This is a genomic window from Methylobacterium fujisawaense (assembly GCF_014138435.1).
Classification (GTDB): Bacteria; Pseudomonadota; Alphaproteobacteria; order Rhizobiales; family Beijerinckiaceae; genus Methylobacterium; species Methylobacterium fujisawaense.
The window spans coordinates 111,001-154,271 of sequence record NZ_JACJIM010000011.1 but is presented as its reverse complement, the minus strand read 5'-3'; the positions used below and the strand labels follow the sequence as shown (position 1 = coordinate 154,271).

At 70.6% G+C, this 43,271-nt stretch carries 49 protein-coding genes (1 of these 49 running past the window's edge); 26 read left to right on the top strand and 23 right to left on the bottom strand.

Going from position 1 to position 43,271, the window contains the following annotated elements:
* Positions 1-174 precede the first annotated feature (174 nt).
* The 13 genes from GGQ91_RS26870 to GGQ91_RS26810 form a co-directional block, all read right to left on the bottom strand.
* Positions 175-435: an exodeoxyribonuclease VII small subunit gene (locus GGQ91_RS26870; protein ID WP_043348369.1), complete on the bottom strand. Its 261-nt coding sequence runs from the start codon at positions 433-435 to the stop codon at positions 175-177.
* 127 nt (positions 436-562) lie between these two features.
* The gene (locus GGQ91_RS26865) at positions 563-1,075 is read right to left on the bottom strand and encodes a tyrosine phosphatase family protein (RefSeq protein WP_043348372.1); all 513 of its coding nucleotides are present in this window, start codon (positions 1,073-1,075) and stop codon (positions 563-565) included.
* A gap of 50 nt (positions 1,076-1,125) precedes the next feature.
* Entirely contained in the window at positions 1,126-1,716 is a 591-nt protein-coding gene (locus GGQ91_RS26860) for an HD domain-containing protein (RefSeq protein ID WP_246410943.1), read from the bottom strand.
* Positions 1,713-2,327 (bottom strand): DNA-3-methyladenine glycosylase I, encoded by a 615-nt coding sequence (locus GGQ91_RS26855; protein ID WP_075380896.1) that lies wholly within the window; start codon positions 2,325-2,327, stop codon positions 1,713-1,715. Before GGQ91_RS26855 ends, GGQ91_RS26860 begins: the two co-directional genes overlap by 4 nt.
* 87 nt (positions 2,328-2,414) lie before the next feature.
* On the bottom strand, positions 2,415-2,618 hold the full coding sequence (locus GGQ91_RS26850) for a hypothetical protein (RefSeq protein ID WP_182593219.1): 204 nt from the start codon (positions 2,616-2,618) through the stop codon (positions 2,415-2,417).
* A 155-nt stretch (positions 2,619-2,773) separates the two neighbouring features.
* Positions 2,774-3,187 (bottom strand): SRPBCC family protein, encoded by a 414-nt coding sequence (locus GGQ91_RS26845; protein ID WP_182593218.1) that lies wholly within the window; start codon positions 3,185-3,187, stop codon positions 2,774-2,776.
* A 290-nt stretch (positions 3,188-3,477) separates the two neighbouring features.
* A complete protein-coding gene (locus tag GGQ91_RS26840; protein WP_182593217.1) occupies positions 3,478-3,888 on the bottom strand; it encodes a DUF4440 domain-containing protein in 411 nt (136 codons plus the stop codon).
* A gap of 343 nt (positions 3,889-4,231) precedes the next feature.
* Positions 4,232-5,083, bottom strand: a complete 852-nt coding sequence (ygfZ, locus tag GGQ91_RS26835; protein ID WP_043386461.1) for a CAF17-like 4Fe-4S cluster assembly/insertion protein YgfZ — start codon at positions 5,081-5,083, stop codon at positions 4,232-4,234.
* 101 nt (positions 5,084-5,184) lie between these two features.
* Positions 5,185-5,439: a hypothetical protein gene (locus GGQ91_RS26830; RefSeq protein ID WP_012320917.1), complete on the bottom strand. Its 255-nt coding sequence runs from the start codon at positions 5,437-5,439 to the stop codon at positions 5,185-5,187.
* 159 nt (positions 5,440-5,598) lie between these two features.
* Positions 5,599-6,069, bottom strand: coding sequence for a TIGR02301 family protein (locus tag GGQ91_RS26825; protein WP_043348384.1), 471 nt, complete (start codon positions 6,067-6,069; stop codon positions 5,599-5,601).
* Positions 6,066-6,569 carry an NUDIX domain-containing protein gene (locus GGQ91_RS26820; protein ID WP_182593216.1) on the bottom strand — a complete coding sequence of 168 codons (504 nt, stop codon included), beginning with the start codon at positions 6,567-6,569 and terminating at the stop codon, positions 6,066-6,068. Before GGQ91_RS26820 ends, GGQ91_RS26825 begins: the two co-directional genes overlap by 4 nt.
* Positions 6,566-7,753 carry a hypothetical protein gene (locus GGQ91_RS26815; RefSeq protein WP_182593215.1) on the bottom strand — a complete coding sequence of 396 codons (1,188 nt, stop codon included), beginning with the start codon at positions 7,751-7,753 and terminating at the stop codon, positions 6,566-6,568. The genes GGQ91_RS26820 and GGQ91_RS26815 overlap by 4 nt, the downstream gene beginning before the upstream one ends.
* The gene (locus GGQ91_RS26810) at positions 7,750-8,472 is read right to left on the bottom strand and encodes an SDR family NAD(P)-dependent oxidoreductase (protein ID WP_043348395.1); all 723 of its coding nucleotides are present in this window, start codon (positions 8,470-8,472) and stop codon (positions 7,750-7,752) included. The genes GGQ91_RS26815 and GGQ91_RS26810 overlap by 4 nt, the downstream gene beginning before the upstream one ends.
* Positions 8,473-8,646: 174 nt before the next feature.
* Here GGQ91_RS26810 and GGQ91_RS26805 point away from each other — a divergent pair, with 174 nt between their 5' ends.
* From GGQ91_RS26805 to thiL, 4 genes are all read left to right on the top strand, one after another.
* Positions 8,647-9,309, top strand: coding sequence for a carboxymuconolactone decarboxylase family protein (locus GGQ91_RS26805; RefSeq protein ID WP_246410941.1), 663 nt, complete (start codon positions 8,647-8,649; stop codon positions 9,307-9,309).
* A gap of 68 nt (positions 9,310-9,377) precedes the next feature.
* Entirely contained in the window at positions 9,378-9,872 is a 495-nt protein-coding gene (ribH, locus tag GGQ91_RS26800) for a 6,7-dimethyl-8-ribityllumazine synthase (RefSeq protein WP_043348390.1), read from the top strand.
* An 11-nt stretch (positions 9,873-9,883) separates the two neighbouring features.
* Positions 9,884-10,507 (top strand): transcription antitermination factor NusB, encoded by a 624-nt coding sequence (gene nusB / locus GGQ91_RS26795; protein ID WP_051976213.1) that lies wholly within the window; start codon positions 9,884-9,886, stop codon positions 10,505-10,507.
* Positions 10,508-10,510: 3 nt separating this feature from the next.
* On the top strand, positions 10,511-11,506 hold the full coding sequence (gene thiL / locus GGQ91_RS26790) for a thiamine-phosphate kinase (protein WP_043759247.1): 996 nt from the start codon (positions 10,511-10,513) through the stop codon (positions 11,504-11,506).
* On the opposite strand, the gene GGQ91_RS26785 is transcribed toward thiL, so the two are convergent.
* A complete protein-coding gene (locus GGQ91_RS26785; RefSeq protein ID WP_246410939.1) occupies positions 11,426-11,902 on the bottom strand; it encodes a hypothetical protein in 477 nt (158 codons plus the stop codon). The genes thiL and GGQ91_RS26785 overlap by 81 nt on opposite strands.
* 259 nt (positions 11,903-12,161) lie before the next feature.
* Here GGQ91_RS26785 and GGQ91_RS26780 point away from each other — a divergent pair, with 259 nt between their 5' ends.
* The 8 genes from GGQ91_RS26780 to GGQ91_RS26745 all read left to right on the top strand — a co-directional run bounded on the left by GGQ91_RS26780 (position 12,162) and on the right by GGQ91_RS26745 (position 22,657).
* Entirely contained in the window at positions 12,162-14,306 is a 2,145-nt protein-coding gene (locus GGQ91_RS26780; RefSeq protein ID WP_075380891.1) for a sodium-translocating pyrophosphatase, read from the top strand.
* A 402-nt stretch (positions 14,307-14,708) separates the two neighbouring features.
* Positions 14,709-15,509: a Crp/Fnr family transcriptional regulator gene (locus tag GGQ91_RS26775; protein ID WP_053609100.1), complete on the top strand. Its 801-nt coding sequence runs from the start codon at positions 14,709-14,711 to the stop codon at positions 15,507-15,509.
* Positions 15,506-18,016: a GAF domain-containing protein gene (locus GGQ91_RS26770; protein ID WP_051976212.1), complete on the top strand. Its 2,511-nt coding sequence runs from the start codon at positions 15,506-15,508 to the stop codon at positions 18,014-18,016. The genes GGQ91_RS26775 and GGQ91_RS26770 overlap by 4 nt, the downstream gene beginning before the upstream one ends.
* Before the next feature lie 10 nt (positions 18,017-18,026).
* A complete protein-coding gene (locus GGQ91_RS26765) occupies positions 18,027-18,401 on the top strand; it encodes a response regulator (RefSeq protein ID WP_236952725.1) in 375 nt (124 codons plus the stop codon).
* 64 nt (positions 18,402-18,465) lie between these two features.
* The gene (locus GGQ91_RS26760; RefSeq protein ID WP_158713296.1) at positions 18,466-18,630 is read left to right on the top strand and encodes a hypothetical protein; all 165 of its coding nucleotides are present in this window, start codon (positions 18,466-18,468) and stop codon (positions 18,628-18,630) included.
* 197 nt (positions 18,631-18,827) lie between these two features.
* Positions 18,828-19,919, top strand: coding sequence for an alkene reductase (locus GGQ91_RS26755; protein ID WP_043348413.1), 1,092 nt, complete (start codon positions 18,828-18,830; stop codon positions 19,917-19,919).
* Between the two features lie 103 nt (positions 19,920-20,022).
* Positions 20,023-21,936, top strand: coding sequence for a PAS domain S-box protein (locus GGQ91_RS26750; RefSeq protein WP_043386448.1), 1,914 nt, complete (start codon positions 20,023-20,025; stop codon positions 21,934-21,936).
* A gap of 1 nt (position 21,937) precedes the next feature.
* Positions 21,938-22,657 carry an HAD hydrolase-like protein gene (locus GGQ91_RS26745; RefSeq protein ID WP_182593213.1) on the top strand — a complete coding sequence of 240 codons (720 nt, stop codon included), beginning with the start codon at positions 21,938-21,940 and terminating at the stop codon, positions 22,655-22,657.
* Here GGQ91_RS26745 and GGQ91_RS26740 read toward each other — a convergent pair.
* On the bottom strand, positions 22,594-23,091 hold the full coding sequence (locus GGQ91_RS26740) for an outer membrane protein assembly factor BamE (protein ID WP_043348419.1): 498 nt from the start codon (positions 23,089-23,091) through the stop codon (positions 22,594-22,596). The genes GGQ91_RS26745 and GGQ91_RS26740 overlap by 64 nt on opposite strands.
* 155 nt (positions 23,092-23,246) lie before the next feature.
* Between GGQ91_RS26740 and GGQ91_RS26735 the strand changes: the two genes are divergently transcribed.
* The 12 genes from GGQ91_RS26735 to GGQ91_RS26680 all read left to right on the top strand — a co-directional run bounded on the left by GGQ91_RS26735 (position 23,247) and on the right by GGQ91_RS26680 (position 34,790).
* The gene (locus tag GGQ91_RS26735; protein WP_043348434.1) at positions 23,247-23,816 is read left to right on the top strand and encodes a ubiquinol-cytochrome C chaperone family protein; all 570 of its coding nucleotides are present in this window, start codon (positions 23,247-23,249) and stop codon (positions 23,814-23,816) included.
* Positions 23,813-24,328 (top strand): YceD family protein, encoded by a 516-nt coding sequence (locus GGQ91_RS26730; RefSeq protein WP_043386443.1) that lies wholly within the window; start codon positions 23,813-23,815, stop codon positions 24,326-24,328. Before GGQ91_RS26735 ends, GGQ91_RS26730 begins: the two co-directional genes overlap by 4 nt.
* Positions 24,329-24,473: 145 nt before the next feature.
* Entirely contained in the window at positions 24,474-25,508 is a 1,035-nt protein-coding gene (plsX, locus tag GGQ91_RS26725) for a phosphate acyltransferase PlsX (protein ID WP_043348438.1), read from the top strand.
* 104 nt (positions 25,509-25,612) lie between these two features.
* Positions 25,613-26,620 carry a beta-ketoacyl-ACP synthase III gene (locus GGQ91_RS26720; RefSeq protein WP_182593223.1) on the top strand — a complete coding sequence of 336 codons (1,008 nt, stop codon included), beginning with the start codon at positions 25,613-25,615 and terminating at the stop codon, positions 26,618-26,620.
* A gap of 166 nt (positions 26,621-26,786) precedes the next feature.
* Positions 26,787-27,107, top strand: a complete 321-nt coding sequence (locus GGQ91_RS26715; protein ID WP_043348440.1) for an integration host factor subunit alpha — start codon at positions 26,787-26,789, stop codon at positions 27,105-27,107.
* Positions 27,108-27,352: 245 nt separating this feature from the next.
* A complete protein-coding gene (locus tag GGQ91_RS26710) occupies positions 27,353-27,844 on the top strand; it encodes a MerR family transcriptional regulator (RefSeq protein WP_182593212.1) in 492 nt (163 codons plus the stop codon).
* A gap of 87 nt (positions 27,845-27,931) precedes the next feature.
* A complete protein-coding gene (locus tag GGQ91_RS26705; protein WP_182593211.1) occupies positions 27,932-28,351 on the top strand; it encodes a hypothetical protein in 420 nt (139 codons plus the stop codon).
* A gap of 120 nt (positions 28,352-28,471) precedes the next feature.
* Positions 28,472-28,915 (top strand): Ig-like domain-containing protein, encoded by a 444-nt coding sequence (locus GGQ91_RS26700; protein WP_043348449.1) that lies wholly within the window; start codon positions 28,472-28,474, stop codon positions 28,913-28,915.
* A 218-nt stretch (positions 28,916-29,133) separates the two neighbouring features.
* Positions 29,134-31,086, top strand: coding sequence for a PrkA family serine protein kinase (locus tag GGQ91_RS26695; protein WP_043348452.1), 1,953 nt, complete (start codon positions 29,134-29,136; stop codon positions 31,084-31,086).
* Between the two features lie 203 nt (positions 31,087-31,289).
* A complete protein-coding gene (locus GGQ91_RS26690; protein WP_043386438.1) occupies positions 31,290-32,591 on the top strand; it encodes a YeaH/YhbH family protein in 1,302 nt (433 codons plus the stop codon).
* A 90-nt stretch (positions 32,592-32,681) separates the two neighbouring features.
* On the top strand, positions 32,682-34,253 hold the full coding sequence (locus GGQ91_RS26685) for a SpoVR family protein (protein ID WP_043386436.1): 1,572 nt from the start codon (positions 32,682-32,684) through the stop codon (positions 34,251-34,253).
* A 108-nt stretch (positions 34,254-34,361) separates the two neighbouring features.
* Entirely contained in the window at positions 34,362-34,790 is a 429-nt protein-coding gene (locus GGQ91_RS26680; protein ID WP_182593222.1) for a PaaI family thioesterase, read from the top strand.
* 6 nt (positions 34,791-34,796) lie between these two features.
* On the opposite strand, the gene GGQ91_RS26675 is transcribed toward GGQ91_RS26680, so the two are convergent.
* From GGQ91_RS26675 to glyA, 4 genes are all read right to left on the bottom strand, one after another.
* Positions 34,797-35,417 (bottom strand): riboflavin synthase, encoded by a 621-nt coding sequence (locus tag GGQ91_RS26675; protein WP_043351065.1) that lies wholly within the window; start codon positions 35,415-35,417, stop codon positions 34,797-34,799.
* A gap of 3 nt (positions 35,418-35,420) precedes the next feature.
* On the bottom strand, positions 35,421-36,530 hold the full coding sequence (ribD, locus tag GGQ91_RS26670) for a bifunctional diaminohydroxyphosphoribosylaminopyrimidine deaminase/5-amino-6-(5-phosphoribosylamino)uracil reductase RibD (protein WP_179697227.1): 1,110 nt from the start codon (positions 36,528-36,530) through the stop codon (positions 35,421-35,423).
* A complete protein-coding gene (nrdR, locus tag GGQ91_RS26665; RefSeq protein WP_043356555.1) occupies positions 36,527-37,060 on the bottom strand; it encodes a transcriptional regulator NrdR in 534 nt (177 codons plus the stop codon). The genes ribD and nrdR overlap by 4 nt, the downstream gene beginning before the upstream one ends.
* A gap of 102 nt (positions 37,061-37,162) precedes the next feature.
* On the bottom strand, positions 37,163-38,467 hold the full coding sequence (gene glyA / locus GGQ91_RS26660; protein WP_043356556.1) for a serine hydroxymethyltransferase: 1,305 nt from the start codon (positions 38,465-38,467) through the stop codon (positions 37,163-37,165).
* Between the two features lie 318 nt (positions 38,468-38,785).
* On the opposite strand from glyA, the gene GGQ91_RS26655 reads away from it, so the two are divergent.
* Both GGQ91_RS26655 and GGQ91_RS26650 read left to right on the top strand, forming a co-directional pair.
* Entirely contained in the window at positions 38,786-39,367 is a 582-nt protein-coding gene (locus tag GGQ91_RS26655; RefSeq protein ID WP_182593210.1) for a hypothetical protein, read from the top strand.
* 2 nt (positions 39,368-39,369) lie between these two features.
* The gene (locus tag GGQ91_RS26650) at positions 39,370-39,723 is read left to right on the top strand and encodes a hypothetical protein (protein ID WP_246410935.1); all 354 of its coding nucleotides are present in this window, start codon (positions 39,370-39,372) and stop codon (positions 39,721-39,723) included.
* Between the two features lie 163 nt (positions 39,724-39,886).
* On the opposite strand, the gene GGQ91_RS26645 is transcribed toward GGQ91_RS26650, so the two are convergent.
* From GGQ91_RS26645 to GGQ91_RS26630, 4 genes are all read right to left on the bottom strand, one after another.
* A complete protein-coding gene (locus GGQ91_RS26645; protein ID WP_043386424.1) occupies positions 39,887-40,204 on the bottom strand; it encodes a cupin domain-containing protein in 318 nt (105 codons plus the stop codon).
* 73 nt (positions 40,205-40,277) lie between these two features.
* On the bottom strand, positions 40,278-41,051 hold the full coding sequence (locus GGQ91_RS26640) for a DUF937 domain-containing protein (RefSeq protein WP_043356569.1): 774 nt from the start codon (positions 41,049-41,051) through the stop codon (positions 40,278-40,280).
* Positions 41,052-41,159: 108 nt separating this feature from the next.
* Complete coding sequence (locus tag GGQ91_RS26635) at positions 41,160-42,596, bottom strand: MATE family efflux transporter (RefSeq protein ID WP_182593209.1); 1,437 nt, start codon at positions 42,594-42,596, stop codon at positions 41,160-41,162.
* A gap of 17 nt (positions 42,597-42,613) precedes the next feature.
* Positions 42,614-43,271 carry the final stretch of a monovalent cation:proton antiporter-2 (CPA2) family protein gene (locus tag GGQ91_RS26630; RefSeq protein WP_182593208.1) on the bottom strand. The gene runs 1,319 nt beyond the window's last position, so 658 of the gene's 1,977 nt are visible here — the last part of the coding sequence; its start codon lies off the right edge, out of view; the stop codon is at positions 42,614-42,616.

Below are 43,271 nucleotides of genomic sequence, written 5' to 3'. Positions count from 1 at the left end.
GACACCGCGTCGATCATCTCGGCGCGCACCGCCTCCGCAACAGCCGGAAGATCCGATTCCGGAAGACGCCGCAGCGCCGCAGGATTCGGGACACGATCGAGAAGCGCACTCTGCTCGGGGGTAATTGCCACGGCATCAACCTCTAACGGATGGGATCGGTTTGACCGCCGAGCCTCAGGACATGTCGAGTGGGGCAACGCCCTCGGGCCGCCCATCGGAGCCCAGCGTGATCCGCTGGATCCGGGCCTCGGCCCGCTTCAGCAGCGCCTCGCAATGCTTCTTCAGCACCTCGCCGCGCTCATAGATCGCCACCGATTCGTCGAGGGGCACGTCGCCCCGCTCAAGCCGGCGAACGATTTCCTCCAGCTGTTCCAGCGCCTTCTCGAAGGGCAGGTCGCCGGCGGCGGGGGCCCCCTCGGGTCTGCTCGCACTCATCCCAGATACTTCCTTTGGGGGTGGTTGTACGGCGCGAAACCCGGTGCCCACAACCCAGGGGGCCAATCCGCTGGCCGGATCCGCACCGTTTTGGAGCCACGCGGCGGCGTTTGCGCCACACTTCGGCTCACGCCAGCGCCAGGCTGAACGGCGTGCCCTCGAAGGCGTCGGCGCCGCGACCGATGCGCGCGATCGCCGCGACCATGCGGCCGTCGCGGCCGAGCATGCGGTCGGCGATGGCCACGAACAGGGGGTTGGGCGTCGCCGAAGGCGAAGCTGCGCGCAGGGCCTCGGCGATCGCCGCCTCGTCGCGCTCCGGCGCCAGCGCGCAGGCTGCGATATAGGCGGCGGCTGTCGACCGGCTGATCCCGGCATAGCAGTGGATGACGAGCGGCTTCTCCCGTGGCCAGGCCCGAATGAAGTCGAGCACCCGGGCCACATGTTCTTCAGCCGGCAAAACGTGCCCGTCGCGCGACGCGGCGATGTCGCTGACCCCGATGACGACGTGGTTCTCCGCCGCAATCGCGGCCGGCCGCTCCAGCGGCGTGCCGACATTGATCAGCGTGAGCACGTGGCTCGCATCGGTGGCGGCGACCGTCTCGGGCAGACGCGAGAGGGGACAGACGTGGAGGGTCGGCATGGTCTGGCGCCAGTGACCTGCGATCGTGACGGATCGAGGGCGGAGATTCGTCAGGTCGGACACAGAGCGTGGAATCGCGCGAGAAACCGCGCCTCGGCCTCGGCGGTCGGCCACGGCTCGGCCAGGACCAGCACCGGTTCGGGCAGCGCCCTGGCGGGGCCGAAATAGCGTTCGGCCTCGTCCCGGGCGAAACCGGCGAGGCGCACCGCCTCGACATGGGCTGCGATCCGGTCGGCCTGCTTCACCAAACGGGCGAGCGCCGGCAGCGGGGCGTTCAGGCCGAAGCGGCGGCGCACCGCGGCGAGCAGACGCAGCTCGATGCCGCGATAGGCGTCGCCGAGGGCGGCCTTCAGGGGCGAGATGATGTCGCCCACGACATATTCCGGCGCGTCGTGCAGCAGGAGTTCCAGCCCGTCCGGATCGGTACAGGCGGCGTCGAGATGGCGGCCCACCGCCTCGACCAGCAGGCTGTGCTGGGCCACCGAGAAGACGTGCGGCCCATGGGTCTGGCCGTTCCAGCGGGCGACCCGGGCGAGGCCGTGGGCGATGTCGGCGATCTCGATGTCCCCGGGCGCCGGATCGAGGAGGTCGAGGCGCCGGCCGGAGAGCATGCGCTGCCAGGCGCGCGGCGGCTCGCTCATCGGGGCCGGCCCAGTTCGGCGCAGGGTCCGTGCCGGTGGCAGCCGACGAGGTGGTCGTTGACCATGCCCACCGCCTGCATGAAGGCGTGCACGATGGTCGGCCCGCAGAAGGAGAAGCCTTCCGCCTTCAGGGCCTTCCCGATCGCCCGGGAGGCCGGCGTCTCGGTGGCGATCCCCGCACGGGTCCGGGCTTTGCCCTGGATCGGCCGGCCGTCGACGAAATCCCAGAGGAAGCGCGAGAAGCCGGGGCCCTGGTCCTCGATCCGCAGCCAAGCCCGGGCGCCCGCGATGGTGCCCTGGATCTTGGCGCGGTTGCGAATGATGCGGGTGTCGGCCATCAGCCGCGCGACATCGTCCTCGGTGAAGCGGGCGATCCGCTCCGGATCGAAACCCGCGAAGGCGTCGCGAAACCCGTCCCGGCGGCGCAGGATGGTGATCCAGGACAGGCCGGCCTGGAAGCCGTCGAGGATCAGCTTCTCGTAGAGGGCCCGGCCGTCATACTCGGGCACGCCCCATTCGGTGTCGTGATAGGCGACATAGAGCGGGTCGAGGCCGGCCCACCAGCAGCGGGGGCAGCCGTCGGAATGGTCGATCAGGCCAGTCTCGGACATCCGGCCACGTTAACGAGAACAGGAGCGGAACGCCATCGTCGGAATGGGGAACGCGCAGCGGCTGTCGCGGCGCGCTCCGCTCCGGCTTCACGCATGGGGGATTGATCCGGTCGCAGGGCCGGCGCGCGCCTTCTGCGACGTCAACCCGGTCACGCCCGGTGAGTGCAAGTCTGAGAGATCGAACGCGAACACGTGGCCGGGCGGCGAGGACGCGTGCGGGCCTGCACGATGAAGCGCCAGCAATGCGCGTGTCTGCTCGCGAGACAGATCGTCCTCTTCGATTTCGAGCATCCTCTCCTGGTCGTCTGGGGGGGGCTCCTCAACGCTTGCAGGCTGTCCGCTCGAGGGATGAGAGGGAAGGCACAGGACTGGCGTTGTCGGGGCGGGAGGGAAACGCCCGCTCCGGCCGGAAAGCGGTCTCGGTCGTCGTTCTCGTTGGGCGGGCTTCAACGCCTCCCGACATGCTGGCAGAAGTTTCCAAGAATGGCCGCCCAGCCGTCGCGCTGGTGATCGATGGGGACTTGTTCGTCGGGATCGAACGCAATCTTTACGTGCGTTCGCTCGCCCGATGGGGTGAACTCGACCACCGCATTGCGATCACCAAACGCATATTCGATTCGCGTGTTCGGAATAATCTTTGTGTAAGTGCCCTCGAAATCGAAGCCCATGCTTCCGTCCTTCGCCTCCATGCGGGACGTGAACTTGCCACCTTCCTTCAGATCGACGCTTGCGGCTGGGCAATGCCAGTCGTCGGAGGCAAAGTTCCACTGCATGATCTGGTCGGGCGATGTATAGGCCTTCCAGGCGACATCGAGGGGTGCGGGAGCCGTTACTTCCACGGTGATCCGATTCTGAGTCATTTGTGGTCGCAATCCCGTCGATGTCGAGCTTTCGAGGGGCGCACCTCATCTCAGATCAGTTATGGCGGCAACCTCCGAAATGATGTCGACGACGGCCGCGGGTGCAAAGGCGCGTATGTCGGCGAGGGGTGGATGTGCGAGGCTTCGCTCCAGTGCGGCAAACGCACCGGAATGGACATCGCCGTCGCGCCTGCTCGCGACCCTTCCGAGATTGTCAGCGCTTCCGCTTTCTCGCGAGGCGCCTGAGCAACAGGCGTCCTGTGTGGCGTCGAGCGCCCGACATTCGCAAATCAGAGTTGCGCCCCTCGTGCGGCCCATGCCGCCATTTCACCGTCAGCGATCGTCAACGATACGCGCCAGCGGTCGGAGCGGCGCAGAATGTAGACGTGGTCCCACTCGGCGACGAGTGCGTCTCCCTCGCCCCGCATCCGATAGGTCATCCGAGCCTGGGCGACGTTCGGGAAGAGTTCCACCGCCGACCGGAGTTCGCCCAGGGGCTGGACGACCCCCTGCTTGCGATAGAAGTCCATGAGCGTCACGCAATGGTCGCGAAATGCCTCTCTCGGCAACGCGAAGTTGCCGGTCGGAGACGGGAACAGTCCGACCGGCTCCCACAGCTCGCTCAACGCATCGGCGTCGCGGCGCGCGAACGCCTCGACGTAGCTGGCGAAGAACGCTGCGATCTCGTCCTGGAAGGTCATGGTCGTCCTCCTCGATGTCCCCGCCCATGCGACCGATCTGGCCGTCGCTGCGGCTCGGAGGCGAGCATCCGCTTCAGGGCAGAAGGTCGGGGACGGCTCCCGATCGACCCCGGGCCGGCCTGGGATGCCGGCCGGAGGATGCCGGCTCCTGCGAACCTCTAACGATCCCGGCATGCCGCCCCGGGGTCGCAGGAAGCCGCCCCACGCGCAAGCTGATCGTGCTCCGATGCGAATGCCCGGGATCGGGGTCTGCGTCGCCGCACCCGTCCGGGGATCGGGCTGCGATCGGTAACGCGGGGCCCCTGTCCCGGAGTATGCGGCGCCCGCGGAATGCGATCCGGCCTCAGCCTGCCGCGCTCGTCGCAACATCCGGCATCGCGAAGGTCGCGTAGGCCGGGCGCTCCAGCGTCACGGGGCGTTCGCCCGCCCGCGGGGTCTCGCCGGCCGCCAGCGCGTCGCCCAGGCGGTCGATGCGGACCAGGGCGAGGCCGCGGGTTCCGGCGGCGCTGCCCGTGGTGCCGAGCCCCTTGCCGCCCGCCGTGATCTCGGTGCCGGGCTGGGGCGCGGTGTCGGGATAGGCTGCGGCCAGGATGCGGGTCCGGGCCGTGCCCCGGTGCTGCATCCGCGAGACCACCTCCTGGCCGACATAGCAGCCCTTGCGGAAGTCGACGCCGCCGAGCTGGTCCATCAGCGCCTCGTGCGGGAAGGCGTCGCCGAAGGCGTAGTCGCGTCCGCCTTCGGGCACGCCGAGGGCGATCCGGTGCGCGTGGTAATCGGCCTCCGTCGCGTCCGCCGAGAAGGCGCCCGCGGCGGCGTAGAGGCGGGCGCCGAGATCGGCCGCGCGGGAATCCGCTACCGCCTCGGCCGCGGGCGGGACGGCGCCGGCCCAGACGGCCGCCACCGCGACGGTCGGGTCGGCGGCGATCGTCGCCTGCGCGCGCAGACGGTAGAGCGTCAGGCGCTTGGCGAGGTCTGCAGCCTTGTCGGCCTGCACGTCGAGCCGGAAGCCGTCCGGAATCCGCGAGACCAGGAAGTCGAACAGGATCTTGCCCTGCGGCGTCAGCAGGGCGCCGAGGCGCGCCTCACCGGGCTGGAGCGTCTCGACATTGCAGGTCAGGACGCCCTGGAGCAGCGTCGTGGCGTCCGGTCCCACGACGGTGACCAGGACGCGGTCCGGCAACAGGGCAACGGGCATGGGCGGCGGCTCCTCGGGCGGCGGGCGGTCCGGCGCGCCGAACCGCAGACCCGGGACGTAGTCGCTGACCGCCCGTGCCTCAACCGTCCGCGCTCACACGCTCAATGCTGCAGGGTGGTGGTGAAGGCGCCCCCGCGGATGCGCTCCGGGAATCCTTCGGCGTACCGGGCGGTGGCTTCCTCGCCGTACGTGGTCACCAGTTCCTGAAACGCCGCGAACAGGGCGGCCTGGGCCATGCAGTCACCGTCGAGACCATCGAGGCAGCCTTCCGCGAACGCTTCCGAGACGTAACTCAGCGCGACGCGTTTCTCCTCGACATCGACCTCGATGGGGGCGGTGTGAGAGCTGTGCTGCATAGCCGGATACTTCCATTGCGCCGGACACGGGGCCCGGCGGACGCAATGGATGATAGGCGGGTCCCGGCGGCTCGGCCAGCCGAGAATTTCGGATCGGTTAACACGGGCGCTCAAATCCGATGTTTCGCCGGCATCGCCGGTGCGTGTGTTGCGCCTGCATCACCCTCCGAAACGGCCGGCCAGGGCATGCGACAGCCGGTCGCCCTCGGCGACGTACCGGGCGGCGGCCTCGTGGGCCGCCGGCGTGCAGACCCGGTAGGTGAGCGCATAGCCGCGGTAGCCGCGGTTATAGGCGCCGGCCAGGCGGTCGCGGCGGACCGGGGTCACGCCCTCGGACTCGATCAGGGCCTTCATGCGGGCCGGCCAGTCGGACGCATCCGGCGCTCCGCAGAGGTTGCGCAGGAAGGCCAGGGCTCCGATGATCTCGGACATGCGCAGCAGGTCCCGGTCGTAGGGGGCGGGCACGTCCGCGGGGGCGTTCGCCTCCTTGGGGGCCTCCTTCGCGGCTTCCCGGGCGGTTTCCTTGGCGGGCGCGGCCCCTCGGCCGGAACGCTGCTGGGCCAGGGCCGGCCCGGAGACCAGGCCGGTGAGGAGCGCCAGCAGGCACAGGATCGTCGTCGGCCGCCTCACGCCGTCGCCTCCCCGCCGCCCGTCCGCGCAGGCTGTGCATCCACATGCGCATCCACGCGCGCGAAGGCCTCGCGCAGGGTGTCGACCAGTCCCGGGGTGGTCGGAAGGGTCGCGACCTCCGCGAGCGTCGCCCACCGGGTCCCCAGCGCCTCGGGGCCGGCCACGGGTTCGCCGCCGCGCCACAGGGCGGCGTGCGGGTGGACGACGTAGTGATGTCGGGCGCGGCCGGCTTCGTCCCGGAGAATGATCTCGGTGGGCGCGAGCACGCCGACAACCTCCGCGGGCAGGCCGACCTCCTCGGACAATTCGCGCAGGGCCGCCTCGGCCAGGGATTCCCCCGCTTCCACGAGACCGCCCGGCAGGGTCCAGACGCCGCGCATCGGCTCGTTGGCCCGCGCCGCCAGAAGGACGCGGTCGCCGCGGATCACCGCGATCGACGCGCCCACGAAGGGCCGCGCCGGGAACAGGCGGCTGTCGGAATCCGGTGCGCCCGCACTCACGGCGTGCCTCCATCGGGTGCCACGACGGCCACCCGGCCGTCGGCGAGGCCGACGAGCAGCCGCGCCGCGGCGCCCTCGCCGAGGACGACGATGCCGGTCTCGGCGGGAACCGGCAGGGCCACGCGCGCCCGCTCGCGCAGGCCGCCCTTGGCTGCCACGAAGGCGATCTCCGGGCGGCCCGCCACCGGCAGGACGAGTTCGGGGCCGCCGCCGGCCGGGGTGGTGACGGCGAGATCCGAATCGCCGTCGCCCGCCGCGTAGCCCTCGGCCTCGCCGGCCGCCTCGATCCGGTCGGGACGGAGCGTCCAGAGCTGGAGCCTGCCCTTGGCGCTGACCGTCGCGGCCTGGCTTTCGCCGGACCCGGAGAAATCGGCGATGCCGACGATCTTCAGCGGTGGCCCCGGCTGGGCGGGCGTGCGGGCGGTGACGGCCCAGGCCGCGCCCGGATCGCCGGCGGGCCGGTCGATCAGCGCGAGCCCTCCGGCATCCGCGCCCGACAGCGTCGCCGCCAGGAGCGCCGGCCGGCCCCCGAGGCGCAGCAGGCGCGGCCGCAGGGGCGCGAACACCGCCTCGCCCCCCGCCGGCACCGTCACGGTGGCCACGGGCACGGGCTTCGGATCGGTGCTGACCGCCATCGGCTGGCGCTCGCGGATCGTCAGGACCGCGGCGGCCGCGCCGCCGTCGGGGGCGCGGGTGCGCCCGGTGAGATAGGCGCTCAGGGGTCCCGAGAGCGTCCGGCGCGAGCCCGGCAGGGCCCCGCGCGGCGTCTCGGCGGCGGTCAGCCCCTCGACGGCCTCCTTGCCGATCGGCCGCACGGTGACGCGGCCCTCGGCGAGGGCGAGCACGGCGCCGCCCTCGTCGCCCCAGACCACGGCGATCGGCGCGCTCTCCTCGTCGCCGGCCTGTTGGCCGCCGGTCTGCGGACCGGTCTTGGCGCCTGTGATCGGCAGGAGCCCGGAGGTCGCCACCGAGACCGCGGCCTCGCTGCGCGAGCCGCGCAGCGCCCGCACCTTGAAGGGCAGGTCGAGGATCCGGATCCCGGGCTCGGCCCGCGCCCCCGCGACGGGCGCGACGCCCACGATGAGGCCCAGGACGACGGCGCGCAGCCCGCGGCCCGGTGCCGGGTGCCGGCGCGCGGCCGTCGTGCCCGAGGATGCGCCAGAGGAAGCGCCCGATCTGGTCAAACGTGCTGGCCGCCGTTGATGTGGAGTTCGGCGCCGTTCACGTAGGACGAGGCCTCGGTGCACAGGAAGTAGATCGCCTTGGCGACCTCGTCCGGCGTGCCCAGCCGGCGCTGCGGGATCTGCTCGACGAGCTTCTCGGTGCCGGGCGACAGGATCGACGTGTCGATCTCGCCCGGCGAGATCGCGTTCACCCGCACGCCGAGCGGCCCGAAATCGGCGGCCATCTCGCGGGTCAGGCCGGCGAGCGCCGCCTTGGAGGTGCCGTAGGCCGCCCCCGCGAAGGGATGGACGCGCGAGCCGGCAATCGAGGTCACGTTGACGACCGAGCCCTTGGCCCGGGCGAGTTCCTCGCGCAGGCCCCGGGCCAGCAGGATCGTGGCGAACAGGTTGACCTGGAACACCCGCTGCCACGTGTCGAACTCGGTGGCCAGGGCGCCGAGGCGCTCGCCCTCCGGCCCCTTCGGCGAGATGCCGGCATTGTTGACCAGCGCGTGCAGAACCCCGCCCTCGGCGGCGAGCCGGCCCCGCACCTCCTCGACGGCGCGGGCCGTGTCCTGCGCGTCGGAGAGGTCGACCTGCAGGTGGTCCTCGGGCCCCATCTCCCAGGGGCAGTTCTCCGGGAAGGCGTGGCGCGAGCAGGTGATCACCCGCCAGCCCGCGGCCGAGAAGCGCTTGACGGTGGCGTGACCGATGCCCCGGCTCGCGCCCGTGAGCAGCATGATGCGCCGGCGTTCGTTGACGGGGAGGGCCAAAGCCGTAAGCCTCGCTGGCGTTCAGGGGTCGCGGCCCGGTCGGGCGCGGTGCGTGCCGGTGAGCCTCAATGGTCTAGGCGCACGGGGGCCGGAAATCCAGAGCGCCCCGCGGGTCGGGGTCGAGGCAGGGGAGAGAAACGCATGGCCAGCGGGCAGACCAGCGCGGAGCGCATGCCGGAGATCCCGGCCGACAGCCTGTCCCCGGCGCAGGCCGCGGCCGCGGCCGCGTTCCAGGCCGAGCGCGGCGTCCCGGTCTTCGGGCCGTTCGTGCCGCTCCTGCGCAGCCCCGAGCTGATGCTGTGCGCGAGCCGGATGGGCCAGTACCTGCGCTACGGCAGCGTCCTGCCGCTCCGGGTCAGCGAGTTCGCGATCCTGGTGGTCGCGCGAGAATGGAGCCAGCCGGTGGAGTGGGCCATCCACCACCCCATCGCCCTGAAGGCCGGGGTCGCCCCCGACACCGCGCAGGCGCTCGCCGAAGGACGCCGCCCCGACACGATGAGCGCCGACGAGGCGCTGGCCTACGCGTTCTCGACCGAGCTGATGCGCAACCGCGCGGTGAGCGACGCGACCTACGCGGCCCTGGTGGCGCGCTTCGGCGAGCAGGGGGCGATCGACCTCACCGGCATCAACGGCTACTACGCGCTCCTCGCCATGACGATGAACGTCGCGCGCACGGCCCTGCCGGCGGGCGGGCCCGCGGCGCCTCCGCTGCCGCCGCTGGTGGGGCCGGCTTCGGCGCCGCTCGCGCGGTCAGGCCTGAGCCAAGATCCCGCACCGCTTGTGGCGCCGGCCGCTTCGGTCTAACCGTCCTCCCCGTGCGGGCGCCCGACGTGCCGCCCGCCCATTCCCGAAAACCCGGCCGGACGAGAGCCATGGTCGCCCATACCCGCGCCGACTCGGCGCCCAAGCCCACCGACCCGGCCCTCGCCGGCGCCCGGATCCTCGTTGTCGAGGCGCGCTACTACGACGCGATCGCCGACGAACTCCTCGCCGGGGCCCGCGCGGCCATCGCGGCCGCCTCCGCGCAGGCGATCGTGGTGACCGTTCCGGGCGCCCTGGAGATCCCCGCCGCCGTGGCGATCCTGCTCGACGCCGAGCCCTACGACGCGGTGGTGGCGCTGGGCTGCGTCATCCGTGGCGAGACCGGCCACTACGACATCGTCGCCGGCGAGAGCGCCCGCGCGCTCATGGACCTGTCGGTGCAGCGCCGCGTGCCCCTCGGCAACGGCATCCTCACGGTCGAGACCGAGGCGCAGGCCCTCGCCCGTGCCCGGGTCGCCGAGATGAACAAGGGCGGCGGTGCCGCCGAGGCTGCCCTCGGCGTGCTCGCTTTGAAGCGCGCCGCCGAAGCCGCGCGCACCCGATGACGGATACCCCCATGACCGGGACCACCGACACCCAGCCGGAGACGGGCGCCGAGCCCGCCGGCAAGCCCGCCAAGATCAGCCTGCGCAGCGGCGCCCGCCTCGCCGTGGTGCAGGCGCTCTACGAGATGGACATCTCCGGCAAGGGCGTCCTCGACGCGCTCGCCGAGTTCGAGGCCTTCTGGATCGGCCAGGAGGTCGACGGGATCGTCCATCCCCCGGCCGAGACCGCCTTCTTCCGCGACCTCCTGCGCGGCACGGTCGAGGAGCAGCGGGCCATCGACCCGAAGCTCGATCAGGCCCTCGCCCAGGGCTGGCCGCTGCGGCGCATCGAGATCGTGCTCCGGGCGATCCTGCGGGCGGGCGCCTACGAGCTGATGTTCCGCCGCGACGTGCCGGCGGCCGCGGCGATCTCGGAATATGTCGACGTGGCCCACAGCTTCTACACGGCCGACGAGCCCGGCCTCGTCAATGCCGTGCTCGACCGGCTCGCCCGGGAGGTCCGGCCGGGGGAGGTCGGGGCTCAGAAGGCGTCCGGCAAGCCGGGCTCGTCGAAGCCGCTTCCCGGTAAATCGTCCGTCGGCAAACCGTCCTCCGGAAAGCCATCCGCCGGAAAGCCGCCCGCCGGGAAGGCCTGAGCCTTGGCCGGGTCGGCCCGTGCTTCCGAGGAGGGGCTGATCGCCCGCTACTTCGCCCCCCTCGCGGGGCCGGGCGCCCACGGGCTGCGGGACGACGCCGCCACGCTGACGCCCACGCCGGGCCACGACCTCGTCCTCACCACGGATGCCGTGGTGGCGGGGATCCACTACTTCGCGGAGGATCCGCCGGCTTCGATCGCCCGGAAGGCCCTCGGCGTGAACCTCTCCGACATCGCCGCCAAGGGCGCGGTCCCGCGCGGCTTCCTGCTCACCCTGGCGCTCCCCGATGACTGGACGGAGGCTTGGCTCGACGGCTTCGCGGCGGGGCTCGGCGCGGCGGCGGCGGAGGCCGGCTGTCCGCTCCTCGGCGGCGACACGGTACGCTCCGGTGGCCCGGCGCTGATCTCGGTGAGCCTGTTCGGCGAGGTGCCGACCGGCGCCATCGTCCGCCGCACCACCGCGCGGGTCGGCGACCGGATCTGCGTCACCGGCACGATCGGCGACGCCGCCCTCGGCCTGCGGCTCCGCCTGGAGCCCGCGGCGCCCTGGGTCGCCGGGCTGGACCCGGCGCTCCAGGCCGAACTCGCCGACCGCTACCTGCATCCGCGCCCGCGGCTCGCCGCGGCGCCGGCGGTCCGCCGCTACGCCTCGGCGGCCATGGACGTGTCCGACGGCCTCGCGGGCGATCTCGCCAAGATGCTGGGCGCGGGTCGCGGCGCCCGGGTCGCGGCCGCCGCCCTGCCGCTCTCGGATGCCGCCCGGCGCGCCTGCGCGGCCGAGCCCGCGCTGATCGACGCGGTCCTGACCGGTGGCGACGATTACGAGATCCTCTGTACCGTTGCGCCGGAGAATGTCGCGGCCTTCCAGGCCGAGGCGGCCGCCGCCGGTCTTACCGTCTCGGCCATCGGCACCGTCACATCAGGCGACGGCCCGCCGCGCTTCGAAATGCGCGATGGCGCCGAGCGCGTATTCGCGGCTGGGTCCTTCAGCCACTTCTGAGATCTGAGCCGGCCCGGATCGTGCGACGCCGAGGCTGGCCGCGGCTCCGGCCGGATGCCCGATCTGACGACGGACCTCGTCGATCATGTCCGCCGCGACGACCGGAATCCAAGGGCTCACCGGATCCCGGCCCATGCCGGGCGTCCGGGAGAGGGCGTCCTGCAGCGCGGAGATCAGGTCATCCTGGATCGCCACCGGTTGCGCCGCGACCCGTTCGGCGATCAGGAAGCCGACTGCACCGCGCAACACCTCAAGCGTGGCCGCCAGCTTGGCGGCGTGGTCACTGCTCATCGCGAGCCCCGTCAGAGTACAACTAAAAATAGAATACCGGAGGGTTAAAAGAACGTTAATCGACCGCCGGCTCAGCCCGCGGCTGCGGCGACGCCCGGTTGCCATCGCCCCCATGCCGCCGGGCAATGCAAAATAATGCGAAATCGTGGGCCTGCGAGGACCGCGCGCGCGGGCGCATGAGATCCGAGGCCTGAGCGTATTCTCCCGCGCGGCGTTTGCGCTCACCGGCGAAGTTTGGCAATCAAGGTATTGTTCTGGGAAGGAAAGCCCCGAATCCGAGCACCGCGTCCCATGGCCGTCGTCCGGCGGTCAAGCTCGACAATCACAAGCCCACGCCAGGCACGATAATGACAAGGACGGTCGAATGATTCCCTTGCTTCTGATCATCGTGGGCGGGCTCTGCGCCGTCGCCTACGGCATCGTCACGATCCTCGACGTGATGCGGCGCGATGCCGGCACGCAGCGCATGCAGGAGATCGCCGCCGCCATCGCCGAGGGCGCGCAGGCCTATCTCCGGCGGCAATACACGACGATCGGCCTCGTCGGCGTCGTCCTGTTCGTCCTCCTCGCCGTCTTCCTCGGGATCAAGGTCGCGGTCGGCTTCCTGATCGGCGCCGTGCTGTCGGGGGCGGCGGGCTTCATCGGCATGAACGTCTCGGTCCGGGCCAATGTCCGCACGGCCCAGGCCGCCTCCACCTCGCTGGGCGGCGGCCTCGACGTCGCCTTCAAGTCGGGGGCGGTGACCGGCATGCTGGTGGCGGGCCTCGCGCTCCTTGGCGTCGCCCTCTACTACCTGTTCCTCACCCGCGGCGCCCATCTCGACCCGTCGAGCCGCGAGGTGATCGACGCGCTCGTCGCCCTGGGCTTCGGCGCCTCGCTGATCTCGATCTTCGCCCGGCTGGGCGGCGGCATCTTCACCAAGGGCGCCGATGTCGGCGGCGACCTCGTCGGCAAGGTCGAGGCCGGCATCCCGGAGGACGATCCGCGCAACCCCGCCACCATCGCCGACAATGTCGGCGACAATGTCGGCGACTGCGCCGGCATGGCGGCCGACCTGTTCGAGACCTACGCGGTGACGGTCGTCGCCACGATGGTGCTGGCCGCGATCTTCTTCTCCGGTCCCACGGGAAGCGGCCGCGACGTCCTCGAGCCGATGATGCTGTACCCGCTGGCCATCGGCTCGGCCTGCATCCTCACCTCCATCGCCGGCACCTACGCGGTGCGGCTCGGGGCCAACCAGTCGATCATGGGCGCCCTCTACAAGGGCCTGATCGCCGCGGGCGTTCTGTCGATCGGGGCGATCGCGGCGGTCAACATGACCCTGCTCGGGGGCTTCTCGACGACCTTCACCACCTCCACGGGCGTCACCTTCACGTCGGGCGGCCTGTTCGGATGCGCGGTGATCGGGCTCGCCATCACGGCGCTGATCGTGGTGATCACCGAGTACTACACGGGCACCAACTTCCGCCCGGTGAAGTCGATCGCCGACGCGTCGGTGACCGGCCACGGCACCAACGTGATCCAGGGGCTGGCGATCTCGCTGGAATCGACCGCGCTGCCGGCCATCGTGATCGTGGCCGGCATCATCAGCACCTACGCGCTCGCCGGCCTGTTCGGCATCGCCATCGCGGTCACCGCCATGCTGGCACTGGCGGGCTTCATCGTGGCGCTCGACGCCTTCGGGCCGGTCACCGACAATGCCGGCGGCATCGCCGAGATGGCGGGCCTGCCCGCGGAGGTGCGCAAGTCCACGGACGCCCTCGACGCGGTCGGCAACACCACCAAGGCGGTGACCAAGGGCTACGCCATCGGCTCGGCGGGCCTCGGCGCGCTGGTTCTGTTCGCCGCCTACACGTCGGACCTGAACTACTTCATCGCCAATGCGAGCCCGACACAGTACCGCTTCTTCCAGGGCGTCAGCGTCGATTTCTCCCTGTCCAACCCCTACGTCGTGGTCGGCCTGCTGCTCGGCGGCCTGATCCCGTTCCTGTTCGCCGGCATCGCCATGACGGCGGTCGGGCGCGCGGCGGGCGCGGTGGTGGAGGAGGTCCGGCGCCAGTTCCGGGAGAAGCCCGGGATCATGCAGGGCACCGACCGGCCGGATTACGGACGGGCGGTGGACATGCTGACCCGCGCGGCGATCAAGGAGATGATCGTCCCCTCGCTCCTGCCGGTGCTGTCGCCGGTTGTGCTGTTCTTCGTGATCCAGCTGATCGCCGGAAAGAGCCAGGCCTTCGCCACGGTTGGGGCGAGCCTGCTCGGCGTGATCCTCACCGGACTCTACGTGGCGATCTCGATGACGTCGGGCGGCGGCGCCTGGGACAACGCCAAGAAGTACATCGAGGACGGCCACCACGGCGGCAAGGGCTCCGAGGCCCACAAGGCGGCGGTGACCGGCGACACGGTGGGCGACCCCTACAAGGACACCGCCGGTCCGGCGGTGAACCCGGCGATCAAGATCACCAACATCATCGCCCTGCTGCTGCTCGCGGTGCTGGCACACAGCTGATCGATGGATGGCCGAACCGAAGGTCGGCTTTCCGACCTCTCGGTTCCGCTTGCGGACCATCTGAGGGATCACCGGCCGCACCGGATCCGGGCGGCCGCCTGCGGCCGATCCGCTTCCGGCCCGCACGGAGCCGGGCGGATCCTGCGGATGTGTCATCGCCGATCCGACAGGGCGAAGGGCGCGGCGCACCCGATCGGGCGGTGCCGGGGTTCGACTCTCGGACCGTCGCGGTCGGCGCAGCCACCTGCAGGACGCTGCGCCGACCGTGAACGACCGCGGCAATCCGTCATGTCGAGACCTCGCGTCCGCCGGCCATCATTTTAGCGGGAAGTGTTCACTCTTGAACGGACGCGGCGGCCAAGCTGGGCTATGCCGGCTCGTAGCGCCAGCCTGCCGCGACCGATGCCGCCGAACTCACCGTCCCCGCTGGAGCGGAACCTCCTGCTCCGCTCGCTGCCACCCGTCGAACGGTCGAGGCTTCTCCCCCATGCGGAGGTGGTCACACTGGTGCGCGGCGACGTCCTGTTCGAGCCGGGGGACGAGGTCACCGCGATGATTTTCCCGCTCGACGGGACGGTGGTCTCCCTGATCGTGCCGCTGGAGGAGGGCCGCACCATCGAGACCGCGACCGTCGGTCGGGAGGGGGCGCTCGGCGGGGTCGTGAGCCAGGGCTACCTCCCGGCCTTCAACCGCGCCGTCGTTCAGATGGGCGGGGCGGCGGTGCGGCTGGACGCGGCGCGGATGCAGGCGGCCAAGCGCACCTCGCTGCCGATCCGCAACGCCCTCGTGCGCTACGCCGACTGCCTCCTCGCGCAGGTGGTCCAGTCCGTCGCCTGCAATGCCGCCCATCCCATCGAACAGCGGTGCGCGCGCTGGGTGCTCGCCCTGCACGACCGGCTCGCCACCGACGTCCTGCCGGTCACCCAGGACATGCTGGCGGAGATGCTCGGGGTGCGCCGGACCTATCTCAGCGGCATCCTCAACCGGCTCCAGGCCCAGGGGCTCATCGAGATGGGCCGGGCCAGGATCACGGTCCGCGACCGGCCGGCTCTGCAGGCGGCGTCCTGCGAATGCCATCGCCGGGTGCAGGAGCACTTCGCCCTCGTCCTCGGCGCGACCTTCACGCCGGCCGGAACCCTCGTCGCGCTCGACCCCGAAGGCGCGCCCGATCCCCTGGCGACGCACGGGGTCATTTCCGCATGACCGTGATCGACATGGAAGGCGTCGAGCATCTCATCGCCGCCGACCTGCGTCTCGCCGCGCTCAAGGCCTACGGCATCCTCGACACCCCGCCCGAGGCCGCCTTCGACGGCATCGTGCGGCTGGCGACCCGGCTGTGCCTGACCCCGGTCGCCCTCGTCAGCTTCGTGGCCGCCGATCGCCAGTGGTTCAAGGCACGGATCGGTTTTCCTTCGTGCGAGACCGACCTCGAGCGCTCGGTCTGCAAGTACGCGCTGGCCGAGCCGGACCTGCTGATCGTGCCCGACCTCGCGGCCGACCCGCGCACGGCCGACAACCCCCTCGTCACTGGGGAGCCGTTCATCCGGTTCTACGCCGGGGCGCCCCTGCGCGCGCCCGACGGGCAGGTGCTCGGCTCGCTCTGCGTCATCGACACGGTGCCCCGGCCCCAGGGGCTGACCCCGGAGCAGCAGGAGGACCTGCGCATCCTGGCGGCCCAGGTCGTCACCCAGCTGCAGATGCGCCGGGCCGTGGACGAACGCGATCAGGTCCTTGCGTTCCAGGCCGCCGAGCTGCGGCGGGCGCACCGGCTCGACGTCATCGCCACCGCCTCCACGGCCCTGCTCACCGCCGACGACCCCTCCGCGGTCCTCGAACCCATTCTGAGGGACGGGGCCGACGCCCTCGGGTTCGACCGGGCCTGCCTCTACGACGTAACGCCGGACCGGCAGCACCTGCGCCTGACCCACGCGGTCAACATCTCTCCGGACGGGCGCGAGCGCCTGAAGCGCCTGCCGTTCGGGACTCCGCTCTGCGGCATCGTCGCGGAGACCCGCCAGCCCCTGATCCTCAGTGGGTTGCAGGCCAGTCTCGATCCGCGATGGGAGGTGGCCCGCGGCAACGGCCTCGACGCCTATGCCGGGTTCCCCATCGTCAGCCGGGGCGAACTCTGCGCGGTCATCGCCTTCGCCTCGACGCGGGTGGCCGCCTTCGACCGCGAGACCGTGGCGTTCTTCGAGACGCTCGCCCGCCTGATGGCGGCGGTCCACGAGCGCCTCGACGGCGAGGACGCCCTCGCCGAGAGCCGGGCCTACTGGCGCAGCCTGTTCGAGCGGCTGTGCGAGGGCTTCATCGTCGGCGAGGTCATCCGCGAGGCCGGACAGGTGACCGACTGGCGCTACGTCGAGGTCAACCGTGCCTGGGGCGACCTCGTCGGCATCGACGTGAACCAGGTTGCCGGCCGGACCATCCGCGAGGTCTTCCCCGGTATCGAGGACGCCTGGGTCAATGAGTTCGCACAGGTGGTGGAGAGCGCGGAACCGCGCGAGTTCCTGCGGCGGGTCGGGACGCTCGACCGCTGGTACGAGGGCCGCGCCTTCGCCATCGGCGCCGACCGCTTCGCCGTCACCTTCCTCGAAGTCACCGACCGGGTCCAGGCCGAGGCGCGACGTACGGCCCTGCTGAGCCTCGGCGACCGGTTCCGCGACCTGACGGAGGCCCCGGAGATGATCCAGGCCGCCGCCGAGATCGTCGGCACGACCCTCGGCGTCACGCGGGCCGGCTATGGCCATATCGACGGCGACGTCGAATTCGTCGACATCGAGGAGGGCTGGACCGCACCGGGCGTCGCCAGCATCGCCGGGCGGCACCGCTACGCCGATTTCGGCGACATCCGCGAGCACCTTCGGCGCGGCGAGCCGCTGGTCATCGAGGACGTGCGAACCGATCCGAGAACGTCCTCGGATCCCCGGCTGATGCTCGACGTCGGCATCGGCGCGCTCGTGAACATGCCGGTTCGCGAGCGGGGACGCACGGTGGCGGTGTTCATCGTGCAGGACGACAAGCCCCGCCGATGGTCGCCGGAAACCCTGGCCTTCGTGCGCAACGTCGCCGAGCGTCTGGAGTCGGGCGTCGCCCGGCTCGAGGCCGAGGAGCAGCAGCGCATCCTCAACGAGGAGATCTCGCATCGCCTGAAGAACATGCTCGCGATGGTGCTGTCGATCGCCACGCAGACCCTTCGCGGTGTCCCCGACCGCGCTCCTGTGGAGGCCTTCGAGCGGCGCATCCACGCGCTGTCGACCGCCCACAACGTGCTCCTCCACAAGACATGGACGAGCGCCCCGGTCCGCGAGGTCGTCCATGCGGTCCTCGGCGCCGCGGGGCATGGCGACCGCATCACGGTCACGGGCCCCGATTTCGATCTCGGGCCGCGCGCGACGCTCTCGGTCTCGCTCCTGCTGCACGAACTGGCGACCAACGCCGCCAAATACGGGGCCTTGTCGGTCCCCGACGGGCGGGTCGCCGTGACGTGGCGCCTGGATGAGGGCATCGGGGAGCGTGAGGTCGTGCTCGACTGGGTCGAGCGGGGCGGCCCGCCACCTGTGGCCCCCGCGCACTCCAAGCGCGCCGGGTTCGGCTCGCGCCTCATTCGTTTGGGATTGGCCGGATCCGGCGGCGTCGACCTTCGTTACCCTTCCTCTGGCTTCGAAGCGACGCTGCGTGCGCTGCTCGTCCAATTGCAGCATGGATAAGGAGCGAGCCGTGGCTGCAGGGACTGCGAGGCGGAATGCCATCCTCGTCATCGAGGATGAGCCGGTCATGCGCCTCATGGCTGTAGACCTTGTCGAGGATGCGGGGTTCGAGGCCCTGGAAGCGTTCGACGCCGAGGAAGCGGTGCGCCTTATGGAGGCGCGGCCCGACATCGTCCTCGTCTTCTCCGACATCGACCTCGGCATCGGCATGGCGGGTCTGGACCTCGCCCATGCGATCCGGGACCGTTGGCCGCCGGTCGAGATCATCATGACCTCGGGGAAGATTCAGCCCGAACCCGGGGATCTGCCAGAGCGCGGGCGTTTCTTCGAGAAGCCCTACCGCCGCGACGAGGTCGCCGCGGCGATGCGCGAACTCGCAGCCTGACCGGACGTCGGGGCGATCGTCCGAGCCGGATCCTGCCTCTCCGGCATCGGCCGCGCGGCCCGGCATGGAGACCGACACCCAGGCCGGACCGGACGACCCGAAGCCGCATGGCCGGCGTCGACTCCGGATATCCGGAGACGCGCGGCGACGACACGGGCGCATCGGCGCCGACCCGGCGACCGACGGCGGCATCGGTGAGCGCCTTCTCGTCGACCGGCCCGAACGGTGACCGCGGACCGCACGGTGCGGATCAGTCGACAGGGCCGGGTTCCGAGCGAGCCCGGCTGTTCACCATCCACCGTGTGCGCCCCCGCACGCGCCTGTCAGCCCTGCTGCGCTGCACCTTGGCATCGCGGCGGCGCAGCGCCACCTCGGCGCGGGAATAAAACCGGACGCGGCCTGCGCCGCACCACAACGAGGTACCTCATGCCGTCCCTGCTCGACCCGATCCGTATCGGCGCCATCGAGGCGAAGAACCGGATCTTCATGGCGCCCCTGACGCGCGGCCGCGGCACCCGCGAGCACGTGCCGACCCCGATCATGGCCGAGTATTACGCCCAGCGCGCCGGCGCCGGCCTGATCCTCACCGAGGCCACCGGCATCAGCCAGGAGGGTCTCGGCTGGCCCTACGCGCCGGGGATCTGGTCCGACGCCCAGGTCGACGCGTGGCGGCCGATCGTGAAGGCCGTGCACGACAAGGGCGGCAAGATCGTCTGCCAGATCTGGCATATGGGGCGGCTGGTCCACCCGGACTTCCTGGGCGGCGAGAAGCCGATCTCGGCCTCTGCCACGACGGCGCCCGACCAGGCGCACACGTATTCCGGCAAGAAGCCCTATGCCGAGGCGCGCCCGCTGGAGGTCTCGGAAGTGCCGCGCCTGCTCGCCGATTACGAGCGGGCCACCGCCAATGCCCTGGCGGCCGGCTTCGACGGCGTGCAGATCCACGCCGCGAACGGCTACCTGATCGACGAATTCCTCCGTGACGGCACCAACCACCGCACCGACCAGTACGGCGGCTCCATCGAGAACCGCGTGCGGCTGCTGCGCGAGGTGACCGAGGCTGTGGCGAAGGTGGCCGGGCCGGAGCGCACCGGCGTGCGGCTCTCGCCCAACGGTGCGATCCAGGGCTGCAACGATTCCGATCCGGAGCCGCTGTTCGTGGCCGCCGCCCAGGCGCTCGCCGATGTCGGGATCGCTTTCCTGGAGATGCGCGAGCCGGGGCCGAACGGCACCTTCGGCAAGGCCGACCACCCGCCGATCGCCCCGGCGATGCGGCGCGTGTTCCGCAACCCCATGATCCTGAACGCCGATTACGACGGCATCAGCGGCCAGAAGGTTCTGGATGCCGGCGAGGCCGACGCCATCGCGTTCGGCCGGACCTTCATCGCCAATCCGGACCTCGTCGAGCGGATCGCCCAGAAGGCGCCGCTCAACAAGGACGACGCCGCGACGTGGTACAGCCAGGGCCCCGAGGGCTACATCGACTACCCGACCCTGACGAAGTCCCGGGCCGCCTGACGCGCCCCGGCCAGCATCGTCTGCCGGGCCCCGGCGGGCACGGCAGGAAAGCGCGGCGGTCCCTAGGCAGGGCGCCGCTGCGCGCCTATGTGAGGGCAGGACCATGGATGTGCCTGCACCTCACGCGCTCGCGGAAGCCGGACCGACCGATGGACGCTGGAGCGCCGCGGATCGGATCGCGGAACTTCGTGATCTCGCGATCCTCGATTCGGAGCCGGAGCCGCTCTACGACGATCTCGTGCGGGTCGCAGCCTATGTCTGCCGCGCGCCGGTCGCCCTCGTCAGCCTGGTGGATGCCGAGCGGCAGTGGTTCAAGTCGGAGGTGGGCCTCGGCAAGCGCGAGTTGCCGATCAACTGCTCGGTCTGTGCCCATACGATCGAGGCGGGCGATCTTCTCGTCATCCCGGATCTGACCACCGACCCGCGGACCACTGAGAACCCCCTCGTGACCGGGGCGCCGGCCTTCCGCTTCTATGCGGGCGCGGTGATCCGCGGCAATCATGGCATTCCGATCGGTGCCCTGTGCGTGCTGGACCGGGCCCCGCGGCCGGACGGCCTCGATTCCGAGCAGACCGCGACCCTGCTGGCGTTGGCACGTCAGATCTCGAGCCTGCTGGAGCATCGCCGGACGCTGGCGCGGGTCGCCGCCCGCGAGGCGGAGATCGCCGCGAGCGAGCGCCGCTTCCGCGTGATGACCTCCGCCATGCCCCAGATGGTCTGGACCACCCGGCCGGACGGGTTCCACGATTATTACAACGACCGCTGGTACGAGTTCACCGGCGTGCCCTACGGCTCCACCGACGGCGAGGGCTGGAACGGGGTGTTCCACCCCGAGGACCAAGAGCGGGCCTGGGCGCGGTGGCGCCACTGCCTCAGGACGGGCGAGCCCTACGAGATCGAGTACCGCCTGCGCCACCACAACGGCGATTACCGCTGGACGCTCGGGCGCGCCATGCCGATCCGGGACGCCGAGGGGCGGATCGAGCGCTGGTTCGGGACCTGTACCGATATCGACGACCTGAAGCGTGCCGAGGCCGAAGCCCGCAAGCTCGCCGTGATCGTCGAGACCTCCAAGGACTTCATCGGGCTCTGCACCCTCGAGGGCGAGATCACCCATCTCAACGAGGCCGCCCTGGCCCTGGTCGGCCTGCCCAACCTCGCCGCCGCCCGGGCGTGCACGGTGTCCGACTTCTTCACCGACGACAGCCGCCGGATCCTGGCCGAGACCGTCATGCCGGCGGTGCGCCGGGACGGGTTCTGGGAGGGCGAGCTGGCCTTCCGGCACTTCGTCACCGGCGAGCCGTTGGCGGTGCTCTACAACATCTTCCCGGTGCGCGATCCGATGGGGACCGAGGTGGGATACGCCACCGTCACCCGCGACCTGCGCGAGGCGAAGCGCGCCGAGGAGGCGCGGGACCTTCTGATCCGCGAGCTGTCGCACCGGATCAAGAACATCTTCGCGGTGGTCGGCGGCCTCGCCGCGCTGACCGCCCGGAGCGATCCTGCGGCCAAGCCGTTCGTGGCGGCGTTCCGCGAGCGACTGGGCGCCCTGGCCCGGGCCCACGAATATGTTCGCCCCCATTCCCCCGACAGCGCCCCGCCGGTGGCCGGTCAGACGGTGCTTGGGCTGATGCGCCTGATCATGGCCGCCTACGAGGAGAACGGACGCGCGCGCGTGGTGATCACCGGGGACGATGCCGAGATCGGCGAGCGCACCGCCACCGCCCTCGCCCTGATCATGCACGAGCAGGCGACCAACGCGGTCAAGTACGGAGGGCTCTCAACGCGGGAGGGCGGCGTCTCGCTGAGCGGGGCCCGGGAGGCGGGCCGCTATACGCTGACATGGCGCGAGGAGGGCGGCCCCCAGGTTGCCGGCGCGCCGCTCCGGAAGGGGTTCGGCACCGTTCTGGCCGAGCGCAGCGTCGCCGGCCAGCTCGACGGCGTGCTGGAGCACGACTGGGCGCCGGGCGGTCTCCTGATGCGGCTCTGTGTCCCGCTCGAGAACCTGCGGACCTGACATGACCCGGCCGCCGGCCGCTCCACGGCCGCGTCTCGTCGTCCTCGATTTCGACGGCACCCTGGCCGACAGCTTCCCGTGGTTCTGTTCGGTTCTGAACGGGGTCGCCGACCGCTACCGCTTCCGCCGGGTCGAGGCCCATGAGGTCGAGGGTCTGCGGCTCCTGGGCGCCCGGGCGATCGTGGCCCATCTCGGCATCCCGCGCTGGAAGCTGCCGCTCATCGCCCGCCACATGCACAGGCTGGCCGCGCGCGACGCCGGGCAGATCGCCCTGTTTCCCGGCGTTCCGGCGATGCTGGCCGCGGTCGCGGAGGCGGGCGTGCCGCTGGCGATCCTGTCGTCGAACCGCGCCGACACGGTGCGGCGGGTGCTCGGACCGGACAATGCCGACCGCATCGGCACCTATGCCTGCGGGGCCTCGGTCTTCGGGAAGGCGCGTCGGCTGCGGACGCTGCTCGCACGGACCGGCGTGGCGCCCGACCGGGCTCTCTGCATCGGCGACGAGATCCGCGACCTTGAGGCGGCGCGCGCCCTGGGCTGTCCCTTCGGCGCCGTGGCCTGGGGCTATACCGATTCCGGGGCTCTCGCGGCCCTCGGCCCCGAGCACCTGTTCTCGGAGCCGGCGGAGATCGCCCGCCTCGTGGCGGGCGAGGCCGATCACATGCCGCGATTGGCGCCCGGCACGACGCTGGTGCCGCTGCCGCTGCCGAACGGCTCGTAGCGGGTCAGGCCGCGGAACAGCTGGCTGAGGAAGGCGCGGTCGGCGCCGCTCGTCGGCGTCGTGCGTTCGATGAAGTCGAAGATCCGGCCGTCTTGGAGGCCGTAAAGCGCCACCCGCTCGACCTTGAAGGCGGGCGAGAAATAGACCGCCGTCACCTTCTGGTCCTCGACCTGCTCACCCAGGAACATGATCGTCCGGCGGGTGTTCTGCGAGATGTAGTACCAGGACTTGTTGCCCACGGTGGACACCGTCGACGGCGTGCCGAGGATCTGCAGGACCTGCTCGGGGCTCATGCCGGGCTTGATCGTGGCGAGTGCCGCCTGGTCGACCTGATAGCCGTGACGCAGCTCCTCGCCGATGCAGCCGGACAGGCCGGTTCCCGCAAGGCCGAGCAGGGCGAGGCGCGCGAAGGACTGGACGAGACGGCGCCGCATCGGGCCCCCAGAGAGCGTGTTGACGGACGGGGCGCAACCGTCGTCGCCGACACGGGGCTCCGACGGCGCTTGCGCCCTGGGCGTGGGTTGCCGTACCGCGGGGTTATGGCTTTGACAAGGCAAGCTTGGCCACAGATGGCCGGGGTTCGGCACCGATGATCGCCGGGTTGTTCCGGCGCGCGAGCGCGCGGCGCCGCGCCGTCGAGGGGCTGCACGTGGCCTTGAGCATGGCCGCGCGCCGGCCGGGCCTCTACACGCGCCTCGGCGTGCCCGATACCGTGGAGGGCCGGTTCGAGGCCCTTTGCCTGCACGCGATCCTGGTCCTGCGCCGGCTGAACCGGTTGCCGGCGCCGGCGTCCGAGGTCGCCCAGGATCTCGTGAATTCGGTCTTCACCCAGCTCGACGCCTCGCTGCGCGAACTCGGTGTCGGCGACATGGGCGTGTCCAAGCGGATGAAGAAGCTCGGCGCCGCCTTTTACGGCCGGGCCGAGGGCTACGATGCCGCCCTGGAGGCCGGCGACGCGGCGGCGCTGCGCGCCGTTCTCGTCCGCAACGTGCTGGGCGGCGAGGGTGACGGGCGCGGTCTTGCCGCCTACGTGCAGTCCGCCGACGCCGCCCTCGCCGGCGCCGATCTGGACGGGCTGCTCGGGGCTGGGCCGCCCTTCCCGGAGCCGGACGGCTTCGCGCCGGCATCGGTCCACGCTGGAGATGGAGGAAATTCATGACCCGCCACGCCGGCCAGGAGGGCTTTCCCCTCGCGCGCTGGGTCAATGTCGAGCGCCTGCCCCAGGGGCGCGGCGCCGTCACCGTGGAGGCGAGCCCGGCCGAATGCGCGGCGCTCGCCGCCGATTTCGGCATCCCCGGGATCCGCGATCTGGTCGGGCGCTTCGCCATCGAGGGGCCGACCAGCCGGCTCACCGTGACCGGCGCGGTGGAAGCCCTGGTGACGCAGGTCTGCACCGTGAGCCTCGAACCCTTCGAGGCGCCGGTCCATGAACCGGTCGAGGTGGTGTTCACCGATACCGACCGGCTCGCCGGCACTGAGGCCGAGGAGGCCGACATCCCCGACCCGCTGGTCGGCGGCCGCATCGATTTCGGGGCGCTCACCGCCGAGTTCCTGGCGCTCGGCCTCGATCCCTATCCGCGCAAGCCCGGCATCACCTTCGAGCCGGTGGTGGCGGGCGACGATGCGGGGCCCCTCGACGGCCTGCGCAAGCTCCGCGACGGCGGAGCCTGAGGCCGTCGGCGACCGCCCGGAAGCCCGCGCCGCCCGATTTCATTTGCCCGCCGGGCCGGTATCGCTATGGTCCGCCGCGCCCGGCGGGCCCCGTCCCGCCGACGTCTGAACCCTTTCCCGCCGAGACCCGCGACCCGCTACCGACATGTCCCAACGCGTGTGCATCTCGCTCGACGCCATGGGTGGCGACCACGGGCCCACCACGGTCGTGCCCGGCGCGGCCCTGGCCCGGGAGCGCCATCCCGGCACCACCTTCCTGATGTTCGGCGACGAGGCCGTGATCGCGCCGCTGGTCGCCAAGGAGCCCCGGCTCAAGGATTGCGTCGAGATCCGCCACACCAGCGTGGCCGTGGCCATGGACGACAAGCCCAGCCAGGCGGTGCGCCAGGGCCGGGGCAAATCGTCCATGTGGCAGGCGATCCAGGCGGTGCGCGACGGGCAGGCCGATGCCTGCGTGTCGGCCGGCAACACCGGCGCCCTGATGGCGATGTCGAAGATCTGCCTGAAGACCATGTCGGGCATCGAGCGTCCGGCCATCGCCTGCCTGTGGCCGACCGTGCGCGGCGAGAGCGTCGTGCTCGACGTCGGCGCCACCATCGGCACGGATGCCGAGCACCTCGTCGAGATGGCCGTGATGGGCTCCGCCATGGCCCGGATCGTGTTCGACCTCGACCGGCCCACCGTCGGCCTGCTCAATGTCGGCACCGAGGAGATGAAGGGCAACGAGGCGGTCAAGGAGGCCGCCCGGATCCTGCGCGAGATGGAGAGCCCCGGCCTCACCTATCACGGCTTCGTCGAAGGCACCGATCTCGGGCGCGGCACCGTCGACGTGGTGGTGACCGAGGGGTTCACCGGCAACATCGCCCTCAAGACCGCCGAGGGCACCGCCAAGCAGATCGGCACGTATCTCCGCGCCGCCATGACCCGGACGCTGGCCGCCAAGATCGGCGCCCTGTTCGCCCGGCAGGCCTTCAAGGCCCTCAAGGACAAGATGAACCCGAGCCGGGCCAATGGCGGGGTGTTCCTCGGCCTCGAAGGCATCGTCATCAAGAGCCACGGTTCGGAGAATGCGCAGGGCTTCGCCGCGGCGATCGATCTGGCGCACGACATGGCGCGCCATGACATGATCCGCACGATCCGCGAGATGCTCGACCAGACCGCGGCGCTGGCGCCGGCGTGACGCCGGTGCCGGACTGAGCCCCGTCGACGGATGGGATGGAAATCGGACGGCTGCGGCTTCACAACTGGAAATTGTGAATCTGGCGTCGTCCGGGAAGGACAATGATGGCAACCCTCCGCACTGACCCCGAGCCGCACCGGCGCGCGCCCCCTCTGCGCTCGGTGGTGGTGGGGACCGGATCGAGCCTGCCCGCACGGGTGGTGACGAATGCCGATCTGGCCGAGCAGATGGACACCTCCGACGCGTGGATCGTCCAGCGGACCGGGATCCGCCAGCGGCACATCGCGGCCGCCGACGAGACCACCTCGGTCCTCGGCGCGCGCGCGGCCCGGGCCGCCCTGAAGGATGCCGGCCTGACCGCCGACGACATCGACCTCGTGATCTGCGCCACCTCGACGCCGGACCACACCTTTCCGGCGACCGCGACCCAGATCCAGGCGGCGCTGGGCATCCATCAGGGCGCGGCCTTCGACCTGCAGGCGGTCTGCGCCGGCTTCGTCTTCGCGGTCTCGACCGCCGACAAGTTCCTGACCACGGGCGCGGCCCGCCGCGCGCTGGTGGTCGGCGCCGAGACCTTCTCGCGGATTGTCGACTGGGAGGACCGCACCACCTGCGTGCTGTTCGGCGACGGGGCCGGCGCCATCGTGCTGGAGGCGCAGGACGAGGCCGGGGACCGCGGCGTGCTCAGCGCGAGCCTGCGGTCGGACGGGCGCCACCGGGAAAAGCTCTATGTCGACGGCGGTCCGGGTTCCACCGGCACGACCGGCCACCTGCGCATGGAGGGCCGCGACGTGTTCCGGTTCGCCGTGGGGCAGGTCACCGACGTCATCGTCGAGGCTTTCGCGCAGGCGGGCGTCACCGCGGAGGAGCTCGACTGGTTCGTGCCGCATCAGGCCAATCGCCGGATCATCGAGGCCTCGGCCGACAAGATCGGAATCGCCCGGGAGAAGATCGTGCTGACGGTGGACCGCCACGGCAACACGTCGGCGGCCTCGATTCCCCTGGCCCTCGACGTGGCGCGGCGGGACGGTCGCATCCAGGCGGGCGACCTCGTGATGATCGAGGCGATCGGCGGCGGGTTCAGCTGGGGTGCGGCGCTGATCCGCTGGTGAGGCTTCGGGCGGGCGCCTGAAACGATTCGCGGCCCCGCTGCGGTTGACCGGGGGCGGAGCGCCGATTAGCGTGCCGGATCATAGGGATACGCCTTCAGCGTTTGGTGTGGCCGCGCGTGCCGCACCATGCGTCATGGGGCGAAGGATGCGGGCGAGGGGACACGGCATGGCAGGCAAGACGGTGACGCGCGCCGACTTGAGCGAGGCCGTCTACCATCAGGTGGGCCTGTCGCGGACCGAGTCGGCCGCCCTCGTCGAGACCGTGCTGTCGGAGATCTGCAGCTGCCTGGCGAGCGGCGAGACGGTGAAGCTGTCCTCGTTCGGCTCCTTCGTGGTGCGCAGCAAGGGCAAGCGCGTCGGCCGCAACCCCAAGACCGGGGTCGAGGTCGCGATCGAGCCGCGGCAGGTGATGGTGTTCAAGCCGTCCAACGTGCTCAAGGCTAAGATCAACGGCCTGAATGGCACGGGCGTTCACGACGACGATTGAGCGGGTCCGCGTGCGGGTTCGCCTCCTGCGGGGCCTGCGCCCCGGAACGGGCTGCGGTTCATCCTGCCCCGCCCTTGTCCCGGATGCCCGGAAGGTCGCGGACGGTGAACGGGAGCCCGGCACACGACGCACCGCACAAGCGGCACCCGCTCCAAACGCCGCCGGATTCCTCAGCCTCTCAGGCTTGAGTGCGACCCTGCGACCGGTCAAGATCGGGGCGTTCCGAGCCCATTCGCAAGACGCCCATGCCGCCAGCCCTCGCCGCCGCACAGACCGACGAACCGCCGACCGGGATCGGCGAGAAGAGCGCCCACGCGTTCCGGACGATCAGCGAGGTGGCCGAGGAACTCGACGTGCCCCAGCACGTGCTGCGGTTCTGGGAGACCCGCTTTGGCCAGATCCGTCCCGTGAAGCGGGCGGGCGGCCGGCGCTATTATCGGCCCCAGGATGTCGAGCTGGTGGCGGGCATCCGGCATCTCCTGCACGTGCAGCGCTACACCATCGCGGGGGCGCAGCGGGTCCTCAAGGAGAACGGCGTCCGCTTCGTGCAGGCGGTCGGCCGCGGCGAGGCCGTGGCGGCCGAACCCCTGATTCAGGAGGTCGAGACGGAGGCGGGCGCCCGGTCCGTCACTCTCGGAGCCTCGGACCGGGCGTCCCTGGCCGAAGCCCTGGAGGAATTGCGGGCCTGCCGCGCCCTGCTCGATGGCCTGCGCGAGATGCCCGACCTGGAGGCCTGACCGGCCCAGCCTGACCGTGTAGGCACGACCGCGCGATCCGACACGCGGCCAGCGAACTTTCCGGCGACAACCTGCGTTGTCGCCCGCATGGCCGCGCCCAAACCCAAGTTGACGCCCAGCCAGGAACTGATGGCCCGCATCATGCGGATCGTCCGCACATGCCCGGAGGCGGCGTCCGAAGTCTTGGAACTGATGTTCCTCGTCAGCCAGATCGAGGCGGCCACCGGCGTCGACCGCGAGTACCGCGACGCCAAGCGCGTGATCAGCCGCCTGCGCAATCCGCTCTGGGAGATGGGTCCCACCGACCGGGAGAAACTCCTCGCGGCCGCCGAGACGATTCGCCGGGTCTGCCGTCTGGCCGAGGATGAGATTCCCCCCGCTCCGCTTGCCGATGCCGGGGAGCGCACGCGGGTCGAAGGGCGGCTCGCCGCCGCCCTGGCCGGCGAATTCGATCCCGCGCAGATCGCCCGCATCACCGGTATCGTCGCGGCGGCGCTCCAGAATTAAGGGGCCGTCCGGGCCCTCGACGCCCGTGCGCGGCGTCCCCACATGGTCTCCACCGAGGAACGGGGCATCCGGACGCGCGTCCGGAGACAGGTCCCGGCTCGGCACTGGAGAGACGCTTCCATGATTGCCCTTCGTCCGCTCGCCGCGCTGCTCGTCGGGAGCATGGCCCTCGCCGGCCCGGCGCTGGCCCAGGCGCCCGCCAGCCGAACCAAGACCGTGGCGCCCGGCAAGACCGTGCGCATCGAGATCGCGCCGAACCTCAAGAAGGATTGTTCTCCTGGGCCGATGCCCGAGTTCAAGGTCTCGGGGCCGCCGAAGAACGGCTCGGTGATCACCAAGGTCGGCAAGCTGAAGACACCGGCAAGCTATCGCTGTCCCAACAAGGAGGCGGCCGTCCAGGCGCTGTTCTACCAGCCCAACTCCGGCTTCACCGGAACCGACGAAGTGACGTTCGAGGTCAAGAGCTCCGACGGTCAAGTGCAGACGCAGACCGTCAAGATTACGGTCGCGGCGTCCGGTGCCAAATCGGGAGACGATGGCAAGAAAGAGGGCACGGATTTGTGAGCCTGGGCCCGCTTAGGCGGTATCTGCCCAGTTCAGCGGCTCGTGCAGCCGTTCGGGGGCCGCACGGAGTCTCATCTGTGCGGCCTTCAGCGCTCGGGAGTGTTGCAAGCAATCGACATGCCGGGCGCCACGCTCGCCGCACTGCGACAAAAGCGGGCCTGTCGGTTGCATCCAAGCCGAGACAGGATGAAGCTGTCACGGTCTGAGAGGGTTATCGAATGCCCATGCATGCGACGAACGACCTTTTCCAGAGCTTCGCCCGAGGGTACGAGGCCCGCCGCGACACGGAGATGACGCTCTCCGAGTACCTGGAGGCCTGTCGCGACGAGCCCCTGATGTACGCCTCGGCCGCCGAGCGCATCCTCGCGGCGATCGGCGAGCCCGAATTCGTGGACACCGCCAAGGATTCGCGCCTCGGCCGGATCTTCATGAACCGGACGATCCGGACCTACCCGGCCTTCCGGGAGTTCTACGGCATGGAGGAGACGATCGAGCGGATCGTCTCGTTCTTCCGCCACGCCGCGCAGGGGTTGGAGGAGCGCAAGCAGATCCTCTACCTGCTGGGCCCGGTGGGCGGCGGTAAGTCGTCGCTGGCCGAGCGGCTGAAGCTCCTGATGGAGGTTCACCCCGTCTACGTCCTCAAGGCGGGGGACGAGGTCTCGCCGGTCTTCGAGAGCCCGCTGGGCCTGTTCGATCCCGAGACGATGGGCGAGGAGATCCAGCGCCGTTACGGCATCCCGCGCCGGCGGCTCACCGGCCTGATGAGCCCCTGGGCGCTCAAGCGCCTCGACGAGTTCAACGGCGACATCTCGCGCTTCAAGGTGATCAAGGTCCGGCCTTCCCGGCTGCGCCAGATCGCCATCGCCAAGACCGAGCCGGGGGACGAGAACAACCAGGACATCTCCTCGCTGGTCGGCAAGGTCGACATCCGGCGCCTGGAGACCCTGTCGCAGGCGGATCCCGACGCCTACTCGTATTCGGGCGGCCTGAACCGCGCGAACCAGGGCATTCTCGAGTTCGTCGAGATGTTCAAGGCGCCGATCAAGATGCTGCACCCGCTGCTCACGGCGACGCAGGAGGGCAACTACGTCGGCACCGAGAATATCGGCGCGATCCCGTTCACCGGCGTGATCCTGGCCCACTCGAACGAGGCCGAGTGGCAGACCTTCAAGACCAACAAGAACAACGAGGCCTTCATCGACCGGATCTACGTGATCAAGGTCCCGTACTGCCTGCGCGTCACCGAGGAGCAGCGGATCTACGAGAAGCTGATCTCCAGCTCGGAACTCTCGGACGCCGCCTGCGCCCCCGGCACGCTGGAGATGCTGGCGCGCTTCTCGGTCCTGTCCCGCTTGCGCGAGCACGCCAATTCCAACGTCTTCTCGAAGATGCGGGTCTACGACGGCGAGTCCCTACGCGAGGTCGATCCCCGCGCCCGCTCGATGCAGGAATACAAGGACACGGCCGGCGTCGACGAGGGCATGGACGGAATCTCCACCCGCTTCGCCTTCAAGGTCCTGGCCGCGACCTTCAACCACGACACCACCGAGGTCTCGGCCGATCCGGTGCATCTGATGTACGTGCTGGAGCAGTCGCTCAAGCGCGAGCAGCTGCCGCCCGAGACCGAGAAGAAGTACCTGGAATTCATCAAGACCGAGCTGGCCCCGCGCTATGCGGAGTTCATCGGGCACGAGATCCAGAAGGCCTATCTCGAATCGTATCACGATTACGGGCAGAACCTGTTCGACCGGTATATCGACTATGCCGACGCCTGGATCGAAGACCAGGACTTCAAGGATGCCGAGACCGGGCAGCTCATGAACCGGGAGCTCCTGAACCAGGAGCTCACCAAGATCGAGAAGCCCGCCGGGATCGCCAATCCGAAGGACTTCCGCAACGAGGTGGTCAAGTTCGCCCTGCGCTCCCGAGCCCAGCACGGCGGCCGCAACCCGAGCTGGACCTCCTACGAGAAGCTGCGCGAGGTGATCGAGCGGCGGATGTTCTCCCAGGTGGAGGAACTTCTGCCGGTGATCTCCTTCGGTTCCAAGAAGGATGGCGAGACCGAGAAGAAGCACGGCGAGTTCGTCGAGCGCATGGTCGCGCGCGGCTACACCGAGCGGCAGGTTCGCCGTCTGGTGGAATGGTACATGCGGGTGAAGCAGGCCGGCTGAGGCGCGGGGTGTCCGGCCGGGTCCAATCCGGCCGGCACAGGGTTCGACCCTGAGATCCGACCCTTTGCCGCCACAGTTTCGGACGACCGGCCGGTGAAGATCTCGGCCCTGCTGCAAAAGAGGGATCCATCCCTCCGGTAACAGCATGGTACGACAAGGGTCCGGACCCGGCCGGAACACGCGGACGAGGGTTTTCGCAGCGGATGCATATCGTCGACCGACGTTTGAACCCGGGCGGCAAGAGCCTCCCGAACCGCCAGCGCTTCCTGCGGCGCGTGAAGGACGTGGCCCAGCGCGCGGTGCGGGAATCCGCCCGCGAGAAGGACATCAAGGATCTCGGCAAGGACGGCCGCGTCACCGTGCCGGCGGACGGCGTCCGGGAGCCCCGCTTCTCGCGCCAGCCCGGCACGGGCCTGCAGGACCACATCCTGCCCGGCAACAAGACCTACGTCGAGGGCGACACGATCGAGCGGCCCCCGGGCAGCGGCGGCGGCCGTGGTGCCGGTGAAGGCGGGGAAGGCGGCGAGAACAGCGAGGACGCGTTCCGCTTCGTCCTCACCCGCGAGGAGTTTCTGGAGCTCTTCCTCGAGGACCTGGAGCTTCCGGACCTCGCCAAGCGGCGGCTGGCCGTGGTGGAAACCGAGGGGCTGCGCCGGGCGGGCTACACGGTCACCGGCTCGCCGGCGAATCTCGCGCTCACCCGCACCCTGCGCAACTCGATGTCCCGGCGGATCGCCCTCAAGCGGCCGAAGCCCGAGGAAGTCGCGGCCCTGGAGGCGCAGATCCAGGCCCTGGCGGAGGGCGATCCAGAGCGTTCGGAACTGGAGCAGGCCCTGTTCCGGCTGCGCGAGCGGTCGAAGCGGATCCCTTACGTCGATCCGATCGACCTGCGCTTCCGCCGGTTCGAGCCCTATCCGCGGCCGATCGCCCAGGCGGTGATGTTCTGCCTGATGGATGTGTCGGGCTCGATGACCGAGCACATGAAGGACCTCGCCAAGCGGTTCTACATCCTGCTGCACATCTTCCTGACGCGCCGCTACCGGCACGTGGAGATCGTCTTCATCCGCCATACCGACCGGGCGACCGAGGTGGACGAGGAGACCTTCTTCGGCTCCCGGGAGACCGGCGGCACCCTGGTCTCCTCGGCGCTCGTGGAGATGAAGCGCATCATCGCCGAGCGCTACGACCCGAACGACTGGAACATCTACGCCGCCCAGGCCTCGGACGGCGACAACGTCTCCTCCGACGGGCCGACCTCGACGGAACTCTTGCGGTCGCACATCCTGCCGGCCTGCCAGCACTTCGCCTATCTCGAGGTGGGGGACGAGAACGGCCCCCGCGCCGGCTTCGTGGAGCACCGCACCACCCTGTGGCGGACCTACGAGGCGATCGCCAAGGCCGGCGGTCCGATCGCCATGCGCAAGGTCAACCATCGTCGGGAGATCTACCCGGTCTTCCGCGAGCTGTTCGGCCGCAAGGAAGGCCGCGCCGAGGCGGAGGCGTGACACGGAGTGGCGCGACGCGTCCCTCCCGCCTCTGCGGGGGAGGGCGAGACGCGGAGTTGGCCGGATCCAAGCAATCGAACGGGAGGCCGCATGACGCTCGTCAAGGCACGGACGCCCCAGACCATCTCCGGGGGCCAGAAACCCCTGTTCACCGGTAACGACTGGGATTTCGACACGATCCGACGGATCCACGACGCCTGCGAGGCGGTGGCCGGACCGCAGCTGGGCCTGTCCTGGTACCCGAACCAGATCGAGATCATCACGGCCGAGCAGATGCTCGACGCCTACGCGTCGATCGGCATGCCGTTGTTCTATAAGCACTGGTCCTTCGGCAAGCACTTCGCCCAGCACGAGTCCGGGTACCGCCGCGGCCTCATGGGCCTCGCCTACGAGATCGTCATCAACTCCGACCCGTGCATCTCCTACGTCATGGAGGAGAATACGGCGACGATGCAGACGCTCGTCATCGCGCATGCCGCCTTCGGGCATAACCACTTCTTCAAGAACAACTATCTGTTCCGGCAGTGGACCGACGCCGAAGGCATCCTGGACTATCTCGACTTCGCCAAGGGCTTCATCGCCCGCTGCGAGGAGCGCTACGGCCATCAGGCGGTGGAGCAGGTGCTCGACGCCGCCCATGCGCTGATGAGCCAGGGGGTCCACCGCTATCCGCGCAAGAAGCGGCCGGACCTCGCCTCCGAGCAGCGGCGCGAGCGCGAGCGGATCGAGCACGGGGAGCAGATCTACAACGATCTCTGGCGGACCCTGCCGCAGAAGGTCGGCGCCGTCCGCTCCGACATGGCCGCCGAGCGGCGCAAGGCGCTGCTGGAGCTGCCCCAGGAGAACATTCTTTATTTCCTGGAGAAGGTCGCACCCCGCCTGCGCCCCTGGCAGCGCGAGATCCTGCGCATCGTCCGCCTGGTGGCCCAGTACTTCTACCCGCAGCGCCAGACCAAGGTGATGAACGAGGGCTGCGCCACGTACTGCCACTACCGGATCATGAACGCCCTGTCGGAATCCGGGCAGATCACCGAGGCGGCCTACCTCGAATTCCTGCAATCGCACACCAACGTCATCCGGCAGCCGAACTACGACGACCGCTCCTACGGCGGCCACAACCCCTACGCGATCGGCTTCGCCATGATGCAGGACATCGCCCGCATCGCCGAGCAGCCGACCGACGAGGACCGGGCGTGGTTCCCCGACATCGCCGGCACCGGCGACGCCATGGCGGTCCTGCGCGACTGCTGGGAGAATTACCGCGACGAGAGCTTCATCCAGCAGTTCCTGTCACCCAAGCTGATGCGCGACCTGCGCCTGTTCCACGTCGTGGACGATCCGGAGGAGCCGGAGCTGCGGGTCGAGGCGATCCACGACGAGCGCGGCTACCGCAAGCTGCGCCGCGCCTTCGCGCGCCAGTATGACGTCGCCTGGCTCGATCCCGACATCGAGGTGGTGGATGTGGATCTCGAGGGCGACCGGCGCCTGATCCTGCACCACAAGGCGATCAACAAGATCACCCTGCAGAAGGACGACGCCAAGCGGGTCCTGCAGCACCTCGCCGACCTCTGGGGCTACGACGTGGTGCTCAAGGAGATCGAGCCGGCCACCGGCACGGTGCTGGGCGAGATCACCGCCAGCGCACGGCCGATCTTCTTCTGATCGGAGCCGCGCGACGGTTGATTCCATCCGGACACCGCAGGATCCGGGGGGATGGACGGGAGGCGGGCTTCGGATTGCCTCCCGGGAGCGCCCGTGCTGCAAGGGCCCATGACCGCCACGATCCTGACCCTCGCCGAGACCCGCGACTTCCTCGACCGCGAGTTCCCGCAGATGCGGGCGGGCGGGCGGGCCTACCACCTCGAGGCCGTGGGACCGCTCTCGGCGCGGATGCGGTTGGAGGCCCACGAGCGCTTCCTGCGCCCGGGCGCGACGGTGTCGGGGCCGGCCATGATGGCGCTCGCCGACTATGCCCTCTACGCGGCAATCCTCGCCAATATCGGGCCGGTGGCGCTCGCGGTGACCACGAGTCTCAACTTCAACTTCCTGCGCAAGCCCGCCACGGGGGATCTCGTGGCCGAATGCCGGCTGCTCAAGCTCGGGCGGCGGCTCGCCGTCGGCGAGGTGGCGATCACCGCTGTCGGCAGCCCGGATCTCGTCTGCCACGCCACCGGCACCTACTCGATCCCGCCGCGCTGAGGACGCTCAGGCCCGCGCCTCCGCGAGCCGGGCGGCGTAGCGAGCGATCAGGTCGACCTCCAGGTTCAGGCGGTCGCCCTGCCGCCGCTCACCCCAGGTGGTGACCTGGAGCGTGTGGGGGATCAGCAGCACCGAGAACAGGTCGCCCTGGACCGAATTCACCGTGAGCGAGGTGCCGTCGAGGCAGACCGAACCCTTCTCGGCGATGAACTTCGCCAGGGCCGCCGGCGCCCGGAGCGTGAACCGCTCGCTCGGCCCCCAGGCGCCCGCCGTGACGCTCTCGCGCTCCACGATCTCGGCGAGACCGTCGACGTGGCCCGTGACCAAGTGGCCGCCGAGTTCATCGCCGATCTTAAGGGAGCGTTCGAGGTTGATCCGCGTGCCCGCCGCCCAGGAACCTACGGTGGTGCGCGCCAGGGTCTCGGCGGCCGCGTCCACCGCGAAGACGCAGCCCCCCTCGGCCGGCTCGACCGACACGGCCGTGAGGCAGGGGCCCGCGCAGGCGATCGAGGCGCCGAGCGCGATCGTCGCCGGGTCGTAGGAGGCGCGGATCGCGATCCGGCGCAGATCACCTTCGCCCGAGACAGAGACGACCGTGCCGACGTCGCTGACCAACCCCGTGAACATCGCTTACGTCCTGTTGCGCTCGTAGGTCACGGCCTCGTCGGGTCCGAACGTGAGCCGCTCGGCCTCGCGGAACCGGTCGCCCGCCAGGGCCTCCGCCAGGGCGGGCCCCAGCGCCGGAAGACCGCCCGCCGGTCCCAGTTCCACCGGACCGGTGACCAGCGTGCAGGTATCGATCAGATCGGCCCGTGCGAGCGCCTCCGCAAGGCGGGGGCCGCCCTCGCTGCACAGGCGGGTCAGGCCGCGCTCGCCCAGCTGCGCCAGGGCCGCCGGGAGATCGATCCCGCCGGCCGCGTCGGCCGGGACGGTCGCGACCTCGACGCCGAGCGCCTCCAGGGCGCGCCGCGCATGGGCCGGGGCCGAGCGGGTGGTGAGCACCAGGGTCGGCGTGTCGCGGGCGGTCCGCGCCAGGACGCTGGCGGGCGAGAGCCGCAGATGCGTGTCGAGCACGACCCGCAGGGGCGAGCGAGCGTCCAGGCCCGGCAGCCGGACGGTCAGCGACGGGTCGTCCGCCCGGGCGGTGCCGATGCCGATCAGGATCGCGTCGGCATGGGCGCGCCAGAGATGGACCACCCCGTCCGCCACCGGGCCGGTGATGCGCAGGCGCTCCGGACCGGCGGCAGCGCAGAAGCCGTCGCGGGTGCGGGCGAGCTTGAGGTGCAGGGCCGGGCGGCCGCGTGTCACCCGGGTGATGTGGCCGACATGGTCGCGCGCCGCCGCATCCCGCATCAGCCCGGTCTCGACCGCGACGCCGCCCTGTCTCAGGAGATCGTGGCCCCGCCCCGCCACCCGCGGGTCGGGATCCTCCAGGGCACTGACCACCCGGGCGATCCCGGAGGCCAGGATGGCGTCGGTGCAGGGCGGCGTGCGGCCGTGATGTGAGCACGGCTCAAGGGTCACGTAGAGGGTCGCGCCGCGGGCGGCGTCCCCCGCGGCGGCCAGCGCCACGGGCTCCCCGTGCGGGCGTCCCCCCCGCGCCGTCGCCGCCGTCCCGAGGATGCGCCCGGTTCCGGGCTCGACCACCACGGCGCCGACCGACGGGTTCGGCCACGTGGTGCCGAGACCGCGGCGGCCCAGCGCCAGGGCGAGGCGCATGAAGTGGGTATCGTCGCTCATGGGCGGCCGGCGCGGCGCCGCCCCGGTGCCTCGGGCTCCAGCTCGGCGTCCGGCCCCGGCACGGCCGCCGGTACCGGGCTACCGTCGCTCAGCGTGCCGAGCAGGTCCTCGAAGTCCTTCGCCTCGCGGAAGTTCTTGTAGACGGAGGCGAAGCGCACGTAGGCGACGTCGTCGAGACCCTTGAGTCCCGCCATCACCAGTTCACCGATCGTCTCGGAGGTCACCTCGGGCTCCCCGGCGCTCTCGAGCTGCCGGGTGATGCCGCTGACGAGCCGCTCGATCCGCTCCGGATCGACGGCGCGCTTGCGGAGCGCCACGTCGATGGAACGTTGCAGCTTGTCCCGGTCGAAGGGCACGCGCTTGCCCGAGCGCTTGAGCACCACGACCTCGCGCAGCTGCACCCGTTCGAAGGTGGTGAAGCGGCCGGCGCAGTCGGGGCAGACCCGGCGCCGCCGGATCGCGGCCCCGTCCTCGGAGGGCCGCGAGTCCTTCACCTGGGTCTCGGAGCCGCCGCAATAGGGACACCGCATGGATGGGATACTCGGGCATGGAAACGGCCGCGGACCGGTCGGATCCGCGGCCGTTTCCTAATCCACCGAAGGGCGGCCCGAAAGACCGGCCCCGCTCACGCCTCAGCCGTAGATCGGGAACCGGTCCGTGAGAGCATGGACGCGGGTCTTGACATCGGCCTCGACCGCGCTGTCGCCCGCCTCACCCTTGGCGGCGAGCCCGTCCAGCACCTCGACGATGAAGCCGCCGATCTGCTTGAACTCGGCGACGCCGAAGCCGCGGGACGTGCCGGCGGGGGTGCCGAGCCGGATGCCCGAGGTGATGGTCGGCTTCTGCGTGTCGAAGGGCACGCCGTTCTTGTTGCAGGTGATGTGCGCCCGCGACAGCGCGGCTTCCGCCGCCTTGCCGGTGAGGCCCTTCCGCTGCAGGTCGACCAGCATCAGGTGGTTGTCGGTGCCGCCCGAGGTGATGTCGTAGCCGCCCGAGATCAGCGTGTCGGCGAGCGCCTTGGCGTTCTCCACCACCTGGCGGGCGTAGATCTTGAACTCGGGCTTCAGCGCCTCGCCGAAGGCGACGGCCTTGCCGGCGATGACGTGCATCAGCGGGCCGCCCTGGATGCCCGGGAAGATCGCCGAGTTGAACTTCTTGGCCAGCGCCTCGTCGTTCGTCAGGATCATGCCGCCGCGCGGGCCGCGGAGCGTCTTGTGGGTCGTCGTGGTGGCGACATGGGCGTGCGGGAACGGCGACGGATGGACGCCGGCCGCAACGAGGCCCGCGAAATGGGCCATGTCGACCATGAAGTAGGCGCCCACCGAGTCGGCGATCTCGCGGAACTTGGCGAAGTCCCAGTGGCGCGGGTAGCCCGAGCCGCCGGCGATGATCACCTTCGGCTTATGCTCCTGCGCGAGCTGGGCGACCTGCTCCATGTCGATCCGCTGGTCCTCGCGGCGCACCGTGTAGGAGACCGGCTTGAACCACTTGCCCGAGACATTCGGCGGGGCGCCGTGCGTCAGGTGGCCGCCCGCGGCGAGGTCGAGGCCCAGGAAGGTGTCGCCGGGCTGCATCAGGGCCAGGAACACGCCCTGGTTGGCCTGGGAGCCCGAGTTCGGCTGCACGTTGGCGAAGCCGCAATCGAACAGGCGCTTGGCGCGCTCGATGGCGAGATCCTCGGCGATGTCCACGAACTGGCAGCCGCCGTAGTAGCGCCGGCCCGGATAGCCCTCCGCGTACTTGTTGGTCAGCACCGAGCCCTGCGCCTCCAGCACGGCGCGGGAGACGATGTTCTCCGAGGCGATCAGCTCGATCTCGTGCTGCTGACGGCCGAGCTCCTTGGCCACCGCCTCGGCGATCTCGGGATCGGTCTCCGTGAGGGGGGCGGCGAAGAAGCTGTTGGAGAAGTGCTTGTCGGCGGCGGTACCGGCGCTCATGGTCTGCCTCTGTTCTGGTAGGGGCGATGCCCGGCCTTTCGTCGGCGTGCACGGGCGGGCGTTCAAGGTGGGATTCCTACACGCGCCGACGGCTCAGGCCAAGCGCAGGCATTTTGCTCGCGCGCCAAGAATAATTTGCCGCAGGCCAGGCGCCCGCTCGGCCGGATGGGGCCGAAATGTTTTCCTAATTAAGCCTGAGATCGCTCGATTGAAGGAAAAGAATCATGGAATAAAACAGGAACAAGGACGGCGGGTTCTGGCGCGATGCGAGATCATGATCCCGATGTGCTCTGGGCGTATTCCCTCGCGGAGTTGCGCTTGAGCCGAGCCTTCGTTGCTCTGGAACGCCAGGACATCAAAGCCGGATTCAGACCGGATCGGCGACGGGGCCGCGATGGTCGGTGGTGCGGAGAGGGCGGGTCGCTCACCGTCGTTCGCAAGGACCCAACGGGTGATCCTCGGATCGACGCGAAGACCGATGAGATCCTCGATGTCCTGAAGGACGTCGTCGCGAGCACCGAGCCGGAAGAGGGGTTCCTCTACGGGTTCCAGATCCACGCCAGCCTGGCGGCCCGCCTGTGCGCGCTGGATCTCCCCGGGATCGGCAGGCACGGTGTCGAGCAGAGCTTCGTCGCCGGCGACATCGTCCGCCACGGCCTGTCCGGCAGCAGACGCACGCATGTTCTTCTCCGGGATGGCCGGACCAGCGCAGCGCCGGTCCGGGCGATCTGGGACATCAAGACCGGCGAAACGGGTCTGTCGCCGCGCCGCATCCGTGCCCTGCGGGCCGGCGCAGGTGTCGACGACAGCGTCCCGGTCATCGAGATCCATCTGCTCCGCGGCATCTCCATCACGAGCCGCATCTCTGTCGCCGTCACACTCGGAGTCGTGCTCGCGTGAGTATGGAAGCGTACGCCCTGTGTCCGAGACCACTCGCCGGCGTATCGGATTGGCAGGCCGGCCTGGACGCGCTCGGTTTCGATCTGCAGCTTCGTGGAACGATGATTCCGCTGGCCTCGTCGGGGCATCTGCCGGCCGTGCGGCGCGGCCGGGCCTTGGGCTTCGAGTGCTCGATCGTGCCGTTCTCGGAATTGAAGGAAACCTATCCGGAGACCGACTTCGCCGGCTCCTGGCCATGCGTGTACGCGTTCTGGTTCGGCACCATCGCGGAATCCATCGGCGCCCTCATGGCGATCACGGCCTGCGTGACATCGGTCGGGGGCTCGCCTTCTTTCCCGAGGACGGTCGCTTGCTGACCGCCGATCAGGCCGTCCGGTACGCGCGCGAGACGGTGCCCGCGGCTGAGGAACTGGAACGGCAACTCGGCCCCGGACCGGAATGATCCGTCTTCCTCCTCAGCGCCGAGCCTGAGCCGGCCGAGGAGTCCCGGCTGAACCAGCCACGCCCGCCGGACCTATGTCAGACCTGCGACGCGAGGTTCGTCTCGATCAAGACCGTCTCGGTCTCGAATTCGGCGGCGTGCCACGCCCCGGCCGGGAAGTGGAACACGCTGCCGGCCGAGAACGGCTTGCGACCCTGCTCGGTCTCCAGGACCCCGGAGCCCGCGAGCACCTGCACGAACTGCTCGTGGTCGTGACTGTGGGCCGGCGCCGAGATGCCCGCCGGCACCACCACGCGCACGAGGCTGGCACCCGCACCCGGGATCGCGCGCTTGGCGACGCCATTCCCGGCGACGCTCTCCGTGCGATCGTCCCAGGCGGTCAAATGGTCGCTCATCGGCGGATCTCCTCGGCGACAGGTTGCCGCTTCGATCCGCGGGGTCAACGTCCGCCCGGGCCCTGTCCCTGCGTCAACCGGTCCCGCCGGACGGGCGACCGCGCCGGCCCTTGCCCGCCGCGGGATCGGCGGGCGCCGGATCGGGACGTGCCGGGGTGCCGTCCGAGGACTGGGGCGTCGCGCCCCCGGAGGCAGGCCAGAAGGTCTCGAACAGCTCCTGCATCGCCCGGATGTTGTTGCCCTGAACCTCGGCCCCGGTGCGCATCATCTGCTGGAACACATCCGAGCCGGCTTCGCCTGCAGTTCCCTGCGACGGCTTCGCGGTCGGCTTGGCGGCCGGCTTCGGCGGCGGCGCCGGCGGCTGGACCGCGGGCATCATCGCCTTGGCCATCTCGGCCCAGGCCGGCCCGAACGGGAACGGAACGGGCGGCGGCGGGCTCGACCGCGCCTGGGCGGGCTCGGCCTGCGGCTGGTTCAGCATGACATGGACGATGCTCGCCACCACGGCCCCCGCCATCATCGGCAGCATCTGGCGCAGCACCTGCGCGCCGACGCCGCTCGTGGCCGAGGCCTGCCGCAGCACGGCCTGCATCAGCTGCGCCGAGCCGAACATCTGGCTGAGGGCCTCGAAGCCCTGCGGCGGCGCAGGCTTGGCGGCTTCCAGCCCGAACATCCGGGCGAAGCCGGTCGGGTCCACGCCGACGCTGCGCTGGAGCCCCAGGGTCAGGGCCGGCATCAGCGCCTCGAAGGCGCGGGCCGTCTGCTCAGTCGTCAGGCCGAATTGCTGGGCCATGGCCTGAAGGCCGGCCTCGCCCTGGGCCTGGAACATCTCGAGCGGGTTGAACATGACGCCTCGATCCTGCCCCGGCCGGGACAGGCCGAGACAGGGTATGGTGACCCGTCACGCGGGGAAATACCAGTTCTTCCCCGCGGAACTTGCGCCTTCTCCGCCGTCTCAGTGCAACGGCTCGGGATGGGCATGGCCCGGCGGCAGCGGCGCCGGCCTCTCCAGCACCGCCGCCGCAGCCTCGGGCTCACGCCCGCGCCGGCCGCTCCCTTCCAGGCGGTCCACCGTGCGGCGGGCCAGCAGGATGCCGAGGGCGCCGAAGACCAGGGATCCCACGCCCATCCCGGCGACCACGCCGCGGGGGCCGTAGAGCGCCGCCCCGAGCATCGCCGGGGGGACCGTGCCGAGGGTCGCGCGCCCCCAGTTCAGCAGCGTCGAGCGCAGGGGGAAGCCGAGATTGTTGAAGGCGGCGTTGCCGAGGAACAGCAGCCCGTTGAAGAACCAGATCGCGCCGCCGACGAGGCAGAAGAAGCCGAAGAGCTCGGCCGAGACCCCGTGCAGGCCGAACAGGCTGGCGAGCCATCCCCGGGTCAGCGCCAGGACGAACCAGACCACGGCGACATAGGCCAGCGTCACCCGGACCGCCGCGCGCAGCACGCCGCGCATCCGGTCGAACAGGCCCGCGCCCCAGTTCTGCGCCAGGATCGGGCCGATCGCCCCCGACAGGGCGAACAGGCCGCCGAAGGCCACCGGCGTCAGGCGGTCGATCACCGACGCGGCGGCGACCGCATCGGCCCCGTAGCCGGCGAACAGCCGTGCCAGGAACGCGCTCGCCACCGAGGGGGCGAGATTCGTGAGCACGGCCGGTCCCGCGACGCCGGCCAGGGCGGCGGCGTCGGCCGGCAGGTCGGACAGGTGCGGCCGGCGGAGGAGGCCGTGCCGGGCGACGCCGCGGACGCCCACCGCCACGAAGGTCGCGCGCGCGACGCAGACGGTGATCGCCGCGCCCGTGACGCCCAGGCCGGCCCCGAAGATCAGCAGCGGATCGAGCAGTGCGGTGACCACCGCTCCGGCCAGGGTGACCGACATCGCCTGCCTGGCTTCGCCCACCGCGCGCAGCAGGCCGGTGAACAGCATGCCGGCGGCGAGCAGCAGGTTCGACGGAAGGGTGATGTGGAGGAACAGGATCGCCACCCGCAGCGCCTCGCCCTTCGCGCCGATCAGGGCCAGGAGCGGGTCGGCGAGCAGCGCGATCAGCACCGCGATGAGGGCGGCCACGAGGCTGCCGAGGACCAGCGCGGAGGTCGCGAGGCGCCGCGCCGCCGCGCGGTCGCGCGCGCCGACGGCCTTCCCGACCAGCGCCCCGGCGGCGATCATCAGGCCGATATTCACCGCCGTGGCGAAGAACTGCACGATGCCGGCGAAGCCGACCGCCGCGGTGAGGTTCGGGTCGCCGAGCGTCGACACGTAGAGCAGCGACAAGAGGTCGACGACGAAGATCGCCATCAGCCCCACCGATCCGGTGGCGGCCATCACCACCACGTGCCGGAGGATCGAGCCGGTGACGAAGCGGCCCGCCTCCGCCGGGGGCGGCCCGTCGGACATGTCAGACATCCGGCCGGTCACGCATCCCGGGCGCTGCCTTCCGCTTCCAGCTCCGCCTCCGAATCGGTCTCCCCCTCGGCGGCGTCCGTCTCCTGCGGCGCCAGTGCGGGCTTCTCCAGCAGCCGCTCGGCCGCCTCGCGCCGGTCGCTGCCCACGAGGTCGCGGGTCTCGGTGCTGAGCGCCCGCGCCGGCCGGACCGGAATGGTCAGCGGCTCGGGCTTCAGACCCGCCGCGGCGCCGCGCATCCAGCCGGCGCCGTCCGGCAGGGCCCCGGCCTGCTGCAGGACGAGGCGGGCGATGTCGCGCTTGCGCACGTCGTCGGCCCGGGCCGAGGCGGCCTCCGGCGACAGGCCGAGCCCCTCGAGCGCCGACCGTCCGAAGGCGAGGGCGGATTCGGCGGTCTCGCGGATCTGGTAGTCGACGTCCCGGTTCATCAGCTCCACCGCGTGCAGGCGGTCGTAGGCGCGCACGAAGGTGCGCACGCTGGAGAACTCCTCGTGGACGATGTCGACGATCTTGAGAGCGCCCTCCCGGTCGTCGACGCAGATGCAGACCAGCTCGACCCGGCCGATCCCGGCGGCGCGGAGCACGTCGAGCCGGGTGCCGTCGCCGTAATAGATGCGGAAGCCGAAGCGCGAGGCGGCGCGCAGCTGCTCCACGTCCTTGTCGATCACC

Bases quoted from the DNA above. Each gene is read 5' to 3' on its own strand.
- nrdR (WP_043356555.1), bottom strand. From the start codon at position 37,060: ATGCGGTGTCCCTATTGCGGCGGCTCCGAGACCCAGGTGAAGGACTCG.
- GGQ91_RS26840 (WP_182593217.1), bottom strand. From the start codon at position 3,888: ATGACCTTCCAGGACGAGATCGCAGCGTTCTTCGCCAGCTACGTCGAG.
- GGQ91_RS26705 (WP_182593211.1), top strand. From the start codon at position 27,932: ATGGCCGCGCCCAAACCCAAGTTGACGCCCAGCCAGGAACTGATGGCC.
- GGQ91_RS26720 (WP_182593223.1), top strand. From the start codon at position 25,613: ATGGCAACCCTCCGCACTGACCCCGAGCCGCACCGGCGCGCGCCCCCT.
- GGQ91_RS26850 (WP_182593219.1), bottom strand. From the start codon at position 2,618: ATGCTCGAAATCGAAGAGGACGATCTGTCTCGCGAGCAGACACGCGCA.
- GGQ91_RS26740 (WP_043348419.1), bottom strand. From the start codon at position 23,091: ATGCGGCGCCGTCTCGTCCAGTCCTTCGCGCGCCTCGCCCTGCTCGGC.
- ribD (WP_179697227.1), bottom strand. From the start codon at position 36,530: ATGAGCGACGATACCCACTTCATGCGCCTCGCCCTGGCGCTGGGCCGC.
- GGQ91_RS26640 (WP_043356569.1), bottom strand. From the start codon at position 41,051: ATGTTCAACCCGCTCGAGATGTTCCAGGCCCAGGGCGAGGCCGGCCTT.
- GGQ91_RS26710 (WP_182593212.1), top strand. From the start codon at position 27,353: ATGCCGCCAGCCCTCGCCGCCGCACAGACCGACGAACCGCCGACCGGG.
- glyA (WP_043356556.1), bottom strand. From the start codon at position 38,467: ATGAGCGCCGGTACCGCCGCCGACAAGCACTTCTCCAACAGCTTCTTC.
- GGQ91_RS26845 (WP_182593218.1), bottom strand. From the start codon at position 3,187: ATGACTCAGAATCGGATCACCGTGGAAGTAACGGCTCCCGCACCCCTC.
- GGQ91_RS26865 (WP_043348372.1), bottom strand. From the start codon at position 1,075: ATGCCGACCCTCCACGTCTGTCCCCTCTCGCGTCTGCCCGAGACGGTC.
- GGQ91_RS26870 (WP_043348369.1), bottom strand. From the start codon at position 435: ATGAGTGCGAGCAGACCCGAGGGGGCCCCCGCCGCCGGCGACCTGCCC.
- GGQ91_RS26750 (WP_043386448.1), top strand. From the start codon at position 20,023: ATGGATGTGCCTGCACCTCACGCGCTCGCGGAAGCCGGACCGACCGAT.
- GGQ91_RS26675 (WP_043351065.1), bottom strand. From the start codon at position 35,417: ATGTTCACGGGGTTGGTCAGCGACGTCGGCACGGTCGTCTCTGTCTCG.
- GGQ91_RS26810 (WP_043348395.1), bottom strand. From the start codon at position 8,472: ATGCTGCTCACGGGCGCGAGCCGGGGCATCGGTCACGCCACCGTCAAG.
- GGQ91_RS26645 (WP_043386424.1), bottom strand. From the start codon at position 40,204: ATGAGCGACCATTTGACCGCCTGGGACGATCGCACGGAGAGCGTCGCC.
- GGQ91_RS26700 (WP_043348449.1), top strand. From the start codon at position 28,472: ATGATTGCCCTTCGTCCGCTCGCCGCGCTGCTCGTCGGGAGCATGGCC.
- ribH (WP_043348390.1), top strand. From the start codon at position 9,378: ATGGTCGCCCATACCCGCGCCGACTCGGCGCCCAAGCCCACCGACCCG.
- GGQ91_RS26855 (WP_075380896.1), bottom strand. From the start codon at position 2,327: ATGTCCGAGACTGGCCTGATCGACCATTCCGACGGCTGCCCCCGCTGC.
- plsX (WP_043348438.1), top strand. From the start codon at position 24,474: ATGTCCCAACGCGTGTGCATCTCGCTCGACGCCATGGGTGGCGACCAC.
- GGQ91_RS26690 (WP_043386438.1), top strand. From the start codon at position 31,290: ATGCATATCGTCGACCGACGTTTGAACCCGGGCGGCAAGAGCCTCCCG.
- ygfZ (WP_043386461.1), bottom strand. From the start codon at position 5,083: ATGCCCGTTGCCCTGTTGCCGGACCGCGTCCTGGTCACCGTCGTGGGA.
- GGQ91_RS26745 (WP_182593213.1), top strand. From the start codon at position 21,938: ATGACCCGGCCGCCGGCCGCTCCACGGCCGCGTCTCGTCGTCCTCGAT.
- GGQ91_RS26685 (WP_043386436.1), top strand. From the start codon at position 32,682: ATGACGCTCGTCAAGGCACGGACGCCCCAGACCATCTCCGGGGGCCAG.
- GGQ91_RS26775 (WP_053609100.1), top strand. From the start codon at position 14,709: ATGCCGCCGAACTCACCGTCCCCGCTGGAGCGGAACCTCCTGCTCCGC.
- GGQ91_RS26680 (WP_182593222.1), top strand. From the start codon at position 34,362: ATGACCGCCACGATCCTGACCCTCGCCGAGACCCGCGACTTCCTCGAC.
- GGQ91_RS26830 (WP_012320917.1), bottom strand. From the start codon at position 5,439: ATGCAGCACAGCTCTCACACCGCCCCCATCGAGGTCGATGTCGAGGAG.
- GGQ91_RS26760 (WP_158713296.1), top strand. From the start codon at position 18,466: ATGGAGACCGACACCCAGGCCGGACCGGACGACCCGAAGCCGCATGGC.
- GGQ91_RS26735 (WP_043348434.1), top strand. From the start codon at position 23,247: ATGATCGCCGGGTTGTTCCGGCGCGCGAGCGCGCGGCGCCGCGCCGTC.
- GGQ91_RS26730 (WP_043386443.1), top strand. From the start codon at position 23,813: ATGACCCGCCACGCCGGCCAGGAGGGCTTTCCCCTCGCGCGCTGGGTC.
- GGQ91_RS26860 (WP_246410943.1), bottom strand. From the start codon at position 1,716: ATGAGCGAGCCGCCGCGCGCCTGGCAGCGCATGCTCTCCGGCCGGCGC.
- GGQ91_RS26650 (WP_246410935.1), top strand. From the start codon at position 39,370: ATGGAAGCGTACGCCCTGTGTCCGAGACCACTCGCCGGCGTATCGGAT.
- GGQ91_RS26695 (WP_043348452.1), top strand. From the start codon at position 29,134: ATGCCCATGCATGCGACGAACGACCTTTTCCAGAGCTTCGCCCGAGGG.
- GGQ91_RS26635 (WP_182593209.1), bottom strand. From the start codon at position 42,596: ATGTCCGACGGGCCGCCCCCGGCGGAGGCGGGCCGCTTCGTCACCGGC.
- GGQ91_RS26770 (WP_051976212.1), top strand. From the start codon at position 15,506: ATGACCGTGATCGACATGGAAGGCGTCGAGCATCTCATCGCCGCCGAC.
- GGQ91_RS26715 (WP_043348440.1), top strand. From the start codon at position 26,787: ATGGCAGGCAAGACGGTGACGCGCGCCGACTTGAGCGAGGCCGTCTAC.
- nusB (WP_051976213.1), top strand. From the start codon at position 9,884: ATGACCGGGACCACCGACACCCAGCCGGAGACGGGCGCCGAGCCCGCC.
- GGQ91_RS26755 (WP_043348413.1), top strand. From the start codon at position 18,828: ATGCCGTCCCTGCTCGACCCGATCCGTATCGGCGCCATCGAGGCGAAG.
- GGQ91_RS26785 (WP_246410939.1), bottom strand. From the start codon at position 11,902: ATGGCAACCGGGCGTCGCCGCAGCCGCGGGCTGAGCCGGCGGTCGATT.
- GGQ91_RS26805 (WP_246410941.1), top strand. From the start codon at position 8,647: ATGGCCAGCGGGCAGACCAGCGCGGAGCGCATGCCGGAGATCCCGGCC.
- GGQ91_RS26780 (WP_075380891.1), top strand. From the start codon at position 12,162: ATGATTCCCTTGCTTCTGATCATCGTGGGCGGGCTCTGCGCCGTCGCC.